Origin of the sequence: Klebsiella sp. JN_Kp127, from assembly GCF_040062505.1 — a bacterium.
Classification (GTDB): Bacteria; Pseudomonadota; Gammaproteobacteria; order Enterobacterales; family Enterobacteriaceae; genus Klebsiella; species Klebsiella quasipneumoniae.
In genome coordinates, this window is sequence record NZ_JBEAHS010000039.1 from 57,672 (window position 1) to 98,893 (window position 41,222).

At 59.3% G+C, this 41,222-nt stretch carries 44 protein-coding genes and 1 other annotated feature (1 of these 45 only partly in view); of the genes, 31 read left to right on the plus strand and 13 right to left on the minus strand.

Annotation, left to right across the window (positions count from 1 at the left end):
* The 8 genes from ABLV04_RS14820 to ABLV04_RS14855 all read left to right on the plus strand — a co-directional run.
* Positions 1-425, plus strand: the 3' end of a protein-coding gene (locus ABLV04_RS14820) for a hypothetical protein (RefSeq protein ID WP_023291454.1). It extends 658 nt beyond the left edge of the window; 425 of the gene's 1,083 nt are visible here — the last part of the coding sequence; its start codon lies beyond the left edge, outside the window; it ends in the stop codon at positions 423-425.
* Positions 426-445: 20 nt separating this feature from the next.
* The gene (locus tag ABLV04_RS14825) at positions 446-1,561 is read left to right on the plus strand and encodes a BamA/TamA family outer membrane protein (RefSeq protein WP_167878735.1); all 1,116 of its coding nucleotides are present in this window, start codon (positions 446-448) and stop codon (positions 1,559-1,561) included.
* A 229-nt stretch (positions 1,562-1,790) separates the two neighbouring features.
* On the plus strand, positions 1,791-2,480 hold the full coding sequence (dgoR, locus tag ABLV04_RS14830; protein WP_032454431.1) for a D-galactonate utilization transcriptional regulator DgoR: 690 nt from the start codon (positions 1,791-1,793) through the stop codon (positions 2,478-2,480).
* Positions 2,477-3,355 carry a 2-dehydro-3-deoxygalactonokinase gene (locus ABLV04_RS14835; RefSeq protein ID WP_032454430.1) on the plus strand — a complete coding sequence of 293 codons (879 nt, stop codon included), beginning with the start codon at positions 2,477-2,479 and terminating at the stop codon, positions 3,353-3,355. The genes dgoR and ABLV04_RS14835 overlap by 4 nt, the downstream gene beginning before the upstream one ends.
* Positions 3,339-3,956, plus strand: a complete 618-nt coding sequence (locus ABLV04_RS14840) for a 2-dehydro-3-deoxy-6-phosphogalactonate aldolase (protein ID WP_117129486.1) — start codon at positions 3,339-3,341, stop codon at positions 3,954-3,956. The genes ABLV04_RS14835 and ABLV04_RS14840 overlap by 17 nt, the downstream gene beginning before the upstream one ends.
* Positions 3,953-5,101, plus strand: coding sequence for a galactonate dehydratase (gene dgoD / locus ABLV04_RS14845; protein ID WP_004150286.1), 1,149 nt, complete (start codon positions 3,953-3,955; stop codon positions 5,099-5,101). The genes ABLV04_RS14840 and dgoD overlap by 4 nt, the downstream gene beginning before the upstream one ends.
* Positions 5,102-5,278: 177 nt before the next feature.
* Positions 5,279-6,616, plus strand: a complete 1,338-nt coding sequence (locus tag ABLV04_RS14850; RefSeq protein WP_348815841.1) for an MFS transporter — start codon at positions 5,279-5,281, stop codon at positions 6,614-6,616.
* A gap of 51 nt (positions 6,617-6,667) precedes the next feature.
* Positions 6,668-7,894 (plus strand): DUF3748 domain-containing protein, encoded by a 1,227-nt coding sequence (locus tag ABLV04_RS14855; RefSeq protein ID WP_152841945.1) that lies wholly within the window; start codon positions 6,668-6,670, stop codon positions 7,892-7,894.
* A gap of 1 nt (position 7,895) precedes the next feature.
* On the opposite strand, the gene ABLV04_RS14860 is transcribed toward ABLV04_RS14855, so the two are convergent.
* Positions 7,896-8,228: a YceK/YidQ family lipoprotein gene (locus tag ABLV04_RS14860; RefSeq protein WP_023291451.1), complete on the minus strand. Its 333-nt coding sequence runs from the start codon at positions 8,226-8,228 to the stop codon at positions 7,896-7,898.
* A gap of 246 nt (positions 8,229-8,474) precedes the next feature.
* Positions 8,475-8,550 (plus strand) — a sequence feature (ROSE (Repression Of Heat Shock gene Expression) occurs in the 5'-region of heat shock genes and acts as an RNA thermometer to modulate expression.).
* Here ABLV04_RS14860 and ibpA point away from each other — a divergent pair.
* The 3 genes from ibpA (at position 8,544) to ABLV04_RS14875 (ending at position 11,309) form a co-directional block, all read left to right on the plus strand.
* Positions 8,544-8,957 (plus strand): small heat shock chaperone IbpA, encoded by a 414-nt coding sequence (ibpA, locus tag ABLV04_RS14865; RefSeq protein WP_004151523.1) that lies wholly within the window; start codon positions 8,544-8,546, stop codon positions 8,955-8,957. It overlaps the preceding feature by 7 nt.
* 116 nt (positions 8,958-9,073) lie before the next feature.
* Positions 9,074-9,502 (plus strand): small heat shock chaperone IbpB, encoded by a 429-nt coding sequence (ibpB, locus tag ABLV04_RS14870; protein WP_023291450.1) that lies wholly within the window; start codon positions 9,074-9,076, stop codon positions 9,500-9,502.
* 145 nt (positions 9,503-9,647) lie between these two features.
* Positions 9,648-11,309: a putative transporter gene (locus tag ABLV04_RS14875; protein WP_072414106.1), complete on the plus strand. Its 1,662-nt coding sequence runs from the start codon at positions 9,648-9,650 to the stop codon at positions 11,307-11,309.
* On the opposite strand, the gene ABLV04_RS14880 is transcribed toward ABLV04_RS14875, so the two are convergent.
* On the minus strand, positions 11,277-12,023 hold the full coding sequence (locus ABLV04_RS14880; protein WP_032454424.1) for a GntR family transcriptional regulator: 747 nt from the start codon (positions 12,021-12,023) through the stop codon (positions 11,277-11,279). The genes ABLV04_RS14875 and ABLV04_RS14880 overlap by 33 nt on opposite strands.
* A 298-nt stretch (positions 12,024-12,321) precedes the next feature.
* On the opposite strand from ABLV04_RS14880, the gene ABLV04_RS14885 reads away from it, so the two are divergent.
* The 5 genes from ABLV04_RS14885 to ABLV04_RS14905 all read left to right on the plus strand — a co-directional run bounded on the left by ABLV04_RS14885 (position 12,322) and on the right by ABLV04_RS14905 (position 16,560).
* Positions 12,322-13,944 carry an alpha-glucoside-specific PTS transporter subunit IIBC gene (locus ABLV04_RS14885; protein WP_180266315.1) on the plus strand — a complete coding sequence of 541 codons (1,623 nt, stop codon included), beginning with the start codon at positions 12,322-12,324 and terminating at the stop codon, positions 13,942-13,944.
* Entirely contained in the window at positions 13,941-15,263 is a 1,323-nt protein-coding gene (locus ABLV04_RS14890; RefSeq protein ID WP_348815844.1) for a 6-phospho-alpha-glucosidase, read from the plus strand. The genes ABLV04_RS14885 and ABLV04_RS14890 overlap by 4 nt, the downstream gene beginning before the upstream one ends.
* 100 nt (positions 15,264-15,363) lie before the next feature.
* On the plus strand, positions 15,364-15,711 hold the full coding sequence (locus ABLV04_RS14895; protein WP_004202264.1) for a DUF202 domain-containing protein: 348 nt from the start codon (positions 15,364-15,366) through the stop codon (positions 15,709-15,711).
* Positions 15,701-16,063 carry a DUF202 domain-containing protein gene (locus tag ABLV04_RS14900; protein ID WP_023291446.1) on the plus strand — a complete coding sequence of 121 codons (363 nt, stop codon included), beginning with the start codon at positions 15,701-15,703 and terminating at the stop codon, positions 16,061-16,063. The genes ABLV04_RS14895 and ABLV04_RS14900 overlap by 11 nt, the downstream gene beginning before the upstream one ends.
* A complete protein-coding gene (locus ABLV04_RS14905; RefSeq protein WP_023291445.1) occupies positions 16,060-16,560 on the plus strand; it encodes a hypothetical protein in 501 nt (166 codons plus the stop codon). Before ABLV04_RS14900 ends, ABLV04_RS14905 begins: the two co-directional genes overlap by 4 nt.
* 3 nt (positions 16,561-16,563) lie before the next feature.
* Here the strand turns inward: ABLV04_RS14905 and dsdA are convergent, their stop codons facing one another.
* Together dsdA and dsdX are read right to left on the minus strand one after the other, a co-directional pair.
* A complete protein-coding gene (gene dsdA / locus ABLV04_RS14910) occupies positions 16,564-17,892 on the minus strand; it encodes a D-serine ammonia-lyase (protein ID WP_044525090.1) in 1,329 nt (442 codons plus the stop codon).
* A 17-nt stretch (positions 17,893-17,909) separates the two neighbouring features.
* Positions 17,910-19,247, minus strand: coding sequence for a D-serine transporter DsdX (dsdX, locus tag ABLV04_RS14915; RefSeq protein ID WP_048335644.1), 1,338 nt, complete (start codon positions 19,245-19,247; stop codon positions 17,910-17,912).
* Positions 19,248-19,473: 226 nt separating this feature from the next.
* On the opposite strand from dsdX, the gene dsdC reads away from it, so the two are divergent.
* Complete coding sequence (gene dsdC, locus ABLV04_RS14920; RefSeq protein WP_101995461.1) at positions 19,474-20,397, plus strand: DNA-binding transcriptional regulator DsdC; 924 nt, start codon at positions 19,474-19,476, stop codon at positions 20,395-20,397.
* A 184-nt stretch (positions 20,398-20,581) separates the two neighbouring features.
* Here the strand turns inward: dsdC and emrD are convergent, their stop codons facing one another.
* The 5 genes from emrD to ABLV04_RS14945 all read right to left on the minus strand — a co-directional run bounded on the left by emrD (position 20,582) and on the right by ABLV04_RS14945 (position 24,116).
* On the minus strand, positions 20,582-21,766 hold the full coding sequence (gene emrD / locus ABLV04_RS14925; RefSeq protein WP_023291441.1) for a multidrug efflux MFS transporter EmrD: 1,185 nt from the start codon (positions 21,764-21,766) through the stop codon (positions 20,582-20,584).
* A gap of 175 nt (positions 21,767-21,941) precedes the next feature.
* A complete protein-coding gene (locus tag ABLV04_RS14930; RefSeq protein WP_348815847.1) occupies positions 21,942-22,775 on the minus strand; it encodes a DMT family transporter in 834 nt (277 codons plus the stop codon).
* 66 nt (positions 22,776-22,841) lie between these two features.
* Positions 22,842-23,288 carry a GNAT family N-acetyltransferase gene (locus ABLV04_RS14935; protein WP_004202251.1) on the minus strand — a complete coding sequence of 149 codons (447 nt, stop codon included), beginning with the start codon at positions 23,286-23,288 and terminating at the stop codon, positions 22,842-22,844.
* Positions 23,289-23,378: 90 nt separating this feature from the next.
* Complete coding sequence (gene tisB, locus ABLV04_RS14940; protein ID WP_004145059.1) at positions 23,379-23,498, minus strand: type I toxin-antitoxin system toxin TisB; 120 nt, start codon at positions 23,496-23,498, stop codon at positions 23,379-23,381.
* A 450-nt stretch (positions 23,499-23,948) separates the two neighbouring features.
* Complete coding sequence (locus ABLV04_RS14945) at positions 23,949-24,116, minus strand: hypothetical protein (protein ID WP_014343455.1); 168 nt, start codon at positions 24,114-24,116, stop codon at positions 23,949-23,951.
* Between the two features lie 12 nt (positions 24,117-24,128).
* Between ABLV04_RS14945 and ivbL the strand changes: the two genes are divergently transcribed.
* From ivbL to ABLV04_RS14985, 8 genes are all read left to right on the plus strand, one after another.
* Complete coding sequence (gene ivbL, locus ABLV04_RS14950; RefSeq protein ID WP_002923286.1) at positions 24,129-24,224, plus strand: ilvB operon leader peptide IvbL; 96 nt, start codon at positions 24,129-24,131, stop codon at positions 24,222-24,224.
* A gap of 104 nt (positions 24,225-24,328) precedes the next feature.
* Positions 24,329-26,017 carry an acetolactate synthase large subunit gene (ilvB, locus tag ABLV04_RS14955; protein ID WP_023291439.1) on the plus strand — a complete coding sequence of 563 codons (1,689 nt, stop codon included), beginning with the start codon at positions 24,329-24,331 and terminating at the stop codon, positions 26,015-26,017.
* Between the two features lie 3 nt (positions 26,018-26,020).
* The gene (ilvN, locus tag ABLV04_RS14960) at positions 26,021-26,308 is read left to right on the plus strand and encodes an acetolactate synthase small subunit (protein WP_017899675.1); all 288 of its coding nucleotides are present in this window, start codon (positions 26,021-26,023) and stop codon (positions 26,306-26,308) included.
* Between the two features lie 152 nt (positions 26,309-26,460).
* On the plus strand, positions 26,461-27,054 hold the full coding sequence (uhpA, locus tag ABLV04_RS14965; RefSeq protein ID WP_049013464.1) for a transcriptional regulator UhpA: 594 nt from the start codon (positions 26,461-26,463) through the stop codon (positions 27,052-27,054).
* A gap of 17 nt (positions 27,055-27,071) precedes the next feature.
* Positions 27,072-28,553 (plus strand): signal transduction histidine-protein kinase/phosphatase UhpB, encoded by a 1,482-nt coding sequence (gene uhpB, locus ABLV04_RS14970; protein WP_179207792.1) that lies wholly within the window; start codon positions 27,072-27,074, stop codon positions 28,551-28,553.
* An 11-nt stretch (positions 28,554-28,564) separates the two neighbouring features.
* Positions 28,565-29,893 carry an MFS transporter gene (locus ABLV04_RS14975; protein ID WP_223064088.1) on the plus strand — a complete coding sequence of 443 codons (1,329 nt, stop codon included), beginning with the start codon at positions 28,565-28,567 and terminating at the stop codon, positions 29,891-29,893.
* 145 nt (positions 29,894-30,038) lie between these two features.
* Positions 30,039-31,430, plus strand: coding sequence for a hexose-6-phosphate:phosphate antiporter (gene uhpT, locus ABLV04_RS14980; RefSeq protein WP_004202242.1), 1,392 nt, complete (start codon positions 30,039-30,041; stop codon positions 31,428-31,430).
* Between the two features lie 136 nt (positions 31,431-31,566).
* Entirely contained in the window at positions 31,567-32,019 is a 453-nt protein-coding gene (locus tag ABLV04_RS14985; RefSeq protein WP_004901545.1) for a DUF1198 family protein, read from the plus strand.
* A gap of 90 nt (positions 32,020-32,109) precedes the next feature.
* Here ABLV04_RS14985 and ABLV04_RS14990 read toward each other — a convergent pair whose 3' ends face one another.
* Both ABLV04_RS14990 and ABLV04_RS14995 read right to left on the minus strand, forming a co-directional pair.
* A complete protein-coding gene (locus tag ABLV04_RS14990; RefSeq protein WP_004173862.1) occupies positions 32,110-32,433 on the minus strand; it encodes a DNA-binding transcriptional regulator in 324 nt (107 codons plus the stop codon).
* Complete coding sequence (locus ABLV04_RS14995; RefSeq protein ID WP_135732621.1) at positions 32,417-32,776, minus strand: type II toxin-antitoxin system RelE/ParE family toxin; 360 nt, start codon at positions 32,774-32,776, stop codon at positions 32,417-32,419. The genes ABLV04_RS14990 and ABLV04_RS14995 overlap by 17 nt, the downstream gene beginning before the upstream one ends.
* A gap of 211 nt (positions 32,777-32,987) precedes the next feature.
* Here ABLV04_RS14995 and nepI point away from each other — a divergent pair, with 211 nt between their 5' ends.
* Positions 32,988-34,181, plus strand: coding sequence for a purine ribonucleoside efflux pump NepI (nepI, locus tag ABLV04_RS15000; protein WP_032454414.1), 1,194 nt, complete (start codon positions 32,988-32,990; stop codon positions 34,179-34,181).
* Here nepI and phnX read toward each other — a convergent pair.
* Complete coding sequence (phnX, locus tag ABLV04_RS15005; RefSeq protein WP_048335629.1) at positions 34,178-34,987, minus strand: phosphonoacetaldehyde hydrolase; 810 nt, start codon at positions 34,985-34,987, stop codon at positions 34,178-34,180. The genes nepI and phnX overlap by 4 nt on opposite strands.
* 9 nt (positions 34,988-34,996) lie before the next feature.
* Positions 34,997-36,100 carry a 2-aminoethylphosphonate--pyruvate transaminase gene (phnW, locus tag ABLV04_RS15010; RefSeq protein ID WP_048298587.1) on the minus strand — a complete coding sequence of 368 codons (1,104 nt, stop codon included), beginning with the start codon at positions 36,098-36,100 and terminating at the stop codon, positions 34,997-34,999.
* A 141-nt stretch (positions 36,101-36,241) separates the two neighbouring features.
* Here phnW and phnR point away from each other — a divergent pair, with 141 nt between their 5' ends.
* From phnR to phnV, 5 genes are all read left to right on the plus strand, one after another.
* A complete protein-coding gene (gene phnR, locus ABLV04_RS15015; protein WP_023291430.1) occupies positions 36,242-36,961 on the plus strand; it encodes a phosphonate utilization transcriptional regulator PhnR in 720 nt (239 codons plus the stop codon).
* 176 nt (positions 36,962-37,137) lie between these two features.
* Positions 37,138-38,151 (plus strand): 2-aminoethylphosphonate ABC transporter substrate-binding protein, encoded by a 1,014-nt coding sequence (phnS, locus tag ABLV04_RS15020; RefSeq protein WP_064155649.1) that lies wholly within the window; start codon positions 37,138-37,140, stop codon positions 38,149-38,151.
* A 5-nt stretch (positions 38,152-38,156) separates the two neighbouring features.
* Entirely contained in the window at positions 38,157-39,269 is a 1,113-nt protein-coding gene (gene phnT / locus ABLV04_RS15025) for a 2-aminoethylphosphonate ABC transport system ATP-binding subunit PhnT (protein WP_180266312.1), read from the plus strand.
* Entirely contained in the window at positions 39,269-40,129 is an 861-nt protein-coding gene (phnU, locus tag ABLV04_RS15030; RefSeq protein ID WP_032454409.1) for a 2-aminoethylphosphonate ABC transporter permease subunit, read from the plus strand. The genes phnT and phnU overlap by 1 nt, the downstream gene beginning before the upstream one ends.
* A gap of 2 nt (positions 40,130-40,131) precedes the next feature.
* Complete coding sequence (phnV, locus tag ABLV04_RS15035) at positions 40,132-40,929, plus strand: 2-aminoethylphosphonate ABC transport system, membrane component PhnV (RefSeq protein WP_023291426.1); 798 nt, start codon at positions 40,132-40,134, stop codon at positions 40,927-40,929.
* The last annotated feature ends 293 nt before the right edge of the window (positions 40,930-41,222 follow it).

Sequence of the window (41,222 nt, forward strand, 5' to 3'; positions counted from 1 at the left end):
GCAACTGGTTTACCGTACTGGACGCTAACTACACCCAGACGCGCTTTGATATCCTCGACGGCAGCATCGATGCGTTTACCTTTTCGCCGCGCGTAGGCTATCGTTTCAATACGCCATCGGTCGATGCGCTACATCTCCCGGCCGGAAAGTTGAATCTATGGGTCGGCAGCATGTATCAGGACGTGCAGCAAGAGTTTAAGGGTAGCCTTAACGATCTCTCGATGCCGTCGCCGATGCTGCAAAACATGGTCAACCTGGCCAACCAGGACAATCATGGCCGCTTTGATGTGAAACAGCATCTGCAGTCGCCGTGGAACGTGCTGGTGGGAGCGCAGTATGAGCTGACGCAGAATTTTAATATCACCACGGAGTTTGGTTTTGCCGAGCGTAACAGCTTCTTTATCTCCGGCGAGTATCGCTTTTGAGCCGACCGCTTAACCCTGTTCTGTTGCTTCTGACATGGGCGCTATGCGCGCCGGTCCAGGCGCAGGCCATCAGCCGCGAGCAAATCGACGGCTGGCTGCAGCATCTCGGCGCCAGCGATGAATTCGACGCCAGCAAAGGCATTGACTGGGGCGTGATGCCCGGTCCGTTCTATACGCCGGAGTTGGGGCTGGGCATCGGCACTGCCGTCGTCGGTCTCTACCGTCCCGATCCGCAGGATACCACCAGCCAGAATTCCACGCTGACGCTCAGCGGCTACGCCAGCTCCACCGGCGCCTTCGGCCTTAGCGTGAAAAACTACGCTTTTTTTGACCACGACCGATGGCGAATTTTTGTTGATGGATCGATGGCCAACACCCCGACGTATTTCTGGGGACAAGGCTTTCATGCCGGCGATAAAGACAACGAAAAAGAGAAATATACCGCCCAGGTGCTGACCCTGCGCCCGACGGTCTACCGGCAGCTTATCGACAATGTTTATCTCGGCGCCGGATGGTCGCTGGCGGCGCAGAATGCCGATGAGATGGACCATAACGATCTGCCGAAAATTGAAAATACCCCGCAGGGGCCGTCGGTATTCAGCTCGGGCGCCAGCGTCGCGCTCAACTGGGACGATCGCGACTTCGTCCCCAATCCGCGCCGGGGTCAGTATGCCAACTTCCGTTACACCCACTATGCGTCCGGCTTAGGCAGCGATACCCGCTTTGACGAATTTCAGCTGCACTATAGCCATTATCATGCCCTCAGCGAGAAGAGCGTCCTCGCCTGGGAGGCCGATGGCGCTTTCACCCAGGGCGATGTGCCGTGGAGCATGATGCCCCTGCTGGGCAGCGATGAGCGGATGCGCGGCTACTATCAGGGGCGTTATCGCGACAAAAACGTCGTTAGCAGCCAACTGGAATACCGCCGGCAGCTCACCTGGCGACACGGGATTGTGGCCTGGGCCGGGGCGGGAACCATGGGGCCATCCATGGATTCCCTGAATGACGGACGCTGGCTGCCTTCGGCGGGCGTCGGCTACCGCTTTGAATTCAAACCTCGCGTTAACGTTCGCCTCGACTACGGTATCGGCAAAGGCAGCAGCGGCTTTTACTTCCAGGTCGGCGAAGCGTTTTAACGCGTCCTCCCCTTCTTTTTCTCTCTTATCGCCTCTTGCCAGGGCTGCTGCGTTTTAATTTCCATGGATTGTTCTTTTTGTGATCCAAATTGTAGTACAACACAATAATATTGTACTACAGTACGCTCATGTTGATAACGTACAGCATCACGTTAGTAGTACAAACATGAGGCGAAATTCAGCAGCGACGGTAAAGTAGAGCAGTACACATAGAGCACAAGGACTCTCCATGACTCTCAATAAGACCGATCGCATTGTGATCTCGCTGGGCAGACAAATCGTCAGCGGTAAATACGTTCCCGGTTCGGCGCTTCCGGCCGAAGCGGAACTCTGTGAGGAGTTTGAAACCTCGCGCAACATCATCCGCGAAGTGTTTCGTTCCCTGATGGCGAAGCGGCTGATTGAAATGAAGCGCTATCGCGGCGCGTTTGTCGCCTCCAGAAACCAGTGGAACTACCTCGATACCGAGGTGCTGCAGTGGGTACTGGAAAATGACTATGACCCGCGTCTTATCAGCGCCATGAGTGAAGTGCGCAACCTGGTTGAACCCGCCATCGCACGTTGGGCGGCGGAACGCGCCACCTCAAGCGATCTGGCGGAAATCGAGTCGGCGCTGAATGACATGATTGCTAATAACCAAAACCGGGATGCCTTTAACGAAGCGGATATTCGCTACCACGAGGCGGTGCTGCAGTCAGTACATAATCCGGTTTTGCAGCAGCTTAGCGTGGCGATCAGTTCGCTGCAGCGGGCGGTATTTGAACGGACCTGGATGGGCGATGAAGGCAACATGCCGAAAACGCTCCAGGAACATAAAGCGCTATTTGACGCCATTCGGCATCAGGATAGCGACGCGGCAGAGCAGGCGGCGTTGACGATGATCGCCAGCTCGACACGAAGGCTCAAGGAAATCACATGACGGCTCGCTACATCGCAATAGATTGGGGATCGACGAATTTACGCGCCTGGCTGTACCAGGGCGAAGAATGCCTGGAAAGCAGGCAATCTGAAGCAGGCGTAACGCGCCTGAATGGTCGATCTCCCGCTGCGGTGTTAGCGGAAATCACACAATACTGGCGCGATGGCGCCACACCGGTGGTGATGGCAGGTATGGTCGGTAGCAACGTGGGCTGGAAAATTGCCCCTTATTTGCCGCTTCCTGCCGCTTTCTCGGATATTGGCCAGCAGTTAACTGCCGTTGGCGACAATATCTGGATAATTCCCGGCCTTTGCGTTTCCCGTGACGATAACCATAACGTCATGCGCGGGGAAGAAACGCAACTGCTGGGCGCACGCGCCTTAGCCCCTTCGTCTGTCTATGTGATGCCAGGAACCCACTGCAAATGGGTACTGGCCGATCGCCTGCAAATTCACGATTTTCGTACCGTTTTGACCGGTGAGTTGCATCATCTGTTGCTTCAGCACTCGCTGGTGGGCGCCGGCTTGCCGCCGCAGGAAACGTCCGCCGACGCATTCGCGGCCGGTCTGCAGCGCGGTATCAACAACCCCGCCGTCCTGCCGCAGCTGTTTGAAGTGCGCGCTTCGCACGTGCTGGGCGCGTTGCCTCGCGAGCAGGTTAGCGAATTTCTTTCCGGCCTGCTGATTGGCGCTGAAGTGGCCACCCTCAGCGCCACGTTCGCCGGAGAGCAGGCGATTACCCTCGTCGCCGGGTCATCGTTAACGTCCCGCTATCAGCAGGCATTCCGCGCCATTGGCCGCGAAGTCACTGCGGTTGCGGGCGATACGGCATTTCAGACAGGAATAAGGAGCATCGCTTATGCAGTGGCAAACTAACCTTCCGCTTATCGCTATTCTGCGCGGTATTACGCCAGACGAGGCGCTGGCTCACGTTGGCGCCGTTATCGACGCCGGTTTCGACGCGGTCGAAATCCCGCTGAACTCGCCGCAGTGGGAGAAAAGTATTCCGCAGGTCGTCGACGCTTACGGCGAGCAGGCGCTTATCGGCGCGGGCACCGTGCTGCAACCGGAGCAGGTCGATCGGCTGGCGGCCATGGGCTGTCGGCTGATTGTGACGCCAAACATTCAACCGGAAGTGATCCGGCGAGCGGTGGGTTACGGCATGACCGTATGTCCAGGCTGCGCCACCGCCAGCGAAGCTTTCAGCGCGCTCGATGCCGGCGCGCAGGCGCTGAAAATTTTCCCGTCATCGGCTTTTGGCCCGGATTACATCAAAGCGTTGAAAGCCGTGCTGCCGCCGGAAATTCCGGTCTTTGCCGTCGGCGGCGTGACGCCGGAAAACCTGGCGCAGTGGATTAAAGCCGGCTGTGTGGGGGCTGGGCTGGGGAGCGATCTCTATCGTGCCGGCCAGTCGGTTGAACGTACCGCGCAGCAGGCAGCCGCATTCGTAAAAGCGTATCGAGAGGCAGTGAAATGAAAATAACCAATATCACCACGTACCGTTTACCTCCGCGTTGGATGTTCCTGAAGATTGAAACCGATGAAGGCATCGTCGGCTGGGGAGAACCGGTGATTGAAGGGCGCGCCCGAACGGTGGAAGCCGCCGTTCATGAATTTGGCGATTATCTGATTGGTCAGGATCCGGCGCGGATTAATGACCTGTGGCAGGTGATGTACCGCGGCGGCTTTTATCGCGGCGGTCCGATTATGATGAGCGCCATCGCCGGTATTGACCAGGCGTTATGGGATATTAAAGGTAAGGTCCTGAATGCCCCGGTCTGGCAACTGATGGGCGGGCTGGTGCGCGACAAAATTAAAGCCTACAGCTGGGTGGGCGGCGACCGCCCCGCCGAAGTGATTGACGGGATTAAGAAGCTGCGCGGCATTGGTTTCGATACCTTTAAATTAAACGGCTGCGAAGAGATGGGCATCATTGATAATTCCCGCGCGGTTGATGCGGCGGTGAATACCGTGGCGCAAATCCGCGAAGCGTTTGGCAATGAAATTGAGTTTGGCCTCGATTTTCATGGTCGGGTAAGCGCGCCGATGGCCAAAGTATTAATTAAAGAGCTGGAACCGTATCGCCCATTATTTATTGAGGAGCCGGTATTAGCCGAGCAGGCGGAATATTATCCGCGGCTGGCGGCGCAAACCCATATCCCTATTGCCGCCGGCGAACGTATGTTTTCGCGTTTTGAATTTAAACGGGTCCTTGAAGCGGGCGGGGTGGCTATTTTACAACCCGATCTGTCGCACGCAGGCGGTATTACCGAATGCTATAAAATTGCCGGCATGGCGGAAGCCTATGACGTTGGGCTGGCGCCGCACTGTCCGCTGGGGCCGATCGCACTGGCAGCCTGTCTGCACGTTGATTTCGTTTCGCATAACGCGGTCTTCCAGGAGCAGAGCATGGGGATCCACTACAACAAAGGCGCCGAACTGCTTGATTTTGTGAAAAACAAAGAAGATTTCAATATGGAAGGCGGCTTCTTTAAACCACTGATGAAGCCGGGGCTGGGCGTGGAAATTGATGAGGCCCGCGTGATTGAGTTAAGTAAAAACGCGCCGGACTGGCGAAACCCGTTGTGGCGGTATGAGGATGGCTCTGTCGCCGAATGGTAAATGCGCGTCATACTTCGCGCTGGTGATGCGTTGGCTGCATTTTCTTACCCTGGTCACATACGATTGTATGCTCCCAGGGATGCGAAAATTTGCCGCCTTTCCCCAGCACAAATTATTTAGCGCATCGCAACATAGTTATTAATACAAAACAAAAACACCCTCTGTAAATTACCGGGCATGGTGAGCGGCTTCTCTATGCCCAAAATCTGGAGACAGATTGCGATGGATATTTCAGTTACCGCTGTAAAAACCGGGCGTCGCCGTTATCTGACGCTCATCATGATCTTTATTACCGTGGTTATTTGTTATGTTGACCGCGCCAACCTCGCCGTCGCCTCGGCGCATATTCAGGAGGAGTTTGGTATTAGCAAAGCGGAAATGGGCTACGTATTTTCCGCCTTTGCCTGGCTGTATACCCTCTGCCAGATCCCGGGCGGTTGGTTCCTTGACCGCGTGGGGTCCCGGCTTACCTACTTTATCGCCATCTTTGGCTGGTCTGTAGCCACGTTGCTACAAGGCTTCGCCACCGGCTTAATGTCGCTCATAGGCCTGCGCGCTATCACCGGGATCTTCGAAGCACCTGCCTTTCCAACCAATAACCGCATGGTGACCAGTTGGTTCCCGGAGCATGAACGCGCCTCCGCCGTCGGGTTTTATACCTCGGGGCAATTTGTTGGCCTGGCTTTCTTAACGCCGCTGCTGATTTGGATCCAGGAGCTATTGAGCTGGCACTGGGTGTTTATTGTTACCGGCGGTATCGGCATTATCTGGTCGCTGATCTGGTTCAAGGTTTATCAACCGCCGCGGCTGACCAAAAGCATCAGCAAAGCCGAACTCGACTATATTCGCGACGGCGGCGGCCTGGTGGATGGCGATGCGCCGGTGAAGAAAGAGGCGCGTCAACCGTTATCGAAAGCGGACTGGAAGCTGGTCTTTCATCGCAAGCTGGTCGGTGTTTACCTTGGGCAGTTTGCGGTAACCTCGACGCTGTGGTTCTTCCTGACCTGGTTCCCGAACTACTTAACCCAGGAAAAAGGCATTACCGCGCTGAAGGCCGGTTTTATGACCACGGTGCCCTTCCTCGCTGCGTTTTTTGGCGTCCTGCTCTCTGGTTGGCTGGCGGATAAACTGGTGAAAAAAGGCTATTCGCTGGGCGTGGCGCGTAAAACGCCGATCATCTGCGGACTGCTGATCTCCACCTGCATCATGGGGGCGAACTACACCAACGACCCGGTATGGATTATGGCGCTGATGGCGCTGGCATTCTTCGGTAACGGTTTTGCCTCCATTACCTGGTCGCTGGTCTCATCCCTGGCGCCGATGCGCCTGATCGGTCTAACCGGAGGCGTGTTTAACTTTGTTGGCGGCCTGGGGGGCATCACCGTACCGCTCGTGATTGGCTATCTGGCGCAGGATTACGGCTTTGGCCCGGCGTTGGTCTATATCTCCGTGGTGGCGCTGATAGGCGCGCTGTCTTATATCCTGCTGGTCGGCGATGTGAAACGTGTAGGCTAAATTTTTGCGATACGCTACCCTGATGCGTAAGTCTCGCATCAGGGTATCGTTATGAAACAAGTCACTTTTGCTCCCCGGCATCATCAGCTTACCAATGTTAATACCTGGACCCCCGACAGCCAGTGGCTGGTGTTCGACGTCCGCCCGTCCGGTGCGTCGTTCACCGGCGAGACCATTGAGCGAGTGAACGTAAACAGCGGCGCGGTGGAGACCATTTATCGTGCCACGCAAGGCGCGCACGTGGGCGTGGTGACCGTGCATCCAACCCAGGAGCGCTACGTGTTCATTCACGGCCCCGAGCGGCCGGATGCGCAATGGCAGTATGATTTTCATCACCGCCGCGGGGTGGTGGCCTTTCAGGATACCGTCGAGAATCTGGACGCCATGGACATCACTGCCCCTTACACCCCCGGGGCGCTGCGCGGCGGCAGCCACGTCCATGTCTATAGCCCCAACGGCCAGCTGGTCAGTTTTACCTACAACGATCATGTGCTGCACGAGCGCGACCCGGCGCTGGATCTGCGCAACGTCGGCGTGGCCGCGCCGTATGGACCCGTGACGCCGCCGGGCCACCATCCGCGCGAATACGGCGGCAGCCACTGGTGCGTGCTGGTGAGCCGCACGACGTCGACTCCCGCACCGGGCAGCGATGAGATTAATCGCGCCTATGAAGAGGGCTGGGTCGGGAACCATGCGCTGGCGTTTATTGGCGATACGCTGGCGGAAAACGGCGACAAAGTCCCGGAGCTGTTTATTGTCGATCTGCCGCAGGATGAAGCCAGCTGGAAGCAGCCCGGCGGGGAGCCGCTGGCCGGTACCGCAACCACGATGCCCGCGCCGCCGGCGGGCGTCAGTCAGCGTCGTTTGACCTTCACCCACCATCGCCGTTATCCGGGGCTGGTGAATATTCCACGTCACTGGGTGCGCGCCAATCCACAGGCTACGAGCATCGCCTTCCTGATGCGCGACGACGCCGGTGTGGTGCAGCTGTGGCTGATTTCCCCACAGGGGGGCGAGCCGTGGCAGTTGACGCATCACACGTCGGGTATCCAGTCAGCGTTTAACTGGCATCCGTCGGGAGAGTGGCTGGGCTTTGTACTGGAGGGGCGGATTGCCTGCTGTCATGCCGGCACAGGCGATATCACCTTTTTAACCGAGGCGCATGCTCATGCGCCCTCGGCGGACGCGATCGTCTTTTCGCCAGACGGTAAACAGATTGCCTGGATGGAGGAGGTGGACGGTTATCGCCAGCTGTGGGTCACGCAGACCGGGCGATAACTTACTGGGCAGGCATCGGCGCTGGCGGGATCACCGAGTTGGTCGCCAGCGTGGCCTTCTCGCTCTTTTCGACCCGAGATTTGATTGAGCTGTCGGTGCGGAACATATCCCACGGCAGCAGCAGGGTATCCATGACGGCGGTGAACGGCATGTCCAGCGCCACCAGCGATTTCACACCCCAGTTGGTATTGTTGTCCCCCAGCGTTTGCGCACTGGATCGCGTGCCCGGATAGGTTCCCTCTTTGCCACCGGTATGTGACATTACGCTGGAGCAACCGCTCAGGCTTATTATCCCGCTGAACAGGACCAGCTTTAACAGTCGTCTGCTTTTCATTGTTCTTCCATCGTCGTTTCGGGCGTTGAGATAACCTTTTAGCGGTTATATCGGGCCATCCCGTGAATGCATAGCGTTATTGCGCCGCACTGTGGCGGGCATCGCACTTTGCTTTTTGTGCTCCTCCCCCCAGTCTAAGCAATCATCGGCAAACTGCAAAAAAAAAACGCCCTCAATCCCTTGAAAAGCACGGGGAGAAACCCATTTTATAGGTGTAACCCACTGAGAATACGCCTGAGGGGTATTCCGGATTACCGCGGCCTGTCCACGATGGAAGGTCATTTGATTCTCGCTGATTTTCAGGAGCTATTTATTATGCGTAACTTCGATCTCTCCCCGCTTTATCGTTCAGCCATTGGTTTCGACCGCCTGTTTAACCTGCTGGAAAACAATCAAAGCCAGAGCAATGGCGGCTACCCTCCGTATAACGTCGAGCTGGTAGACGAAAACCACTATCGCATCGCTATCGCGGTGGCTGGCTTTGCTGAAAGCGAGCTGGAGATCACCGCCCAGGACAATCTGCTGATCGTCAAAGGCGCCCACGCTGCCGAGCAGAAAGAGCGTACCTACCTGTATCAGGGGATCGCCGAGCGTAACTTCGAGCGCAAATTCCAGCTGGCGGAAAACATTCATGTCCGCGGCGCCAACCTGGTAAACGGTCTGCTGTATATCGATCTGGAACGGGTGATCCCGGAAGCGAACAAGCCGCGCCGTATCGAAATCAACTAATTGTCCCTCTCAGGCCGCGTGGCGGCCTGATGTAACAACCTGCTCGCCGTCAGGGAGCATATGCGAATTCGCGCAATTCGCAGATATTCACTCGCTTCACAGAAGGAGAAAACAGTATGCGTAACTACGATTTATCCCCCCTGCTGCGTCAATGGATCGGTTTTGACAAACTGGCCAGCGCCCTGCAAACCGCCGGTGAAAGCCAGAGCTTCCCGCCCTATAACATCGAAAAAAGCGACGATAACCACTACCGCATTACCCTTGCGCTGGCCGGTTTCCGTCAGGAAGATCTGGATATTCAGCTGGAAGGCACCCGCCTGGTGGTAAAAGGCACGCCGCAGCAGCCGGAAAAAGAGACCACCTGGCTGCACCAGGGGCTGGTGAGCCAGGCCTTCAGCCTGAGCTTCACCCTCGCCGACAACATGGAGGTCTCTGGCGCGACCTTCACCAACGGTCTGTTGCATATCGATCTGACCCGCCATGAGCCTGAGCAGATCGCCCCGCAGCGCATCGCCATCAGCGAACGACCGGCGTTAAATAGCTAATAAAGCAACCTATTGATAAAGCCCCGATTTTCGGGGCTTTTTTGTGCCGGTCTGTTTGCTGGTATTGTGCGCCAGGCTGCATACAACCCGTGTGGCAGCGGTCATAATCCCTGTTAATAATAATGTTATTCACAGGGACGATACCATGAGTGAGATAGCATTGACGGTCAGCGTACTGGCGCTGGTGGCGGTGATTGGGCTGTGGATCGGCAATGTCAAAATCCGCGGCGTCGGCTTTGGTATTGGCGGCGTGTTGTTTGGCGGCATTATCGTCGGCCACTTTGTCGATCAGGCGGGAGTCGCCCTCAGCAGCCCGATGCTGCATTTTATTCAGGAATTCGGCTTGATCCTGTTTGTCTACACCATCGGTATCCAGGTGGGGCCGGGCTTTTTCGCCTCGCTGCGGGTCTCAGGCCTGCGGCTCAATCTTTTCGCTATCCTGATCGTGATTCTCGGCGGCCTGGTCACGGCGGTGCTGCATAAACTGTTCAATATTCCACTCCCGGTGGTGCTTGGCATCTTCTCCGGCGCGGTGACCAACACGCCGGCGCTGGGGGCCGGGCAGCAAATCCTGCGCGATCTCGGGGTGCCGTTCGAGGTGGTCGATCAGATGGGGATGAGCTATGCGATGGCGTATCCGTTCGGCATCTGCGGCATTCTGCTGACCATGTGGCTGGTGCGCCTGTTCTTTCGCATCAATGTCGAGAAAGAGGCCCAGCAATTTGAGGAGAGTAGCGGCAACGGCCATGCCCATTTGCACACCATCAATGTGCGGGTGGAGAACCCCAACCTCAATCAGATGGCGATTCAGGATGTGCCTATGCTCAACAGCGACAATATCGTCTGTTCGCGACTGAAGCGCGGTGAGCTGCTAATGGTGCCTGCGCCGGGCACCCTTATCCAGGCCGGCGATCTGCTGCACCTGGTGGGGCGGCCGGAGGATCTGCATAATGCGCAACTGGTGATCGGCCAGGAGGTGGCCACCTCGCTGTCGACGCGCGGCACCGACCTGAAGGTAGAGCGTGTGGTGGTGACTAACGAGAAAGTGCTGGGGAAGAAAATACGCGATCTGCACGTCAAACAGCGCTATGACGTAGTGATCTCCCGGCTTAATCGCGCTGGCGTCGAGCTGGTGGCCAGCAGCAGCGCCAGCCTGCAGTTTGGCGATATTCTCAACCTGGTCGGCCGTCCGGAGGCGATTGACGCCGTGGCCGCCGAGCTGGGTAACGCCCAGCAGAAGCTGCAGCAGGTTCAGATGCTGCCGGTATTTATCGGCATCGGCCTCGGGGTACTGCTGGGATCTATCCCGTTGTTTATTCCCGGCTTCCCCGCCGCCCTGAAGCTCGGGCTGGCCGGGGGGCCGCTGATTATGGCGCTGATTCTCGGGCGCATCGGGAGCATCGGCAAGCTGTACTGGTTTATGCCGCCGAGCGCCAACCTGGCGCTGCGCGAGCTGGGGATCGTGCTGTTTCTGGCGGTGGTCGGGCTGAAATCGGGGGGCGACTTTGTGGCGACCCTGACCCAGGGCGATGGCCTGAGCTGGATCGGTTACGGCATTTTCATCACCGCCATCCCGCTGCTGACGGTAGGCATTCTCGCGCGCATGCTGGCGAAAATGAACTATCTGACGCTGTGCGGCATGCTGGCCGGCTCGATGACCGACCCGCCGGCGCTGGCCTTCGCCAACAATCTGCACGCCACCAGCGGCGCGGCGGCGCTCTCTTACGCTACCGTCTATCCGCTGGTGATGTTCCTGCGGATTATCACCCCGCAGCTACTCGCCGTGCTGTTCTGGGGGCTGAGCTAGCGGGCTGTGCGCCTGGACGCGGCGCAGATGGTAGTCCACCTGATACTCGCTGGCGTTGCGGAACATGACCGAATAGTTAAGAAACTCGCCGCTGTCGCTGTAGGAAAGGGAGGTAATCCGCAGCAGCGGCGTCTGCTCCGGAACGTTCATTGAGCGCGCCAGCTGCCTGTCCGCCAGCACCGGCGTCAGGGTCTCATAGTTCCCGCTGATGATGATCCCGCACTCCTTCTCAATATAATCAAATTTCGATCCCTCCAGATGGCTCAGCGACAGGTTACGGAACAGCTTCACCGGCATATAGCTATCCTCCAGCATCAGCGGCTTGCCGTCGACGAAGCGCACCCGCCGCGAGAAGTAGATCCGTTCATCAATTTTAATTCGCAGCAGGCTGGCGATGGCCGGCGGGGCAGGCATCACTTCGAAGGCCAGCACCTGGCTTACCACCTCTTTACCCTGCTTGCGCAGCACTTCCGCCAGGCCGGTGAGATTGCTGGTTTCATGATGGACGTCTTTACGCGCCACGTAGGTCCCCGAGCCGTGGCGACGGACCACCAACCCCCAGTCCACCAGCAGGTCGATGGCTTTGCGGATGGTCATGCGCGCCACCCCGAACTCCTCGGCCAGTTTTTTCTCTCCCGGCAGCGGGCTGCCGATGGAGAAGTCGGCAGAATTCAGCCGCAGCCGCAGGCGGTCAGCAATCGATTTGTAGATCACCAGTAGTCCTCTTGTACAGGAAAGAGCGAGGTTATTTTCTTCACCTGTTATTAAAAAATAAGTTTTAAGACAGCAGGTTATTATCCATTCATTAGATCGATTTCATCCTTTGGCTTATCGATGTCTAACTTTTGTTAACGAAGTAGACAACTTTGGCCAAATTAAAACCATGAAAGCGATCACGAATCGCAACGGCGCGGCATGTTGTTGGACGGGCAAATTCCTATTCTCGAGTGAGGCCGGTAATCAAGAAAAAGAAGGCCATTCACCCTACGAGTTGTTACATGAGGATTTCCCAATGCTCAGTCAAATACAACGCTTTGGCGGCGCCATGTTTACCCCGGTTTTATTGTTTCCTTTCGCCGGGATCGTGGTCGGTATCGCCATTATGTTGCGCAACCCGATGTTCGTCGGCGAAGCGCTGACCGCACCCGACAACCTGTTTGCACAGATCGTTCACATCATCGAAGAGGGCGGCTGGACCGTCTTTCGTAATATGCCGCTGATTTTCGCCGTCGGCTTGCCGATTGGCCTGGCGAAGCAGGCCCAGGGCCGGGCCTGCCTGGCGGTACTGGTGAGCTTTCTCACCTGGAACTACTTTATTAACGCCATGGGGATGACCTGGGGCCACTTCTTCGGCGTCGACTTTTCCGTTGAACCCACGGCCGGCAGCGGCCTGACGATGATTGCCGGGATTAAAACCCTCGACACCAGCATTATCGGGGCGATCGTCATCTCCGGCCTGGTGACGGCCCTGCATAATCGCTATTTCGATAAACCCCTGCCGGTGTTCCTCGGCATCTTCCAGGGCTCATCGTTTGTGGTCATTGTCGCCTTCCTCGCGATGATCCCCTGCGCCTGGCTGACGCTGCTCGGCTGGCCAAAAGTCCAGCTGGGTATTGAATCGCTACAGGCCTTCCTGCGCTCTGCCGGCGCGCTCGGGGTGTGGGTCTACATCTTCCTTGAGCGCATTCTGATCCCCACCGGTCTGCATCACTTCGTCTATGGCCCGTTCATCTTTGGCCCGGCGGTAGTGGAGGGCGGACTGCAGGTCTACTGGGCAGAGCATCTGCAGGCGTTCAGCCAGAGTACGGAACCGCTGAAGACGCTGTTCCCGGAGGGCGGCTTTGCCCTGCACGGTAACTCGAAAGTGTTTGGTTCGGTGGGCATTGCGCTGGCGCTTTACTTCACCGCCGCGCCGGAAAATCGCGTCAAGGTCGCCGGCCTGCTGATCCCCGCCACGTTGACCGCGATGCTGGTCGGGATCACCGAGCCGCTGGAGTTCACCTTCCTGTTCATCTCGCCACTGCTGTTCGCCGTCCACGCGGTGCTGGCGGCGTCCATGGCGACGGTGATGTACATCTGCGGGGTGGTGGGCAATTTCGGCGGCGGCCTGCTCGACCAGTTCTTGCCGCAAAACTGGATCCCGATGTTCCATCACCACGCCTCGATGATGTTCATTCAGATAGGTATTGGTCTCTGTTTCACCGCCCTCTACTTCGTGGTCTTCCGCACCCTGATCCTGCGTCTGAACCTGAAGACGCCGGGCCGGGAAGAGAGCGAAATCAAGCTCTACAGCAAGGCTGATTATCAGGCGGCGCGGGGTAAAACCACGGCGGCAGCCGCGCCAGAGACCCGGCTGGGCCAGGCCGCTGGCTTCCTGCAGGCCCTCGGCGGCGCCAGCAACATTGAAAGTATCAATAACTGCGCCACCCGACTGCGCATCGCGCTGGTCGATATGGCGAAAACGCAAAGTGACGACGTCTTTAAAGCGCTGGGCGCCCACGGGGTAGTACGCCGCGGCAACGGGATTCAGGTCATCGTCGGCCTGCACGTTCCCCAGGTGCGCGACCAGCTGGAAAACCTGATGAAAGATTCTCTTTCGACCGAACATACCACCATGACGGAGGCAGTATCATGAAAAAATTCTCAGTTGTTATCGCAGGCGGCGGCAGCACCTTCACCCCGGGCATTGTCCTGATGCTGCTGGCAAACCAGGATCGTTTTCCGCTGCGGTCGCTGAAATTTTACGACAACGACGGGGCGCGGCAGGAGACCATCGCCGAGGCGTGCAAAGTGATCCTCAAAGAGCAGGCGCCGGAGATTGAATTCAGCTATACCACCGATCCGCAGGCGGCGTTTACCGATGTTGATTTCGTCATGGCGCATATCCGCGTCGGGAAATATCCGATGCGTGAACAGGATGAGAAAATCCCGCTGCGCCACGGCGTGCTGGGCCAGGAGACCTGCGGACCGGGCGGGATCGCCTACGGTATGCGCTCTATCGGCGGCGTGCTGGAGCTGGTGGATTATATGGAAAAATATTCGCCGAACGCCTGGATGCTTAACTACTCCAACCCGGCGGCGATTGTGGCGGAAGCTACCCGTCGTCTGCGGCCGAACGCCAAAATCCTCAACATCTGCGATATGCCGATCGGCATTGAAGGGCGGATGGCGCAGATTGTCGGCCTCAAAGACCGTAAACAGATGCGCGTGCGCTACTACGGCCTCAACCACTTCGGCTGGTGGACCTCGATTGAGGATCTCGACGGCAACGATTTGATGCCAAAACTGCGCGAATATGTGGCGAAATACGGCTATGTGCCGCCTTCTAACGACCCGCACACCGAGGCAAGCTGGAACGACACCTTTGCCAAAGCGAAAGATGTGCAGGCGCTGGATCCGCAGACCATGCCGAATACCTACCTGAAATATTACCTGTTCCCGGACTACGTGGTGGCCCACTCCAACCCGGAACGCACCCGCGCCAATGAGGTGATGGATCATCGTGAGAAAAACGTCTTCAGCGCCTGCCGGGCGATTATTGCCGCCGGGAAATCCTCCGCAGGCGATCTGGAGATTGACGAGCACGCGTCGTATATCGTCGATCTGGCGACGGCCATCGCCTTTAACACGCAGGAAAGGATGCTGCTGATTGTGCCGAACAATGGCGCGATCCATAACTTTGACGCCGACGCGATGGTGGAAATTCCTTGCCTGGTGGGCCAAAACGGGCCGGAGCCGCTGACGGTCGGCGACATCCCGCACTTCCAGAAAGGGATGATGAGCCAGCAGGTGGCGGTGGAAAAACTGGTGGTCGATGCCTGGGAACAACGCTCTTACCACAAGCTGTGGCAGGCGATTACCCTGTCGAAAACCGTGCCGAGCGCCTCGGTGGCGAAAGCGATCCTTGACGACCTGATTGCCGCCAATAAGGATTATTGGCCGGAGCTGCATTAATCCCCGCCGTTGACCGGCGCCCTGCGGGGCGCCGATGCTTCTCCCCGGTTCCTGATTTACGCTATGCTGAAGCCTGCTGCGCGATGAACAAGGAACCGTCATGAAAATCTCCCGCCTCGGCGAAGCGCCTGATTACCGCTTTTCGCTGGCTAACGAACGCACCTTTCTGGCGTGGATCCGCACGGCGCTCGGTTTTCTTGCCGCTGGCGTCGGTCTTGACCAGCTGGCGCCAGACTTTGCCACGCCGCTGATCCGTGAAATTCTCGCCCTGCTGCTGTGCCTGTTTGCCGGCGGCATGGCCATCTATGGCTATCTGCGCTGGCTGAACAACGAGAAGGCGATGCGCCTGAAGCAGGATCTCCCCTATACCCGGACGCTGCTGGTGATTAGCATCCTGCTGCTGGCGGTGGTGGTCGCGGTGATGCTGCTGGTGCTGTATGGCGGATAAACGCCGGGCGCGGCGGGAAAGCGACCCGGGGCTACAGCCAGAGCGCACCTCCCTGGCCTGGTTTCGCACCCTGCTGGGCTATGGCGCGCTGATGGCGCTGGCGATTAAGCACAGCTGGCACCGCGCCGGACTGCCGTTCTGGCTGTCGATCGGCGTGCTGGCGATAGTGGCGGGGATCCTTTGGGGCTATACCCGCCGTCGTCATCTGATGGACGTCGACGACAGCGATTTTTTACAGCCGCGGGCGGTTCGTGACAAATTTTTGATCGCACTCGCAGTACTTTCTCTGGCATTCCTGTTTGCTGTTACTCACCTTCAACAGATCGTTTCATTCATTAGGGATATGTCATGACAGGATGTCCGGCGAATTTGCCTCTCACTCATGCCCCCGGCCAGCAACATGACACTCCCTTTCAGGCGGTAGTGGTCGAGGCGGAGCATTGCCGCCAGCCGCAGGCGTTCTATGCGCAGCTGCGTCAACAGGGGCTTACGGCTATCCATTTTATTCCGCAGCTGGCGGCTGGCGACGCCGCGCTGTGGGGAGAGTTTCTCTGCGCGGTCTTTCACCGCTGGGTGCGGGAAGATATTGGCCGTATCAATATTTTGCTGTTTAGCGAGACGCTGAGCGCCTGGTGCGGCGAGTTGATAACGCAGGCGGGCGCGCCGGCGGCCAACAGCGCCTGCTATGGCTGTCCGTGGCTACGCCTGTGCCGCTGCGGCGAACAGGAAGACCCGCTGTGCGCGGGTTATCGGCAGTTCTACGATCTCAGCGGGCCCTATATGCGAGTGATGCGGGACCTGCGCCGACAGCAGCGGCCGCCAGAGGCGTTGATGCCGCTGCTGCGCTGAAGATTAGCGCCCCTTCGCCAGATACTGCGCCATCTCCTCTTCCGGCACCATTCCGCCGCCGGTGGCCCACACCAGGTGGGTCGCCTGCTGCAGCTGTTGCTCACTCAGCCCCTGCAGCTGATGGTACGCTTTGCTGGCGCAGACGCGCTGCGGTCCGGCCATCCCGGCCAGCGCGGAGGGCTCAAGGCGGATATTTTCCGCTGTCGCCAGCCAGCCCAACATGTCATACATCGTCTGGTCGTCAAGGGTATAGAACCCGTCGAGCAGGCGCTCCATTGCCCGGCCAACGAAGCCGGACGCCCGGCCGACCGCCAGACCGTCGGCGGCGGTCAGGTTATCAATGCCTAAATCCTGCACCGCTATCTGGTCATGAAGCCCGGTGTAGACGCCGAGCAGCATACAGGGAGAGTGGGTCGGTTCGGCGAACAGGCAGTGAACGTGGTCGCCAAAGGCCAGCTTGAGGCCAAACGCCACGCCGCCGGGGCCGCCGCCGACGCCGCACGGCAGGTAGACGAACAGCGGATGGTCGGCATCGACCACCCGTCCGGCTTTGGCGAACTGCGCCTTCAGGCGCTCGCCGGCCACGGCATAGCCGAGGAACAGCGTGCGCGAATTTTCATCGTCGATGAAAAAACAGTTCGGGTCGGATTCCGCCGCCTTGCGTCCCTGTTCGACCGCCACGCCGTAGTCCTCTTCATACTCCACCACCGTCACGCCGTGGCTGCGCAGTTTGGCCTTTTTCCACGCCCGGGCATCCGCGGACATATGCACGGTAACCTTAAAGCCGATGCGGGCGCTCATGATGCCGATCGACATCCCGAGGTTGCCGGTTGAGCCGACGGCGATGCTGTACTGGCGGAAGAACTGTTTAAACTCCGGCGTCAGCAATTTGCGATAATCATCTGCGGTAGTCAGCAGCCCGGCCTCGAGCGCCAGCTTTTCCGCATGGGTCAGCACTTCATAAATGCCGCCGCGCGCTTTGATCGAGCCGGAGATCGGCAGATGGCTGTCTTTTTTCAGCAGCAGTTCGCCGCCAATCGGCTGGCCGAATTTTTGCTCGAGGCGGTGCTTCATTGCCGGAATGGCGACCACTTCCGATTCGATGATCCCGCCGCTGACGGCCGTTTCCGGGAAGGCTTCCGCCAGATAGGGCGCGAAGCGCTGAAGGCGGGCATGGGCGTCCTGCACGTCGTCGGCGGTCAGGCCGACGTAAGGTAATCCCTCCGCCAGAGGGGTGGTGGCGGGGTTAAACCAGGTGGTTTCTTTCAGGGCGATCAGATCCTGCACAAGCGGGAAGGTCGCGGTCAAGGTAGTCAATTCAGCGTGTTTCATCATACGTCTCTTTGCGCTCAGATAATGAAAGAAAGCAGGAAGGTGGCGGCCAGTGCAAGTAGCGACGCGATAAAAGTCGCCGTCGTGTAGTACTTGAACGTTTCACTGAGGCTTGCGCCGCAGTACTGTTTGACCAGCCAGAAGAGGGAATCGGTGACGATCGTGCAGCCAATGGCGCCGGAACCGATAGCAATAGCGATGATCTCCGGGCTGACGCCGGGATAGAGCGGCAGCATCGGCGCGACGATGGCGGTGGCGCCCATCATCGCCACGGTGGCAGAGCCGACGGCGGCGTGCAGGATAAGCGCCACCAGCCAGGCCAGCAGAATCGGGTGCATATCGAGGTTCGACAGGATCACCGCCAGGCTATCGGCCAGGCCGCTGGATTTTAAGATCGCGTTGAACGCGCCGCCTGCGCCGATAATCAGCAGGATGTTGGCGATCGACCCAAAGCCATTTTCAGTATGGGTTAGCAGGACGCCCATCCCCATTTGCCGACGAATGCCGAGCATGTAATACGCGACAAAGACGGCGATAAACATCGCGGTGATGGGGTTGCCGATAAATTCCAGCACCGTATACAGCGTGCCGCCTTTCGCCATGTTCAGTTCGGCGACGGTTTTCACCAGCATCAGGCCAATCGGCAGCAGTACGGTAAACAGCGTGGCGCCGAGCGACGGCAGCGTCGACGCCTCGCGGACCTCAAGATTGGCAAATTCGGCCGGGACCGGTTTGTACGGCAGGCGGTTGCCTAACGCTCGGAGAAACAGCGGGCCGCCAACCAGCGAGGCGATCAGACCGACCAGCAGGCCATAGACAATCACTGTGCCAATATCGGCGCCCAGTTTGTTAGCGACAAACAGGGCCGCCGGATGCGGAGGGACCACGCAGTGCACCGCCATCAGCGCGGTACACAGCGGAATAGCCAGCTTCAGCAGCGAGGTGTTGGTTTTTTTGGCGATGGAGAAGGCCAGCGGGATCAGCAGGACCACGCCGACTTCGACAAACAGCGTGATGCCGCAGATCAGGCCGACCAGCACCATAATCACGTCCGCCGACAGCCAGCGGCAGCGCTGCAGCGTCAGGCCGATGCGCTCCGCCGCGCCGGAGACCTCCATCATCTTGCCGAGAATGGTGCCGAGGCCGATCACCGCCGCCAGGAAGCCCAGCGTGCCGCCGATCCCGCTCTCAATGGCGTTGACCATCTCCAGCGGGCCCATTCCCATCATCGCGCCGACGAAAAAGCTCGCCAGCAGCAGCGCCAGAAAAGGATGAAACTTCAGTTTGACGATCGTTAAGACGATTAACACGATGCTGATCAGCAGCGTGCTCACAACCCAGACTTGCGAACCCATATTCCACCTCGCCTGTGAATAATCTGGCCTTATTGAAGCGAGAAACCTCATGGGCTGACAAACGATATAAATGGGCTTTAAGGTGAGGAGAATTGAATCAAGTCGGTGATTTGGCTCAAAAACAGACCATTAAACATGCTGTGGGTCAAATTAATTCACCCTTTAGCGGCAAAACCGGCGTGATTTTTTTATCATCAACAGCCACTGTATTAGCCAGGAGCGCGTGATGGATGTGCTAAAAAACATAGGTACCCGGCTGCTGAACGGCTGGCAGCTCTCCAGGCTGTCGACCTTTGAAGTGGCGGCGCGGCACGAGTCGTTTGCCCTGGCCGCCGACGAGCTGGCGCTCACGCCTGGCGCCGTCAGCCACCGGATTAATCAGCTGGAAGCGGAGCTGGGGATCCTGCTCTTTGTCCGCTCGCATCGCAAAGTTGAGCTGACGCGTGAAGGTAAGCGGGTCTACTGGGCGCTGAAGTTGTCGCTGGATGGCCTCAATCAGGAGATCCTCGACATCAAAAACCAGGAGCTCTCCGGCAGTCTGACGGTCTACTCGCGGCCCTCTATCGCCCAGTGCTGGCTGGTGCCGGCTCTGGGAGACTTTACCCGTCGTTACCCGGCCATCTCCCTCACCGTGCTGACCGGCAACGAGAACGTTAACCTGCAGCGGACGGGCATCGATCTGGCGATCTATTTTGATGATGCGCCGTCGTCGCAGCTGAGCCACCATTTTCTGATGGATGAGGCGATCGTGCCGGTATGTACGCCGAATTACGCGCACCAGCGGCAGTTAATGTCGAATCCGGGCAATCTGCGCCACTGTACCTTGCTCCACGACCGCCAGGCATGGAGCAACGATTCCGGCACCGATGAGTGGTATAGCTGGGCGCAGCAGTTTGCGGTGGACCTGCCGCCATCGTCGGGCATTGGCTTCGATCGTTCCGATTTAGCGACGATCGCGGCGATGAACCACCTCGGGGTGGCAATGGGGCGTAAGCGGCTGGTGCAGAAGCGGCTGGAGAGCGGGGAGTTGATCGCCCCGTTTGGCGATATGACGCTGAAATGCCACCAGCACTACTATGTGACCACCCTGCCGGGTCGCCAGTGGCCGAAAATCGACGCCTTTATCGAGTGGCTGCATAGTCTGACCTGAAAATGAGCCGGGCTACCCCTCAATGATGTTGGACAGGCCGGGTAAGGCGTGAGCCGCCACCCGGCAACATTACGGTACGGCGCCTGATAACCGCCCGGCGGCGCTGCGCTTGCGCGGGCCTACAGAGGACAGAACGGTAGGCCGGGTAAGGCGTCAGACGCTATCCGGGGAATGGCCGCCGCGCTTATACCGGCTGCTGATGATGGGTAAAGCGCGAGGCCAGCGGCAGCCAGCACAGCAGAATCAACAGGCCCATCAGCATCATCAGCAGCCCGAGACTGCCCTGACCGGTTTGCGGCATCATTGCTGACAGCCATGCCAGCACGCCGGAACCGATATTCTGCAAGCCGCCAACCAGCGCCCCGGCGGTACCGGCGAGGAACGGGAATGGCTCCATCGCGCCGCTGGTGGCCAGCGGGAACAGCATGCCGGCGCCAAAGAAGAACAGCGCCGCCGGCACCAGCAGGGTCCAGACGGTCATAACGCCCAGCAGCCCCGGGATCCACATCATCAGACCCGCCAGCAGGCAGCAGATAACCGATTGCCACATCAGGGTCGGGAAACGCTTGTTCGGCCGGCCGGCAAACCAGGCACCGAAGAAGGCGGCCGGGATCGGCAGAATAAACAGAATACTCACCGCCATGCTGCTCAGGCCGAGCACCGCGCCCATCAGTACGCCGGAACAGGCTTCGAATACCGCAATTCCCGCCAGGCCGCCGATCAGCATGAGCAGGTAACAGTTAAAGGCGCCGGTGCCGAACAGCGTTTTGTAGCTGGCCAGAAGTTTGGTGCGCGGCGCGCCCTCCGGGCGCGTTTCCGGCATCCATTTCGCCATGCTAAAGGTCACCCCCGCGCACAGCACCAGCAGGAAGGCGTAACAGGCGCGCCAGTTCCACAGGGTGTCGAGGATGCCGCCGAGCAGCGGGGCAATCAGCGGGCTGACCAGAATGCCCATATTTAACAGGCTATTGGCATGACGCAGCTGGGCGCCTTCGTACAGATCGCGGGGCAGGGTGCGCGCCATCACGCCGCCGACGCCGGTGCCCATCCCCTGCATGGCGCTGGCGGCGATCAGCACCGGCAGGCTATGGGTGGTAATGGCTACCAGCGTCGCCAGCATAAAAATCGACATCCCGACGAGGATCACCGGGCGGCGACCCACGCGGTCGGAGAGCGGGCCGTAAAACAGCTGTGAAATACCGTAGGTCAGCAGGTAGGCCGCCATTACGCTTTGTACCGCCCCTTCGCGGACGTTCAGCGCGACCGCCATGTCGGCGATGGCCGGAATATAGATGGTCTGCGCCATCTGGCCGACGGCCACCAGCAGTACCAGCATCAACAACAAATTGAAGTTTTTATGCCGTTTCATGTCGATGAATACTTTGTGAGTAAATAAAAATGAAGAATATGTGACTGGCACACCCCGTAAACGATGGAGGAATCTACCATATAAAAATGACATAACAACTGCAAAGTGCCGATTGTTGAGGGAATTCGAGGCAGATTATGTAAACAGGAACGGCAACTAATGTTGCCATTTCAGGCTACGCGAGGCGCAGGAGGATCGCCCCGGCGGCAATCCCGCAGGCGGCGGCGATGCGCAGCGGCATCAGTTGCTCTTTCAGGACGATAAACGCGATCAGCGCGCCGAACAAAATGGAGGTTTCACGCAGCGCGGCGACCACCGCCAGCGGCGCCTGGGTCATCGCCCACAGCGCCAGGCCGTAGGAGCCCATGGTGCCGATCCCGCCGAGGATACCTTTTCGCCAGTGCAGGCGCAGATAGCGGCTGGCTTCAGCGCGGCGGGTCATCATTGCCCAACTTAGCAGGCAGAAGCCGTTCATAAAAAAGGTCCACAAGGTGTAGCCCAGCGCCGAGCCCGCCAGCCGGACGCCGGTGCCATCCACCAGCGTATAGCCGGCGATAAAGCAGGCGTTGATCAGCGCCAGCACGATGCCTTTGCGGGAGCTGGCGCGGCCGTTAAAGGCCATCGCCAGAATGGCCAGGCAGATGACGCCGATGCCCAGCCAGGCCAGCGGCGACAAACGATCGCCGAGAAACAGCACGCTTATCGCCGCCACCAGCAACGGGGCAGTCCCCCGCATCAGCGGATAGGTCTGGCTCATATCCGACACCTGATAGGTCTTCGCCACCAGCACCGTATACACCACCTGTAACGCGCACGACGCCAGCAGATAGGGGGCGCTGGCCAGCGTGGGCTGCGGGGCAAAGGGCAGCATCACCAGGGCGATCAGCGCGGCCGAGCCGCTGACGCCGATCGCCGCGTACATTTTATCGCCGCTGGCTTTGACAATAGCGTTCCAGCTGGCGTGTAGCAGGGCGGCGAACAGCAAAATGCAGAATACGGTGAGGGTCATCGCAGACAGGTTCAACAGTGAAGGTCACCGGACTGTAACACGCGCCCGCGCTGCCAGCCAGCGGGGCTACAGCGAACAAAACAGGCGATGCGTCACCCGCGGTTCATCGTACACCGGGCGAAAGCCAAGTCTTTCATAAAAGGGCCAGGCCTGCGCCGGAGCGTGGGTGTTGAGAAAATCGAACCAGGCGCTGGAGTGGGTGATAACCGAGACCAGCAGCTGCTGGCCGATCCCCCGGCGGCGGTAGCGCTCGCTGATGTAGAGGTGGCGAATACGCCCGGCCCGCGGCTGGGGGCTGAAGGGATCGCTATTGATGCCGCATACCCCAACCAGCTGGTGATTCACGAAGGCGCCCAGCAGCGTTTCGCCCGGCGCGGTAAAGCGGTTTTTGCCGCTCTGCCAGTTTTCCGCCAGGCGGCGCAGCATATTGAAATGCTGTTCAAGGCTTTCGGTGCGCAGCGCCGCGAACCCCGGGGCATCCGGCGTCGTGGCGGCAATTAACAGGGGTGGCATAGCTTCCTCCATCAAGTCATCCCGGGACGCCCGGCGGGCGCCTGCAGGGGGGCGGTTTCCCGCCCCCCTCAGGTGCGACTTGAACCTGAATCAGCGGAACTGTTTCAGGACTGCATCAAGTAGTTGCAACACAGCAACCATGAGTTTCAGGATTAAAATAATAATATCCATTCCGCCCATACGCGCGTCTCCTGTGGTTAAGGAGCACAATAAGCTGACGTACCTTTCCGCTGCCCGTTGTCAGCTTATCCCTGCCTGTCGCCGGCGGCGTCGCCCTGGCCTGTGGTGGCTCCTTCCGTGGACGGCTTCCCGGCCCGCCGCCTGCAACGACAGGGGTGCGCAGCGCTGAACCACGCGTTGCCGCGCGGGCCAGTAACTGCACGTTGTTGACGTAACACAGTGTGCTCTCTCGGGGTTAAGGCACTGACGGCACCACCCGTTTCAGCCAGGACTTCGTTGCGCCGGTCAAACTTGCGGCCCCCGAATGGCACACCGTGAACACACCCAGTATAGATAAATACTGTATGGATGAACAGTGTTTTTTGGACAAATCCGCCGCGCTATCCCATACTCTATGACAGAGAAAAACCGACCTTAAATTGCGCGAACTGCAGCGATCGCGTATACTTTTGTCGTTGACGTAATACAGTGTGCTTGCGGCTACCACCTGTAACCATGCTGATAAAAACCTCGCTCCGGCGGGGTTTTTTGTTTTCTGCCCTTTTGCGCCGAACTGTGATCTTTCGCGCAAATTTTCGTGGATGAAAATAAATCCATTGTGAAAACGTAAAACCTGTGTTTGTATAAATTCAGCTTATTTTTCGACACAACAGGTCCCTAATGAACGCAACCCTGATCGCTTCGACCCTACTAAAAACCGCGCCAGCCGCGGTGGTCGTCGTGTCTGTGGTGGTCGTCGTCGGCAATGCGCCGTAGGGTCCGGAACAACACGAATTCCAAACCCCGCCGGCGCAAACCGAGCGGGGTTTTTTGTTGGCGAGCCCCCCGGTAAAGTCGGCCCAGAAGAAAAGGACTGGAGCATGGCAAGTTCGGGCACCACATCAAACACAATGCGCTTTACCGGCGCGCAGCTGGTTGTTCATTTACTGGAACGCCAGGGTATCACTATGGTTAGCGGCATTCCGGGCGGCTCCATCCTGCCTATCTACGATGCCTTAAGCCAGAGCACGCAGATCCGCCACATCCTGGCGCGCCACGAGCAGGGCGCGGGCTTTATCGCCCAGGGGATGGCGCGTACCGAAGGCAAACCGGCGGTCTGTATGGCCTGCAGCGGCCCGGGGGCGACGAACCTGGTGACGGCGATCGCCGATGCCCGCCTGGATTCGATTCCGCTGGTCTGCATCACCGGCCAGGTGCCGGCATCGATGATCGGCACCGACGCCTTCCAGGAAGTGGACACCTACGGCATCTCTATCCCCATCACCAAACATAACTATCTGGTGCGCGACATCGCCGAGCTGCCGCAGGTGATCAGCGACGCCTTCCGTATTGCTCAGTCCGGGCGTCCCGGGCCGGTGTGGATAGACATTCCTAAGGACGTACAGTCGGCGACCATTGAGCTGGAAACGCTGCCGGAGCCGGGCGAGCGCGCCGCAGCGCCGGCATTTGCCCCCGAAAGCGTGCGCGAAGCGGCGGCGATGATCAACGCGGCGAAGCGTCCGGTGCTCTATCTGGGCGGCGGGGTGATTAACGCGCCGCAGGAGATCCGTGAGCTGGCGGAAAAAGCCAACCTGCCGACCACCATGACCCTGATGGCGCTGGGCATGCTGCCGAAGGCGCACCCGCTGTCGCTGGGGATGCTGGGCATGCATGGCGCGCGCAGCACCAACTTCATTCTGCAGGAGGCGGATTTACTGATTGTTTTAGGCGCGCGTTTTGATGACCGGGCGATTGGCAAGACCGAGCAGTTCTGCCCGAACGCGAAGATTATCCACGTCGATATCGACCGCGCCGAGCTGGGCAAAATTAAGCAACCGCACGTGGCGATTCAGGGCGATGTGGCGGAAGTCTTAGCCCAGCTGAACCCGCAGGTTGAGGCACAGCCGCGCGAGGAGTGGCGCCAGCTGGTGGCCGACTTGCAGCGCGAATTCCCCTGCGCCATCCCGCAGGAAAGCGACCCGCTCTCCCATTATGGCCTGATTAACGCCGTGGCCGCCTGCGTGGATGATGAAGCGATCATCACCACCGACGTAGGCCAGCACCAGATGTGGACGGCGCAGGCCTACCCGCTCAACCGTCCGCGCCAGTGGCTGACCTCCGGCGGTCTTGGCACCATGGGCTTCGGCCTGCCGGCGGCGATCGGCGCGGCGCTGGCGAATCCGCAGCGCAAGGTTATCTGCTTCTCCGGCGACGGCAGCCTGATGATGAATATTCAGGAGATGGCCACCGCCGCTGAAAATCAGCTGGATGTAAAAATTATCCTGCTGAACAACGAAGCGCTGGGGCTGGTGCATCAGCAGCAGAGCCTGTTCTATCAGCAGGGGGTTTTTGCCGCCACCTATCCGGGGATGATTAACTTTATGCAGATTGCCGCCGGTTTTGGCCTGCAAACCTGTGATTTAAATAACGAAGCCGATCCGCAGGCGGCGCTGCAGGCGATCATCGACCGTCCGGGGCCGGCGCTGATCCACGTGCGCATCGACGCGCAGCAGAAAGTGTATCCGATGGTACCGCCGGGTGCGGCTAATACTGAAATGGTGGGGGAATAAGCCATGCAAAAACACTGTGATAACGTCATCCTGGAACTCACCGTCCGCAACCACCCCGGCGTCATGACCCACGTCTGCGGGCTTTTTGCCCGCCGCGCGTTTAACGTCGAAGGTATTCTCTGTCTACCGATTCAGGGCAGCGAACACAGCCGCATCTGGCTGCTGGTGAACGACGATCAGCGTCTCGGGCAGATGATTAGCCAGATTGAAAAGCTGGAAGATGTCACCAAAGTGGCGCGTAACCAGTCCGATCCCACCATGTTTAACAAAATTGCGGTGTTCTTCGAGTAAATCGCGCAAGGCTTGAACAGCTAGGCGCTTACCGCTAAGGTAAGCGCCTTTGCCGGATGGCGCTGCGCTTATCCGGCCTACAGGGAGTGAATCCGTAGGCCGGATAAGGCGTTTACGCCGCCATCCGGCGCTTTCAGGCACCAGGAAACACCATGACCACCATCGCCCTTATTGACGATCATTTGATTGTCCGCTCCGGCTTTGCTCAGCTGCTGGGGCTGGAAACTGATTTTCAGGTTGTCGCCGAATTTGGCAGCGGCCGCGAGGCGCTGGCGGGGTTGCCGGGGCGCGGCGTTCAGATCTGTATCTGCGATATCTCGATGCCGGATATTTCCGGGCTGGAGCTGCTCAGCCAGCTGCCGAAGGGGATGGCGACCATTATGCTGTCGGTGCACGACAGCCCGGCGCTGGTCGAGCAGGCGCTCAACGCCGGCGCGCGCGGCTTTCTGTCGAAACGCTGCAGCCCGGACGAACTTATCGCCGCGGTGCGCACGGTGGCGGCGGGCGGCTGCTATCTCACGCCGGATATCGCCATGAAGCTGGCCGCCGGGCGTCAGGATCCGCTCACCAAACGCGAACGTCAGGTGGCGGAAAAGCTGGCGCAGGGCATGGCGGTAAAAGAGATCGCCGCTGAGCTCGGGCTGTCGCCGAAAACCGTCCACGTTCACCGCGCCAACCTGCTGGAAAAGCTGGGCGTCAGCAATGACGTCGAGCTGGCGCGCCGCATGTTTGACAGCTGGCAATGAAGACCTTACTCCCGCGCCTGCTGTCGGTGATCGGCTGCGCCTTTATCTTCGCCGCCGCCTGGTTTTGTCTGTGGAGCATCAGCCTGCATCTGGTGGAGCGCGCCGATCTGGCAGTGCTGCTGTTCCCCTTCGGCCTGCGGCTGGGGCTGATGCTCCAGTGCCCGCGCGGCTACTGGCCGGTGCTGCTGGGAAGCGAGTGGCTGCTGATCTTCTGGCTGACGCAGGAAGTGGCGCTGGCGCATCCGATAATATTGATGACCGGAAGCCTGCTGACCCTCCTGCCGGTGGCGCTGATCTCGCGATATCGCCAGCAGCGCGACTGGCTGACGCTTCTGCGTCAGGGCGGGGCGTTAATGGCCGCCGCGCTGCTGCAATCGCTGCCCTGGCTGGCGGAGGGGGACGAGGGGCTTAACGCCCTGCTGTTGACGCTCACCGGCGGCCTGACCCTGGCGCCGACCTGTCTGGTGTTCTGGCACTACCTCACCAGCACCGTCTGGCGGCCGCTGGGGCCGTCGCTGGTGGCGCAGCCGGTAAACTGGCGCGGGCGGCATCTGATCTGGTATCTGCTGTTATTCACCATAAGCCTGTGGCTGCAGCTTGGGCTGCCCGCCGAGCTCTCCCGCTTTACCCCGTTTTGCCTCGCGCTGCCGATTATCGCTCTGGCCTGGCACTACGGCTGGCAGGGAGCGCTGATCGCTACGCTGATGAACGCGATCGCCCTGATTGCCAGCCAGACCTGGCACGATCACCCCGTCGATCTCCTGCTTTCGCTGCTGGCGCAGAGCCTCACCGGGCTGCTGCTGGGGGCGGGGATCCAGCGATTGCGCGAGCTGAACCAGTCGCTACAGAGCGAGCTGGCGCGCAATCGGCGGCTGGCGGATCGTCTGCTGGAGACTGAAGAGAGCGTGCGCCGCGACGTTGCCCGCGAGCTCCACGATGATATCGGGCAGACCATCACGGCAATACGCACCCAGGCGGGGATCGTCCAGCGGCTGGCGCCGGACAACGCCAGCGTTCGCCAGAGCGGCCAACTGATTGAACACCTGTCGCTGGGGGTGTATGACTCGGTGCGTCGCCTGCTGGGCCGTCTTCGTCCGCGCCAGCTTGACGACCTGCCGCTGGAGCAGGCGGTACGTTCTCTGATGCGCGAAATGGAGCTGGAGGACCGCGGCATCGTCAGCCATCTCGACTGGCGGATTAACGAGGCGGAGCTGAGTGAAAACCAGCGCGTGACCCTGTTCCGCGTCTGCCAGGAGGGACTGAACAATATCGTCAAGCATGCCAGCGCCAGCGCCGTGACCCTGCAGGGCTGGCAGCAGGAGGAGCGACTGATGCTGGTGCTGGAAGATGACGGCTGCGGCCTGCCGCCGGGCTCCAGCGCACAGGGGTTCGGTCTGACCGGCATGCGCGAGCGCGTGACCGCCCTGGGGGGCACGCTGACGATCTCCTGCACCCACGGTACCCGGGTGTGCGTCAATCTACCGCTGCGTTACGCCTGAGAGGATCGCCGATGTTCTCCTTTTTAAAAGCCCCGCCGGACGCCGCGCCGATTAGCGATAAACGCGAGCTTGATGCGCGTTATCGCTACTGGCGTCGCCATATCCTGTTGACCATCTGGCTGGGCTACGCGCTGTTCTATTTCACCCGCAAAAGCTTTAACGCCGCGGTTCCTGATATTCTCGCCAGCAACGTGCTGACCCGCAGCGATATCGGGCTGCTGGCCACGCTGTTCTACATCACCTACGGACTGTCGAAATTTTTCTCCGGTATCGTCAGCGACCGCTCCGACGCCCGCTATTTTATGGGGCTGGGGCTTATCGCCACCGGGGTGGTGAATATTCTGTTCGGTTTTTCTTCCTCACTGTGGGCCTTCGCCCTGCTGTGGGCGCTGAACGCCTTCTTCCAGGGGTGGGGCTCGCCGGTCTGCGCCCGGCTGCTGACGGCCTGGTATTCACGCACCGAGCGCGGCGGCTGGTGGGCGCTGTGGAATACGGCGCATAACGTTGGCGGCGCGCTGATCCCGATGGTAGTGGGGGCGGCGGCGCTACATTACGGCTGGCGCGCGGGGATGATCATCGCCGGGGGCCTGGCGATCCTCGCCGGATTATACCTGTGCTGGCGACTGCGGGATCGTCCGCAGGCGGTGGGGCTGCCCGCCGTCGGCGACTGGCGTCACGATGCGCTGGAGATTGCCCAGCAGCAGGAGGGCGCCGGACTGACGCGCAAAGAGATCCTCACCCGCTACGTGCTGGCCAACCCCTATATCTGGCTGCTGTCGCTGTGCTATGTGCTGGTGTACGTGGTGCGGGCGGCGATTAACGACTGGGGCAATCTGTATATGTCGGAGACGCTTGGCGTCGATCTGGTGACCGCTAACTCGGCGGTAACCATGTTCGAGCTGGGCGGATTTATCGGCGCGCTGGTGGCGGGGTGGGGCTCGGATAAGCTGTTTAACGGCAATCGCGGGCCGATGAACCTGATCTTCGCCGCCGGAATTTTGCTGTCGGTTGGCGGCCTGTGGCTGATGCCGTTCGCCAGCTACGTGATGCAGGCGGCCTGCTTCTTCACCACCGGTTTCTTCGTCTTCGGCCCGCAGATGCTGATCGGCATGGCGGCGGCGGAGTGTTCGCATAAAGAGGCCGCCGGGGCGGCCACCGGGTTTGTCGGCCTGTTCGCGTATCTTGGCGCGTCGCTTTCCGGCTGGCCGCTGGCGCAGGTAATGGATATCTGGCACTGGACCGGATTCTTCGTGGCGATCGCGATTGCCGCCGGCATTTCCGCGCTGCTGCTGCTGCCGTTCTTAAACGCCCAGGCGCCGCGCGCGGCCAGTGAAGCGTGATGCATCTCACTCTTTCGCCGCGAATGGGGCAAAACTAGGAAATTTTCCCGGTTTCACCTGGACGCCGTCTCAGGCCAGACGGCGCGCTGATTTTTACAATGCCTGGCTATGACGCAGGCATAAAAAATCAGCTCAGGAGATACCCATGCTGGCCTTTCTGAATCAGGTTCGTAAGCCGACCCTGGATCTGCCGCTCGACGTGCGGCGCAAAATGTGGTTCAAACCTTTCATGCAGTCCTATCTGGTGGTCTTCATCGGCTACCTGACCATGTATCTGATCCGCAAGAACTTTAATATTGCGCAGAACGACATGATCTCCACCTACGGGTTGAGCATGACGCAGCTGGGGATGATTGGCCTGGGCTTCTCCATTACCTACGGCGTAGGGAAAACCCTGGTTTCCTACTATGCCGATGGCAAAAACACCAAGCAGTTCCTGCCGTTTATGTTGATCCTCTCCGCCATCTGCATGCTGGGCTTTAGCGCCAGCATGGGCGCGGGTTCCACCAGCCTGTTCCTGATGATCGCCTTCTATGCGCTGAGTGGCTTTTTCCAGAGCACCGGCGGCTCGTGCAGTTATTCCACCATCACCAAATGGACGCCTCGCCGTAAGCGCGGCACCTTCCTCGGCTTCTGGAATATCTCTCACAACCTCGGCGGCGCCGGCGCGGCGGGCGTGGCGCTGTTTGGCGCCAACTACCTGTTCGACGGCCACGTGATCGGCATGTTTATCTTCCCGTCGATTATTGCGTTAATCGTCGGCTTTATTGGCCTGCGCTATGGTAGCGACTCCCCGGAATCCTATGGCCTCGGCACGGCGGAAGAGCTGTTTGGCGAAGCGATCAGCGAAGAGGATAAAGAGACCGAAGAAAACGCGATGACCAAGTGGCAGATCTTTGTTGAGTACGTGCTGAAAAACAAAGTGATCTGGCTGCTGTGCTTCTCCAACATCTTCCTCTACGTGGTGCGTATTGGTATCGATCAGTGGTCCACCGTGTATGCCTTCCAGGAGCTGAAGCTGTCTAAAGAAGTGGCGATTCAGGGCTTTACCCTGTTTGAAGTCGGCGCCCTGGTTGGCACGCTGCTGTGGGGCTGGCTGTCGGACCTGGCCAACGGCCGCCGCGCGCTGGTGGCCTGCATCGCGCTGGCGCTGATTATCGCCACCCTCGGCGTTTATCAACATGCCAGCAACCAGTACGTCTACCTGGCCTCGCTGTTTGCGCTGGGCTTCCTGGTGTTTGGTCCGCAGCTGCTGATCGGCGTCGCCGCCGTCGGTTTCGTACCGAAAAAAGCGATCGGCGCCGCCGATGGGATCAAGGGCACTTTCGCCTATCTGATCGGCGATAGCTTCGCCAAGCTGGGCCTGGGGATGATCGCCGACGGCACGCCGGTCTTCGGTCTCACCGGCTGGGCCGGCACCTTTGCGGCGCTGGACGCCGCCGCCATCGGCTGTATCTGCCTGATGGCCATCGTGGCTATCTTCGAAGAGCGTAAAATTCGCCGCGAGAAAAAGAACCGTATTTTGCAGACCGCCTGATTCACCAGGTATTGGGTAACCTTGCCCGGCCTTCGCGCCGGGCTTTTTTATTTCTTGCGCATTATGCCAGGTCCGGCAGTCGACAGCAGGCAAATTCCCATTATGATAGTCAGGCTGCGATTGGATGAGAGGATGCATGATCTGGATAGGACTGGCCACCCTGGTAGTGGTGTTTGTTGTGGGATTTCGGGTGCTTACCTCTGATTCACGCCGCGCGATCCGCCGCCTGAGCGAACGCCTTGGCATTACGCCCGTCCCGCTGGAATCGATGATCGATCAGCTGGGTAAAACCGCCGGCAATGAGTATTTGCGTTACCTGGAACGGCCGAATGAAGCGCATCTGCAGAATGCCGCGCAGGTGCTGCTGATCTGGCAGGTTGCGATTGTCGACGCCAGCGAAAAAAACCTGCATTACTGGTATCGCCTGATGCAAAAAGCGCGTTTAGCGGCGCCGATCACCGACGCGCAAATCCGTCTGGCGCAAGGGTTTCTGCGCGAGCTGGATCCGGATGTGAGCGATTTGCATAACCTTCAGCAGCGCTATAACGACCTGTTTCTCCCGGAAGACGGCGTGCACTGGTTGCACTGATATCATTGTTATCCGGCCTGTGGTTCAAAACCATATCTCCCTTACGTTCCTTGTAGGCCGGATAAGCGTAAGCGCCATCCGGCAGAATAACTACAGTAGGATTTTCAGGCCGTGTTTTTGTACGACGCTAAGCAATTTTAATGACATTCCGCTCGGTCGTTTAGCGCCAGTCTCCCATTTTTGCACGGTAGACACACTGGTATTCAGATAACGAGCGAACACGGGTTGGCTAACATTGAGTTGTTCACGTAGCGCTTTAATTTCAATGGGTTGAAGTGCGGCTACGCTACCGAGACATGATTCATCAAAATGGCGCATTGTTTCCTGTGGGATTGCGCCAACGCTGAATAGCCCCGACGCAGCGCTATGGATCGCTTCGAAAGCCGGGCTTTTGTATTTATTTTTTGCTGTCATCGCAAATCTCCACCAATTCTTTACTTTTAACTAAGGCCGTCGTTTTCTCTTCAGAGAGATTGGCATAGTGTTTTGCTAACTCACGAAACCCCATTAATTCGCGATGGTTGATATTGGCCATATCCTGTTTGGCATATAGAAAGGTATAAAACCAATACCCTGCGCTTTTGGTAAGGATGATTGCGCGATCGCGATTCTTGTTGAGTCGCTTTTTATAAACCCCTCCTCCTAAATCAACCACTTTGTCCTGAAGCGCAGATTGAATTGCCTGATAGAGCTCGTCTTCGGAAATGCCATGAGAGCTAGCCTCTCTGGCGAACCATTTGGTTTTAAAGATGCGCATTGCTGACATCCTGTCGTTAAAAGTATAGCACATAGTGCTACATTAAATTCTCCTGAGATTTGTTAAAGCGATAGCAAGCATCGTTTTTTTAAACATGCGAGCAGCTACGCATCCTCTTATGAAAAGCGAGAAGAGTTGCGAAAACGTTAAATGCGTCACAAACAAAATGTTACACTGCGCAGCTTTCCGCCACTTTCTTCGCAGGTCACTCATGAGTCATTCAAATGAAGCCAAAACCCACGCACGCGAGCTCGCGCGACCAAACTGGTCGGCAGTTTTCGCGGTTGCTTTCTGCGTCGCCTGCCTGATTACCGTCGAATTTCTACCGGTCAGTCTGCTGACGCCGATGGCGCTGGATTTAGGCATCTCCGAAGGGATGGCCGGGCAGTCGGTGACGACGACGGCGTTCGTCGCGATGTTTTCCAGCCTGTTTATCACCTCCGTCATTGGCAAAACCGATCGCCGCTACGTGGTGATCCTCTTTTCGCTGCTGCTGACCCTTTCCTGCCTGTTGGTGTCCTTTGCCGATAGCTTCACCCTGCTGCTGCTGGGACGCGCCTGTCTGGGGCTGGCGCTCGGCGGTTTCTGGGCGATGTCAGCCTCGCTGACCATGCGTCTGGTGCCGATGCGCGTGGTGCCGAAAGCGCTGTCGATTATCTTCGGCGCGGTATCCATCGCGCTGGTGATCGCCGCCCCGTTGGGCAGTTTTCTTGGCGGGCTTATTGGCTGGCGCAACGTGTTTAACGGCGCGGCGGTGATGGGCGTGCTGTGTACGATCTGGGTGCTGAAAGCGCTGCCGTCGCTGCCGGGTGAATCGGCAGCTCAGCAGCAAAAAATGTTTGGCCTGCTGAAGCGGCCGGGGGTGATGGCCGGCATGTGCGCCATTTTCATGGCTTTTGCCGGACAGTTCGCCTTCTTTACCTATATTCGCCCGGTGTACATGACCCTCGCCGGGTTTGATGTCGATGGCCTGACGCTGGTGCTGCTGAGCTTTGGTATCGCCAGCTTCATCGGCACGTCGCTCTCCTCGGTGCTGCTCAAACGCTCAGTGAAAGCGGCGCTGGCGATTGCGCCGCTGGTGCTGACCGCCTGCGCGGCGGCGTTGGTGCTGTGGGGGGAAAGCAAAATCGTCGCCTCGACGGTGGCGATCATCTGGGGCTTCGCGTTCGCGCTCATCCCGGTGGGATGGTCAACGTGGATCACCCGTTCCCTCTCCGATCAGGCGGAAAAAGCCGGGTCGATTCAGGTGGCGGTGATCCAGCTGGCCAACACCTGCGGGGCCGCGGTCGGCGGCATTGCGCTTGACCATTTAGGCCTGCTGTCGCCGCTGGTGTTGTCAGGGGTATTGATGCTGTTTACCGGCCTGCTGGTGGCGGCCAAAGTGAAGGTGAATTCACCCGCTTAAGGCCGCTCGCCTTTTGCCAGCCGGGCGTTGATATCCGCAATCACCCCCGGCAGGTCCGACAGGGTATCAACCACATAATGCGCCCCGGCGGCATACAGCTTGCCTGCCGCCCGCTCGCGACGGGTGGCGATTTCCTCTTTCGACATCGCCTGATACGCCTCCCAGGTGGCGCCAAATTCATTTCCCGACACCGCCAGGCCGACGCTCCACATCCCGGCATGTAACCCTTCGCTGATGCCCGGCGCGGCGTCGTCGACCTTCACGCAGTGGGCCACATCGTCTATGCCCAGGGCAATCACGTTCTGCAGCGCCATCCACGGCCCGGGACGCCCGCCGGCGGCAAGGTCATCGGTGGCGACCCAGTGGTCCGGGGCATAGCCCTGGGCGGCGGCGGCTGGAACCAGTTTTTCCATCACCGGGCGCGGATAGCCCGAGCAGGAGCCGATCTTCAGTCCGTCGGCGCGCAGCGCGGCGAGGGTGTCGACCACGCCGGCGATCGGAGCGGAAAAATCGACAACCTTAGCGATTTGCAGCGGCATAAACGCGGCGTAGATCGCATCGATATCAGCGGCCGTCATCGCCCGACCAAATTTCGCCTGCCAGCGGCTGTCGACCGACGGCAGTTTGCCCAGCGCCTCAATGTGCTGCCATTTGCCAAGCCCCATCGGCACGCGGGCCTCTTCAAGGGTGATCTCAATATCGAAGGCCTGGCGGAAGGCCTCGACGAAAATTTGCGTCGGCGCGAAGGAGCCGAAGTCCACGGTGGTGCCGGCCCAGTCGAGAATGAGTGCGGTGATACGGTTCATGGCGGTTCCTTATTGTTTCCAGTACATGGCGTTGTCGATGGCCGCCAGCAGGGCGGTGATGTCGGCGTCGTAGACTTCGCCGATGTTGCCGATGCGGAAGCAATCGCTTTGCGACACTTTGCCGGGATAGATCACGAAGCCCTGATCTTTCAGCTTCTGGTAGAAGGTGTGAAAGCGATACTGCGGCGCATCCGGTGAATAAAAGGCGGTAATGATCGGCGAGTGCAGGCTGTCGTCGAGCAGCGGCCGGAAGCCGAGCGCGCGCATTCCGGCTACCAGTCGGCGCTGATTGCGGGTATAGCGCTGATGGCGGGCGCTGACGCCGCCCTCCTGGGCCAGCTCTTTCAGCGCCTGGGCGAAGGCCAGCACGGTATGGGTCGGCGAGGTGAAGCGCCACTTGCCGTGGTTATCCTCCATACAGCGCCACTGGGCGTAAAGATCCAGCGACAGCGAGCGCGAGCGGCCTTTGCAGGCGGCCAGCTCCGATTCGCGGGCGATGACGAAGGCGAAGCCCGGCACGCCCTGAATGCACTTGTTGGCAGAGCTTATCAGGTAGTCAATATTCAGCGCGGCGATATCCAGCGGAATGCCGCCGAAGCTGCTCATCGCATCGACGATATAGCGTTTGCCATACTCTTTCGCCAGCGCGGCCACCTCTTCAATCGGGTTGAGCATGCCGGTGGTGGTTTCGCTATGCACCATCGCGATATGGGTGATAGCCGGGTCATCCCGCAGGATCCGCGCGATCGCCGCGGCGTCCGGGCGGACGACTTCGCCGCAGTCGTAAGGGTGGAAGGCGATACCCATCCGCTGCGCCATCTCAATCATGCGCGCGCCATAGGCGCCATTGCTGACGATCAGCACTTTGCCCTGTTCGCCGATGACGCTGCCGAGCACCGCTTCGACCGCGTAGCTGCCGCTGCCCTGCAGCAGCACCGCCGTATACCCGGCGGCCGGGGTGGCCAGCTGCACCAGCTGCTGACGAATGGTCTGTACCACGCCGAGATTGTAATCATCATCCCAGGTGCAGCTATCGAATAACATCGCCTCTTTCACCGTGCGGGAGGTGGTTAACGGGCCGGGGGTCAGCAGCAGGTAGTTCCGAGAAGTCATTTGTCTCACCATTTGGTCTATACCAGATTGGTATTTATCATGGAGACAAAGCCGGGGCAGGGTCAAAGGAAATGTGGCGCTGCAACAAAAAATTCATCTGGCTATGTATAATGAGCGCACCAAAAGTGGCAGCGAGTAAACATGAAATCACCCTCTGGCGAGATGCCGCAATACCTGATGATTAAGGCGCAGCTGCAGGCGCGTATTCAAAACGGCGCCCTCAAAAGCGGCGATAAATTGCCTTCCGAGCGCGAGCTGTGCGCGTTGTTCAACACGACCCGTATCACCGTGCGCGAGAGCCTGGCGCAGCTGGAGGCCAGCGGCGTGATCTACCGCGCCGACCGCCGCGGCTGGTTTGTGACGCCGGAGCGGCTGTGGCTGGATCCGACGCAGAACACCAACTTCCACAAGCTGTGTCTCGAGCAGGGACGTGAGCCGAAAACGGTGCTGCTTGATGGCCGGTTATCCGCCGTGCCGCTGGATGTGATGGCGCCGCTGGCGCTGCAGCCTTTCGATCAGGTCTACCTGCTGACCCGCCTGCGCTATGCCGACGGGCGTCCGGTGTGCTATTGCGAAAACCACTGCCTGCCGGCCCGGGTGCCGGAGCTGCTGCGCCACGATCTCAACGGCAGTCTGACCGAGATTTATCAGAGCCAGTACGACCTGATCTATACCAGTATGCATTTGTCGTTTTATCCCACCTCCATGCCGCCGCAGGCCGCAGCGGCGTTGGGGGTGATGGAGGGGCGCCCGGCGCTGCTGCTGCGCAGGCTGAATTACGATCAGCACGGGCGTATTCTTGATTACGATATCGAATACTGGCGGCATGACAGCCTACGGATCGAAGTCGATACCCATTGATTTTATTGAATTAATCCTTCCCGTGTCCCCGGTGGCGTCAGCGTTAACCGGGGCTATGCCTCCCCTCGTTTTAACTCTTTCGACACACTTCTTTCATCGTTTTGTCATAAACCCCCGGTAGCGTGAAGGCAAATCTGGTCTACACCAGAATAACTAACTGCGATGAGGCTAACACGATGAAACTCTCCCGACTTGCCCTGCTGTCCCTGTTCGCGCTGACCAGCTCCCCGGTTTGGGCGGACGGCGTCGTCACGGTTTACTCCGCCGACGGCCTGCATGACGGCGATAACAGCTGGTATCAGAGCCAGTTCGACGCCTTCACCAAAGCGACGGGCATCAAAGTGCAGTATGTGGAAGGCGGCTCCGGCGCGATTGTCGAGCGTCTGGCGAAGGAGCGCACCAATCCGCAGGCCGACGTGCTGGTCACGGTGCCGCCGTTTATCCAGCGCGCCGCGAAAGAGCAGCTGCTGGCCACCTTTACTCCACAGGGCAGCGCGCAGATCCCTGGCGCCAACGACCGCTATTCGCCGCTGGTGAACAACTATCTGACCTTCATCTATAACGGTCAGTTGCTGAAAACCGCGCCGACCAGCTGGCAGGATCTGCTGGATAGCCGTTTTAAGAATAAGCTCCAGTACTCCACGCCGGGCCAGGCGGGGGACGGCACCGCGGTGATGCTGCAGGCCTTCCACAGCCTTGGCGGTAAAGACGCTGGCTTTGCCTATCTTGGCAAGCTCCAGGCCAATAACGTCGGCCCATCGGCCTCCACCGGCAAGCTGACGGCGCTGGTCAACAAAGGCGAGCTGTACGTCGCCAACGGCGATCTGCAGATGAACCTGTCGCAGATGGCGCGTAACCCGAACGTTAAAATTTTCTGGCCGGCGGATGATAACGGCGAGCGCAGCGCGCTGGCGCTGCCCTACACCATCGGGCTGGTGCAGAACGGGCCGAACAGCGAAAACGGCAAAAAGCTGATTAATTTCCTGCTGGATAAACCGGCGCAATCCAGCGTCAGCGCGCGCTCCTGGGGCTTACCGGTACGCAACGACGTGGCGCCGGATGACGCTAACTTTAAGGCGGCGCAGGCGGCGCTCGACGGCGTGAAGCGCTGGGAACCCAACTGGGACGACGTTGCGCTTTCTCTCTCGGCGGATATCGCCCGCTGGCATAAAGTGACCGATAGCGAGTAAGCCTGATGTTAATGAAAACGACCGTCACGCCTTCCCCGTCGCTGGCGGGGACTTCCGGGATCACCCTGGACTCGCTGCGCGTTTCCTACCACGGCAACGTGGTCTTAAAACCGCTGTCATTGACCATTGAACCCGGTGAGGTGCTGGCGCTGATTGGCCCTTCCGGTTCCGGGAAAACCACCGTGCTGCGGGCGATTGCCGGATTTGTGCAACCGGCTGGCGGGCGGATCCTGATCGGCGACACGGACGTCACCCACCTGCCGCCTTACCAGCGCGGGCTGGCGATGGTGGTGCAGAACTACGCGCTGTTTCCCCATATGAAGGTGGAAGACAACGTCGCCTTCGGCCTGCGGGCGCAAAAGCAGCCCAGGGCGCTGATCGCCGGGCGGGTGACTGAAGCCTTAAAAATCGTTGGTATGGCGGACTACGCCACCCGCTATCCGCATCAGCTTTCCGGCGGCCAGCAGCAGCGCGTCGCGATAGCCCGCGCCATTGCCGTGCGTCCTCGGGTGTTGTTGCTTGATGAACCGCTGTCGGCGCTGGATGCGCAAATTCGTCATAACATGGTGGAAGAGATTGCCCGTCTGCACCGCGAACTGCCGGAGCTGACCATCCTCTACGTCACCCACGATCAGACCGAAGCGCTCACTCTGGCGGATAAAATCGGCATTATGAAAGACGGGTCGATGATCGCCCATGGCGAAACGCACGAGCTGTACCACTATCCGCCGAACCGCTTTAGCGCCGAATTCCTCGGCCGCGCCAATATCCTGCAGGCGACGGCGCTGACCGATAGTCTTCAGCCGGGTCTGGTTAACGTGAGCTGCGGCGGCGGCCTGGTTAACGCCTTCAGCCGGGGCGGGCTGCATGGCAACAACAAGCTGTTATGCATTCGCCCGCAGCATATGAGCCTGGCGCCGCGATCGGCAACCAGTAATCGCCTCAACGCCACCCTGACTTCGGTACACTGGCAGGGCGATCTGACGCATCTGCTGTGCGACGTCGCGGGCGAAGCGGTGCGGATCGTCATGACTCACGTCAACCCCCTGCCGCGCGCGGGCGACAAGCTGGCGCTCTACTTCGAACCTGGCGATGCGGTTCTGATCGAGGAGCAATGATGGCGCAAACCTTAATCCTTACGCGCCCGGCGCGAAACCTGCGCCCTTACCTGTGGCTGGCGTTGCCGCTATTGGTGCTGGCGACGCTGTTTTTCTATCCGCTGTTGCTGATCGCCGAACAGGCGCTGCGCGACGCCAGCGGCAACCTGAGCCTCGAAACCTTCTGGCAGGTGATTGACTCAAAACGCTTTATTGGCGCGCTGCTCAATACCTTACAGATTGCGGTGTTCGCTACCCTTGGCTGCCTGGTGCTCGGCAGCGTTTTGGCGCTGATTCTGGTTTTTATTCCGTTCCCCGGCAGCCAGCTGATTTGCCGGGTGATCGATACTTTTATTGCGCTGCCGACCTTCCTTATCACTCTTGCGTTCACCTTTATTTACGGCTCGGCGGGGCTGCTCAACGGCGCCCTGATGGCGCTGTTCGCCTTTGAACTGCCGCCGGTGGACTTCCTCTATTCGATTAACGGCGTGATCCTGGCGGAGATCACCGTCTTTACGCCGCTGGTGATGCGCCCGTTGATGGCCGGACTGCGGCAGATCGATAAGAGTCAGCTGGAAGCGGCGAGTATTCTTGGCGCTCACCCGCTGCGGGTGATGACCCAGGTTATCTTCCCGGCGGCGCTGCCGGCGCTGATGGCGGGGGGCAGCCTGTGCCTGCTGTTGACCACTAACGAGTTCGGTATCGTGCTGTTTATCGGCGCCAAAGGGGTCAATACCCTGCCGATGATGGTCTACAGCAAGGCGATTCTGGAGTCGGATTACAGCGTGGCCTGCATGATCGCGCTGATGAATATTCTGCTGTCGCTGGGGCTGTTTATGCTCTATCGGCTGGCGGCGGCGCGCACTGGCGTAAGGAGTTAACGATGTTGATTTGGTCGCGTAAAGGCCGCGCGGCGGCGGGCGCGCTGGCGGTGACGCTCTTTGCCGGCATCTTCCTGCTGCCGCTGGCGGTGATTTTGCTCTCCAGCCTGAGCCAGCAGTGGAACGGCCTGCTGCCCACCGGCTTTACCTTTGCCCACTTTGTTAATGCTTTTCGCGGCGCGGCGTGGGATTCGCTGTTTTCCAGCCTGGTGGTGGGCTTCTGCGCCAGCCTGCTGGCGCTGCTATGCGGGATGTGGGCGGCGCTGGCGCTGCGCCAGACGGGCGCGAAGCTGCAGAAATATCTTGGGTTGATGTTTTATCTGCCCAGCGCCATCCCCTCGGTTTCCGTGGGACTGGGCATTCTGGTGGCCTTCAGCCAGGGGCCGCTGCAGATGAATGGCACCTTCTTTATCGTCCTGGCGGCGCATTTCGTGCTGATCTCGGCCTTTACCTTCAGCAACGTGACCACCGGGCTGGCGCGAATTTCCGCTGATATTGAAAACGTCGCCTCCAGCCTGGGCGCTTCCCCGTGGTACCGCCTGCGCCATGTGACGCTGCCGCTGATGACGCCATGGATGATCTCGGCGCTGGCGCTGAGTTTATCGCTGTCGATGGGGGAGTTGGGAGCGACGGTGATGATCTATCCGCCGGGCTGGACCACCCTGCCGGTGACCATTTTCAGCCTGACCGATCGCGGTAATATCGCCGATGGCTCGGCGCTGACCATCGTGCTGGTGGGCGTCACGCTGCTGTTGATGATGAAGCTGGAGCGCATCGCCCGTCGTTTGTGTCAGAGATAAAGAGTGGATGTCGTCATGCGGGGCTGGCGTCTGACCGCCCGGCGGCGCTGCGCTTGCCGGGCCTACGGGGGGATCCCGCAGGCCTCCTCAGGAACGTAGGCCGGATAAGGCATTGATGCGGCCATCCGGCACAACCACAGGTATGGAGCTTGAAGTGTCCTGCCCGGCGGCGCTGCGCCTGCCGGGCCTGGGGGGTATCCCGCAGGCCTCCTCAGAAACGTAGGCCGGATAAGGCATGTATGCCGCCATCCGGCATAAATGGAGCGCACCAGTCGTAGCCCGGCTAAGCGTAG

Coding starts and splice junctions, on each gene's coding strand:
- ABLV04_RS14975 (WP_223064088.1), top strand. CDS start 28,565: ATGTTCTCCTTTTTAAAAGCCCCGCCGGACGCCGCGCCGATTAGCGAT.
- ABLV04_RS14905 (WP_023291445.1), top strand. CDS start 16,060: ATGACAGGATGTCCGGCGAATTTGCCTCTCACTCATGCCCCCGGCCAG.
- ABLV04_RS14875 (WP_072414106.1), top strand. CDS start 9,648: ATGAGTGAGATAGCATTGACGGTCAGCGTACTGGCGCTGGTGGCGGTG.
- ABLV04_RS14885 (WP_180266315.1), top strand. CDS start 12,322: ATGCTCAGTCAAATACAACGCTTTGGCGGCGCCATGTTTACCCCGGTT.
- phnT (WP_180266312.1), top strand. CDS start 38,157: ATGTTAATGAAAACGACCGTCACGCCTTCCCCGTCGCTGGCGGGGACT.
- phnX (WP_048335629.1), bottom strand. CDS start 34,987: ATGAACCGTATCACCGCACTCATTCTCGACTGGGCCGGCACCACCGTG.
- ABLV04_RS14840 (WP_117129486.1), top strand. CDS start 3,339: ATGCAGTGGCAAACTAACCTTCCGCTTATCGCTATTCTGCGCGGTATT.
- ABLV04_RS14850 (WP_348815841.1), top strand. CDS start 5,279: ATGGTGAGCGGCTTCTCTATGCCCAAAATCTGGAGACAGATTGCGATG.
- uhpT (WP_004202242.1), top strand. CDS start 30,039: ATGCTGGCCTTTCTGAATCAGGTTCGTAAGCCGACCCTGGATCTGCCG.
- ABLV04_RS14935 (WP_004202251.1), bottom strand. CDS start 23,288: ATGCCACCCCTGTTAATTGCCGCCACGACGCCGGATGCCCCGGGGTTC.
- ABLV04_RS14930 (WP_348815847.1), bottom strand. CDS start 22,775: ATGACCCTCACCGTATTCTGCATTTTGCTGTTCGCCGCCCTGCTACAC.
- dgoR (WP_032454431.1), top strand. CDS start 1,791: ATGACTCTCAATAAGACCGATCGCATTGTGATCTCGCTGGGCAGACAA.
- dsdA (WP_044525090.1), bottom strand. CDS start 17,892: ATGAAACACGCTGAATTGACTACCTTGACCGCGACCTTCCCGCTTGTG.
- dsdC (WP_101995461.1), top strand. CDS start 19,474: ATGGATGTGCTAAAAAACATAGGTACCCGGCTGCTGAACGGCTGGCAG.
- ABLV04_RS14895 (WP_004202264.1), top strand. CDS start 15,364: ATGAAAATCTCCCGCCTCGGCGAAGCGCCTGATTACCGCTTTTCGCTG.
- phnW (WP_048298587.1), bottom strand. CDS start 36,100: ATGACTTCTCGGAACTACCTGCTGCTGACCCCCGGCCCGTTAACCACC.
- ilvN (WP_017899675.1), top strand. CDS start 26,021: ATGCAAAAACACTGTGATAACGTCATCCTGGAACTCACCGTCCGCAAC.
- ibpA (WP_004151523.1), top strand. CDS start 8,544: ATGCGTAACTTCGATCTCTCCCCGCTTTATCGTTCAGCCATTGGTTTC.
- ABLV04_RS14835 (WP_032454430.1), top strand. CDS start 2,477: ATGACGGCTCGCTACATCGCAATAGATTGGGGATCGACGAATTTACGC.
- ivbL (WP_002923286.1), top strand. CDS start 24,129: ATGAACGCAACCCTGATCGCTTCGACCCTACTAAAAACCGCGCCAGCC.
- phnV (WP_023291426.1), top strand. CDS start 40,132: ATGTTGATTTGGTCGCGTAAAGGCCGCGCGGCGGCGGGCGCGCTGGCG.
- ibpB (WP_023291450.1), top strand. CDS start 9,074: ATGCGTAACTACGATTTATCCCCCCTGCTGCGTCAATGGATCGGTTTT.
- dsdX (WP_048335644.1), bottom strand. CDS start 19,247: ATGGGTTCGCAAGTCTGGGTTGTGAGCACGCTGCTGATCAGCATCGTG.
- ilvB (WP_023291439.1), top strand. CDS start 24,329: ATGGCAAGTTCGGGCACCACATCAAACACAATGCGCTTTACCGGCGCG.
- phnS (WP_064155649.1), top strand. CDS start 37,138: ATGAAACTCTCCCGACTTGCCCTGCTGTCCCTGTTCGCGCTGACCAGC.
- ABLV04_RS14990 (WP_004173862.1), bottom strand. CDS start 32,433: ATGACAGCAAAAAATAAATACAAAAGCCCGGCTTTCGAAGCGATCCAT.
- ABLV04_RS14900 (WP_023291446.1), top strand. CDS start 15,701: ATGGCGGATAAACGCCGGGCGCGGCGGGAAAGCGACCCGGGGCTACAG.
- dgoD (WP_004150286.1), top strand. CDS start 3,953: ATGAAAATAACCAATATCACCACGTACCGTTTACCTCCGCGTTGGATG.
- phnU (WP_032454409.1), top strand. CDS start 39,269: ATGGCGCAAACCTTAATCCTTACGCGCCCGGCGCGAAACCTGCGCCCT.
- uhpA (WP_049013464.1), top strand. CDS start 26,461: ATGACCACCATCGCCCTTATTGACGATCATTTGATTGTCCGCTCCGGC.
- ABLV04_RS14855 (WP_152841945.1), top strand. CDS start 6,668: ATGAAACAAGTCACTTTTGCTCCCCGGCATCATCAGCTTACCAATGTT.
- ABLV04_RS14860 (WP_023291451.1), bottom strand. CDS start 8,228: ATGAAAAGCAGACGACTGTTAAAGCTGGTCCTGTTCAGCGGGATAATA.
- ABLV04_RS14985 (WP_004901545.1), top strand. CDS start 31,567: ATGATCTGGATAGGACTGGCCACCCTGGTAGTGGTGTTTGTTGTGGGA.
- phnR (WP_023291430.1), top strand. CDS start 36,242: ATGAAATCACCCTCTGGCGAGATGCCGCAATACCTGATGATTAAGGCG.
- nepI (WP_032454414.1), top strand. CDS start 32,988: ATGAGTCATTCAAATGAAGCCAAAACCCACGCACGCGAGCTCGCGCGA.
- ABLV04_RS14995 (WP_135732621.1), bottom strand. CDS start 32,776: ATGCGCATCTTTAAAACCAAATGGTTCGCCAGAGAGGCTAGCTCTCAT.
- emrD (WP_023291441.1), bottom strand. CDS start 21,766: ATGAAACGGCATAAAAACTTCAATTTGTTGTTGATGCTGGTACTGCTG.
- ABLV04_RS14890 (WP_348815844.1), top strand. CDS start 13,941: ATGAAAAAATTCTCAGTTGTTATCGCAGGCGGCGGCAGCACCTTCACC.